Origin of the sequence: Caldimonas manganoxidans ATCC BAA-369, assembly GCF_000381125.1 — a bacterium.
Classification (GTDB): domain Bacteria; phylum Pseudomonadota; class Gammaproteobacteria; order Burkholderiales; family Burkholderiaceae_C; genus Caldimonas; species Caldimonas manganoxidans.
The window spans coordinates 111,206-168,876 of the sequence record NZ_KB905933.1 but is presented as its reverse complement, the minus strand read 5'-3'; the positions used below and the strand labels follow the sequence as shown (position 1 = coordinate 168,876).

Below are 57,671 nucleotides of genomic sequence, written 5' to 3'. Positions count from 1 at the left end.
CTTGGAAGCGGAAGCCTCCAAGGCGTTGATGAGAAAAACGAAATTGGCGCGGCTGGCAGGATTCGAACCCACGACCCCTTGGTTCGTAGCCAAGTACTCTATCCAACTGAGCTACAGCCGCGAAGACCGTTACTATAACACGTTTTTTCCGTTTGTCATCACTCGATGCGTGCAGCGCGTCGATAGCACGCACGGGCCCGATCCCAATCCTCTTCCCGTTCGGCCATTTCGGCCAAGCAGCGCCACGCGTCGCGTCGCAGTGGTGCGGGCAGCTCGGGGTCGTCGGCGCAGTGTTCGAGCTGCTGACGCGCCTTGCCCCACAGCTGCAACTGCGCCAGAGCACGACCCAGTGCGTAGATGAGCTCGGGGCGCGTGGGATGGGCGACTGTTGCAGCCTCCAGACGGGGCAGCCAGTCGGAGCCCACCCCGTCGAGCGAACGCGCGAAGGCTTTGGCCAGTGCCTGCCATTCCTCGGGGCTGCGGGCTTGCGGCGCGTCCCAAAACGGTTGGAGCATCGCACGCGCCAGCGCCGCATGTCCGTGGCCGGCCATGGCCTCGGCCGCATGCGCGGCCACGAAGGCATCGCGACGGTCGGTCGCGTCGAGCTGTTCCCACACCCGCTGGAGCTGGTCGGCATCGCGTGCGGCGTCCAACGCCTCCATGGCCAAGGATCTCAACAGACCTTGAGCCGCCAAAGGTGAAAAGCCCTGGTGCTTGGCCAGCAAGCGAGCCGTGCGCAATGCATCGAGCGGCTGACGGGCCAAACGTGCAGCCTGCAGCTTCAGGCGCAGAGCTTGGGTGCGCCGGGCCAAGCCTGGCGGCAGCTCGGCCAGCAGCGCCAAGGCCCGCTCGGCATCCCGATCGTCCAAGGCCCATTCCGCAGCCATCAAACGCACGCCCTCGTCGGCGGCTCGACCATTGCCGCCGGATGCCGAGCTGGCCAGGGCCTGCTTGAGCAGTTCATCGCGCCCTGCGCGGTCTTGCAAGCGGTGCAGACTGCCGGCAGCCAGGAGTCGCGCCAATGTGATGAACTCTGCATCGGCGCTCAGTTCAGGGGTGGTCTGCTGGATGGTCAAGGCCCGCTGCGCTGCCTTATGGGCGCGGCTGTAGCGGGCACCGAAATACAGCGCCAAAGCCTCGCGCAAGGCCCGCTGGGCGTAATGGTCGCGCCGCGCAATGCGCCACTGACGCGCACGCCGCGGCAAGCCGATCAGCGTGCGCAAGGTCTGCAAGGTGAGGTACAGGGCCACGCTCAGCAGCAGCCACAGCACCACGAACACGTTGAACGACAGGTCCAAACGCCACGGGGCCCAGTAGAGCGTGACCACCGCATCGTTGCGTCCGAACACGCCCGCAGCAACCACCGCGAGCACGAACAACAGGAGGATCCAGATGACGTTGCGCATGGCCCGGCCGTTTTGCGCTCAGCGGGTGGCCAACACGGCCTGCAAGGCCGCGAGCGTTTCATCGGGACGCGGCAGTTGGGTCGCGTGAGCCTGGGCTTGCACCTGGCGCAGCGTGTCGGCCACCTGCATGACGCGACGCGAGCGCGGATCGAAATAGCGCTCGAGCGCCTGCTGGGCCTGCCGCATGTCGGCCTGCACGGTCTCGAACTGTCGGCTCAGCAGGGCCAGCCGCGCATTGAGCAGCCGCAGCTTGAGGTTCTCGCGCAGGAAAAAGGTCTGTTCGGGGGCGATCAACATGGCTTCGGGCTGGTCGATACGGGTCACCCGCACGAGGGAGCGCAGCTCGCTCCACACGCGAGCGGCAAGATCGCGCCCCCATGATGGCCAGTCTGGCACAGCGGCACTGGCCGGCGGTTCGGACCGCCTCACGCGTGAGGCCATGCCCATGCCCGGGCTGGACAACAAGGGCAGCTCGTCGGCCAGACGCGCGGCCTCGTCCAAGCGCGCCACCAGCGAGGGCACGTCGGCCACGGCCACGGCACGTGCTCGTTCCACGTCTTGGGCGATGGCACGGCGCACACGCTCCAGCCGGGGCTGATTCAACCGCTGCAGGCGTTCATCGGCGCTGCGCAGGGCCGCCAGCAAGGGCTCGGCACTGCCCGTGATGGCCGAGTGTTGCAGGGCCACCCGCAGGGCAGCCTCGATTTCCACCAGCACATTCTCGTCTCTGGAGCGGGCCAGAGCATGCAGCAATTCGTCGAGTTGGTCGCGCTGCAAGGCCACTTCGGCCAGACGCGTCTCCAGCACGGTGGCCTTGGCCAGCGCCTCGCGTGCGGCGTCCTGGGCCTGTCGGGCCAGCGCTCGGGCTTCGGTGGCCTGGTCCTGGCTGTCCTGCTGGCGGCGCACGAGTTCGCGCTCCAGGCTTTGGACGTGCTGTTGCGCCTGGTAGGCCAAGGTGAGCCCCACGACGGCCAACAACATCAAGCCGACAATGGCCACCCACCACAAGGAACGGCTGGGCGCTTGCGCAACGGACGCGCTGGCGGCCCCAGCGGCCTGCGCAGCCGCACGCTCGGACTGGGGTTCGGGAGAGGTCGGCGCAGGAGTGGAAGAGGTGGTGTCGCTCACGGTGTCGGTCATTGTATCGAGCCGCTATGACGCATCGTGCCGGCGCTTCCAGGCCGCAGCCACGGCATCGGGGGCCGGATGCGACAGCTCCACCCTGCGCCAGCCCAGGGCCCACGCCCGCTGGCCGATGCGTGGATGGGTGACGATGGCCTCCTGCTGCGACCAGTCGGGTTGCAAGCCCAGGGCTTGCGCGAGGCTCACCAAATGCTCGATGGCCTGAGAACTGCTGAACAGCCACACGGCCTGACCCGGGGCGCGCAGCCCCTGGACCAGCCATGCCTGCTCGGTGGCATCCAGCACGGGCAAGCCGCGGCGATAGGCGCTGAGAAAGTCGACGATCGCGCCAGCTTCGGTCAGACGCTGGGCCAGCCAGGGCCGTCCACCGTCGCCACGCACGATGAGCACGCGACGCCCCGCCCAGGTCTCGGCGCGCAACACATCCCACAGGGATTCGGAGTCGAACTGTTCGGCTTCGTCGCGGGGCCGACGGCGCAAGGCCTCGGCCACGCCGGCGCGCGCCAAGGCCGCATCGGTTCCCGGGCCAGGCGTGGCGACCCTCACGCCCTCGGGCCAACGCGCCGCCACAGGCGCTTGCGCAAAGAACTGCTCGACGGCGCTGGGACTCACGAAGATGACCCAATCGCAGCCAGACAGCTCGCTCCATGCTCGCAAAACCGCCTGCGGATCGTCTGGCGCGGTGATGGCGATCAGCGGCAAGGGCCGTGCCGGGACGCCCTGCGCCTGCAGACGACGGACCCATTCATCGGCTTGTGCCGCCGGCCGGGTGACGAACAGCCATGGAGCAGACGGCACCATGCTCACGCGTGCGTGCTCACACGGGACAGGATGGCCTCGGCACCCAAGTCGCGCAGCCGATGGGCCGCCCTCTGGCCCAGCCGCTGCGCCGCTGCGGTGTCTTGGACCACGGCGGCACAACGGACTTGCAACAAATGCACCGGCTCGGCCTGCGGGTCGCCGAGCGCAGCGTGCAACACGAGCTCCTCACCCTGCCACACGGCATGCGCGGCCAACGGCACGCTGCAACTGCCTCCCAAGGCGCACGAGACGGCTCGCTCGGCGTGCACGGCCAGCCAAGTGGGGCGATGGATGAGCGGGGCCAGCGCATCCCGCAATTCGTCATTCTCCGTCCGGATCTCCAAGCCCAGGGCCCCCTGTCCTGCCGCCGGCAGCATCTCCTCGGGTTCGAACAGTTGGCGAATGCGTTGGGCCAGGCCCAAACGCTTCAGGCCGGCGGCCGCCAGCACGATGGCATCGTAGTGCCCCTCGTCGAGTTTGCGCAGCCGGGTGTCGAGGTTGCCACGCAGGGGCTCGATGCGCAGGTCGGGCCGCCGAGCACGCAGCTGCACCAGACGGCGCAGGCTGGAGGTGCCCACCACCGCGGCAGGCGGCAGGCTGGCCAGGTCGGGATATCGCGGCGAGACGAAGGCATCTCGCGGGTCCTCGCGCTCGAGCACGGCAGCCAGCAAGAAGCCGGCAGGCAGCTCCATGGGGACGTCTTTGAGCGAATGGACGGCCAAGTGGGCACGCCCCTCCTCCAGCGCCACTTCCAGCTCTTTCACGAACAAGCCCTTGCCTCCCACCTTGGACAGACTGCGATCGAGGATTTGGTCGCCGCGCGTGGTCATGCCCAACACCCCCACCGGCTGGCCCCAGCGCTGCTCGAGCAAGGCCTGCACATGACGCGCCTGCCACAGCGCCAAGCGGCTTTCACGGGTGGCGATGACCCAGCGGACCTGCGCGGCCGATGAACCAGAAGAATGAGACGAGGATGTGGTGTTCATGTCCACATGCTACCCGAGGGCCTCATCGACCGGCGCCGGTGCGATGCTCGCGCGGCGACGCGACGGTGCTACCATCCCGAGCTTGTAATTTTGTTACCGCCGTCAGCCACCCCGAGGTACCCATGCCCGCCGCCCGCCCTCCTGTCCGGCCCCGCGCAAAGCGCATCGAGGCCGATGCCGCCGAGAAGAACCGCCCGCTGGTCGAGGACATCCGACTGCTCGGCCGCATCCTGGGCGACGTGATTCGGGAGCAAGAGGGGCGCGAGGCTTTCGAGCTGATCGAGCGAATCCGACAGCTTTCGGTGGCCTACCGGCTCAAGCGCGATGCGCAGGCCGGCCGCGCGCTGGATCGCCTGCTGAAAAACCTCAGCAGTGACCAAACGGTCTCGGTGATTCGGGCGTTCAGCTACTTTTCGCACCTGGCCAACATCGCCGAAGACCGCCATCATGTGCGCCGGCGTGAACACCACGAACGCCAAGGGCATGTGCAGGAAGGTTCGCTCGCCTACAGTTTCGAGCGCCTGGCCGAGGGGGGCGTGCGTGCCGAGGACATCGCCCGCATGCTGCAGCGGGCCTACATCTCGCCCGTGCTGACGGCCCACCCAACCGAGGTGCAGCGCAAGTCCATCCTGGATGCCGAGCGCGCCATCGCCGAGCTCATCCATCAGCGTGACGAGCTGCACACCCAGCGCGAGCTGGACGACAACGAGGCCCAGATCCGCGCACGTGTGACGCAACTGTGGCAAACGCGCATGCTGCGCTACACGAAGCTGACGGTGGCCAACGAGATCGAGAATGCGCTGAGCTACTACCACACCACGTTCCTGCGGCAGATCCCGCGCCTGTATCGCAGCCTGGAGCGCGCCCTGCCCGGCTTCGACATCGCGCCCTTCTTCCGCATGGGGCACTGGATCGGCGGCGACCGCGATGGCAATCCCAATGTCACCGCAGCGACGCTGGAATACGCATTGCGGCAACAGGCCGAAACGGCGCTGCGCCACTATCTGACCGAGGTGCATGCGTTGGGGGCCGAACTGTCGGTCTCGGCGATGCTGGTGGACGTGACCCCGGCGCTGGCCGCACTGGCCGAGCGCTCACCGGACACCAATGAACATCGTCGCGACGAACCCTACCGGCGCGCCTTGATCGGCATGTATGCACGGCTGGCGGCCACGCTGTCGCACCTGACCGGCACCGAGGCGCTGCGCCACGCGGTCGCGCCGTCCACCCCCTACGCCAATGCCGCGGAGTTTCTGGCCGATCTGCGCACCATCGAGGACTCGCTGGCGCACCACCATGGCGCCGCGCTGGCCGAGGTGCGCTTGCGCCCGCTGATCCGCGCCGTGCAGGTCTTTGGCTTTCATCTGGCCACGGTGGACCTGCGTCAAAGCTCGGACAAGCATGAAGCCGTGGTGGCCGAGCTGTTGGCGCGCGCCCGGGTGGAATCGGGTTACGCGCAGCTGCACGAGATCCACAAGATCGAACTGCTCGTGCAGCAGTTGCGTGACCCGCGGCCGCTGCGCGTGCGCGGTGCCAGCTACAGCGAGCTGACCGAGTCCGAGCTGGCCATCTTCGAGACGGCGCGGCTGATGCGCGAGCGCTTCGGCCCCGAGGCGATCCGCCACTACATCATCAGCCACACCGAGACGGTGAGCGACTTGCTGGAGGTGCTGCTGCTGCAGAAAGAAGCCGGGCTGATGCGCGGCACCCTGGGTGAGGATGCGGTGGCCGATTTGATCGTGGTGCCGCTATTCGAAACCATCGGCGACCTGCGCCAAGCCGGCCCCATCATGCGCACCTTCTACGCCCTGCCCGGGGTGATCGACCTGGTCCAGCGCAGCGGCGGCGAGCAAGACATCATGCTCGGCTACAGCGACAGCAACAAGGACGGCGGCTACTTCACCAGCAACTGGGAGCTGTATCGAGCCGAAATCGAGCTGGTGGAGCACTTCAAGCGCCTGCAGGCCGAGCACGGCATCACGCTGCGGCTGTTCCATGGCCGCGGCGGCACGGTGGGCCGCGGCGGCGGCCCGAGCTACCAAGCCATCCTGGCCCAGCCGCCTGGCACGGTCAACGGCCAGATCCGCTTGACCGAGCAAGGCGAAGTGATCGCCTCGAAGTACGCCAACCCCGAGATCGGCCTGCGCAATCTCGAAACGCTGGTGGCCGCTACGCTGGAGGCCACGCTGTTGCACCCGTCCAAGACGCCGCCGAAGTCCTTCCTGGAGGCCGCGCAGGCCTTGTCGGAGGCCAGCATGAAGGCCTATCGCAAACTGGTCTACGAGACGCCGGGCTTCACCGACTACTTCTTCGCCGCCACGCCCATCCGCGAGATCGCCGAGCTCAACATCGGCTCGCGCCCGGCCTCGCGCAAGGCCACGCGCGCGATCGAGGATCTGCGTGCCATCCCCTGGAGTTTTTCATGGGGGCAATGCCGTGTGGCGCTGCCGGGCTGGTACGGCTTTGGCTCGGCCATCGAGGCCTTCTTGGGCCAAGGCGCCCAGCGCAAGGAGCGGATTGCGCTGCTGATGCGCATGCACCGTCAATGGCCCTTCTTCCGCACCCTGCTGTCGAACATGGACATGGTGCTGGCCAAAACCGACATGGCGGTGGCAGCGCGTTATGTGGAACTGGTGGAAGACAAACGCCTGGGCCGGCGCATCTTCAAGGCCATCGAGGCCGAATGGCAGCGCACGCATGAGGCGCTGGCGCTGATCACCGGCCAGACGCAACGCTTGGCGTCCAACCCGGCGCTGGCGCGCTCGATCGAGCACCGCTTTCCTTACCTGGACCCCATCAACCACTTGCAGGTGGAGCTGATGCGCCGCTACCGTCAGCAAAAGGACGCTGGCGAAGTGCACGAGCGCGTGCAGCGTGGCATCCACATCTCCATCAATGGCATCGCCGCCGGTCTGCGCAACACGGGTTGAGAGCGCCAGCCTCAGCCGCCCTTGTTGCGCATCCAGTCGGCCGTGTTGAAGAAGGCAGCCCGCAGTCGCTCTACCAGGGCGGCATCGAGCTGCAGGTCTTGCATGGCTTGGTCCATGCACGCCAGCCACTGGTCGCGCTCCTTGATGCCGATGGGATAGGGCAAATGGCGAGCCCGCAAGCGGGGGTGCCCAAAGCGCTCCACATAGTACTGTGGCCCCCCCAGCCAGCCGCACAGGAACCAAAACAGCTTGTCGCGCGAGCCCGCAAGCGTGGTGGGGTGCAAGGCGCGCAGCTCGGCATAGGCCGGCTCCAGGTCCATCAAGTCGTAGAAGCGGTCCACCAAGGCACGCACGGCCGCTTCACCGCCCAAACGCTCGTAGGCAGTGTCGGCTTGCGCGGTGGCTTGCACGGTGGGATCGGCAGGATTCGAATTCATCGGATCTTCACTTCACGTATCCCCACACCTTGAGGCGACTGGCCGCATACTGGGCCGCCTGCCCCTGCACCCCCATGCGCACGAAGGCATGGTATTGACGCGCGGCCGCCTCGCGCTCGCCCAGGCCCTCCAGCGCCACGCCGCGCAAGAACGTCACCCCTGGATCGCCGGGCAACATGCGATCGAAAGCCAGCAACTCGGCATGGGCCTTGCCCGGGTCGCCTTGCGCCAGGGCCAGCACACCGAGGAGCTTGCGGGCTTGGGCCTCTTGTGGGTACAGGGTCTTGGCCGTCTCGGCGTAGCGCAGCGCTTCACGAGCCCGGCCTTGGGCTTGTAAGCACTGGGCCATGCGCAGGTGAGCGGGGTAGTCCTCCGGTGTGAGCGTCAAAGCCCGTCTGAAGGCCGTGGCCGCCTCGTCATACGACTTGCGCGCCATCGCCGTCTCGCCTTGCTGGCAGGCCACGATGGTGGGCTTCAAGCGCCGCAGCCCAGCGGTCTGGTCCATGTAACGCTCACGCTGTGCGGGCAACGAGGCACTGGCTGCGTAGCGCTCCTGCGCTGCGCGCCGAGCCGCGTCGCGCCGCTCGGTGCTCATGGGGTGGGACGCAAACATGGTTTGCAGCAGACTGGGACGCGACTTTTCCTGATCCACCAGCACCTGGTGCAGCGCCGTCATGCCGCTGGCCGGGTAACCGGCCCGCACCATGTACTCTTGCCCCAGAGCGTCCGCCTCGCGTTCGTTGTCACGTGAATAGCTGGCCAGCAAGGCGCTGGCGCCGATCTGGCTGCCCAGACTCACCAGGCCGGCCCACTGCGAGTTGGACGCCGCCACATTCAGCCCCACCACCACGGACTGCGCGATCAGCGCTTGACCCTGGCGCTGCGCGGCATGACGGGCGTTGACGTGTCCCATCTCGTGACCCAGCAACGCCGCCAGCTGGGCTTCGTCGTCGAGCTCGACCAGAATGCCGCGCGTCACCCCCATGGCCCCGGCCGGGAAGGTATAGGCATTGACATGGTTGGCGTTGAGCACCCGGTAGGAATAAGGCATTTGCGGCCGATGGGTGTGCGTCTGCAGACGGCGCCCCACCGAGGTCACGTAGTCATTGACGGCCGCATCCTGCACCGGCCCAAGGTCCTGAGAAAACTGGTGCGGCGAGACCTGGGCATCGACTTCACGCTCCTGCGCCTCGCTCATGCCCACGACGATAGGCTTGCCCGTCACCGGCGAGGTGGCACAGCCTTGCAGCCAGGACGCCGCCACGACGCCCGCACTGGCGCTGGCAAGCCACAGGGCATCGCGTCGGCTGAGGCGGCCGCGCGCCAAACGTTCGGCAAGGGCATGAGGTGGCATGGGCGTCCTTTCGTGTGTCGAAGGATCGACCATTGTAGAAACTCCCCCTGGCGCAGGGGGCGCCACGCTGATCAAGAGGACGCCGAAGCCGGTGCCGCCGCCTCGATGCGTGCGGCCAAGGTGGCGATGGCCTGGGCCGCCGCGCTGCCCGGCAGGCTTTCGAACAGCAGTTGCCGGCGCTGCAAGGCTTCGCGCACCGATGCATCGGTGGGAATGTCGCCCACCAGCACGAGTTTCACCGGATCGCCCTGTGGCGTGGTGACGAAGCGGTCGACCACCTGCTGCAGTTGATGCGTCACGGCCTTGCCATCACCGGGCTTGCCGACCTGGTTGACCGCCATGTGCAGCACTCGGCGGCGCTGCTGGGAGGCCAACACTTTGATGGTGGCGTAGGCATCGGTGAGCGAGGTCGGCTCGGGCGTGGCCACGACCAGCACGTCATCGGCCAGCGAGACCGCGTAGAGCACCACATCGGAGATGCCCGCTCCCGTATCCAACAACACGAAGTCGTAACGCGGGATGATCGTGTCCACCACGCGCTGCAATTGCTCGCGCACCTCCGGCGTCAGGCGCGAATACTCCACCAGCCCAGAGCCCGCCAGCAGCACGGAGAACCCGCCGGGGGCCTTGAGCACGGCCTCGTCCAGCGTGGCCTTGCCGGTGAAAACGTCGTGCAGCGTGATTTTGGGATACAGGTTCAACACCACGTCCAGGTTGGCCAGCCCGAGATCGGCATCGAGCACGAGCACACGATGGCCGCGGCGGGCCAAGGCTGCCGCCACGTTGGCCGACACGAAGGTCTTGCCGACACCGCCTTTGCCGCTGGTGACGGCCAGCACCCATGCGCGCCGGGCGCCGGGCAAGGGAAGCGACGCAGGGGTCACTGGGTTGTTCATGGCTTCACTCAAGGCTGTCATCCCAGGACGTCACACCGAACAGCATGGACTTTTCTTCACGGCTGACACTGCTGACCACCGATTTCTCGAGGCACACCCGGTTGCGTCCCTCCGTCTTTGCGCAATAGAGCTGCAAATCGGCGCGCTCGGTCCACAAGGCTGCCGAGGAGCGCACCCACTGGGGGGCGAACGCACCACCGATGCTGACCGTCACATGGATCTCCTGGCCCGAAGGCAAGCGAATGGCGCAGCTTTCGATCGAACGGCGGATGCGCTCGGCCACGACCTCACCATAGGCCGGGTGGCAGTTGGGCAATACCATCGCAAACTCTTCGCCGCCGAATCGCGCCACCGTGTCCATCGGACGCACGCACTCGGCCAAGCGCTGGCCGACCGCTTGGATGACCAAGTCTCCGGCCGCATGACCATGGGTGTCGTTGACGTGTTTGAAATGGTCGATGTCGACCACCAGCAGCAGCGCCGATTCGCCCGTGCGCGCCACGCGATCGATCTCTCGTTCGAGCACCGCTCGAAAATGGCGGCGATTGGCCAGACCGGTGAGGGCGTCGCGCAGCGACAAATCGCACAAGCCATCGATGATGGCCTGCAACGCGACGACCGCGGGCGCGTCGGTCAGGGAGGGCAAGGGGTAGCCCGCCTGTTGAAGCAGACTCAGCGCCTGGTCGAGCTTGAGCTCGGTCAGGCATAGCGCATCGGTCGAGATGGCGGCAGGCACAGTCTGTGGAGTGGGAACGCGAAGGTAAGGTCCAGTCTAGCAGCGAGGCCTAGGAGGGCACCCCCGAGAAATGGACGGCCATAGCCCTGCATATCGGCACCTCGACGCCCGACTTGAGCGCTATTGGAGTGCTACTGCGCCGCCCGACGCAGCGTTTCGACGACCGGTCGGCGCAACACCTCGCGCAAGCCCCACCATCCAGCGGCCAAGGCCAACCCGGCACCGGCCCCCATGCCCGCCAGCGGCACCCAGGGTGAAGGCGCCCAATGGAATTCGAAGGCATACCGGGCCAAGGCCCAGCCCACGGCGATGGCGGCCCCCGCGGCCAAGGCACCTGCCAACGCCCCCACCCCGATCAGCTCGGCACGCTGCACCTGTGACAGCAAGCGACGCCCCGCCCCCATCGCCCGCATCACCGCGAACTCCCGCTCACGGGCCTGGCGGGTGGCCACCACGGCGGCAAACAGCACCACCACCCCGGCCGCCAGCGTGAAGCCGAACAAGAACTCCACGGCACGAATGACCTGGTCGAGGACCCGCTGCACCTGCGCGATCGACGCCGAAACATCCACATTGGTGATGTTGGGAAACTCCTGGATCAACGCATGGTCGAAGCCGGGCTGCGGCGGCGCCCGGAATGCCGCGATGTAGGTGGTCGGCAATTCGTCCATGCGGCTGCGCGGAAACATCGCAAAGAAGTTCACACGCATCGACGCCCAATCGACGCGGCGCAGACTGGTGATGCGGGCCTGCACCGGCATGCCGGCCACATCGAAGACCAGCACGTCGCCCAGACGCAGACCGAGGGTCCGCGCCAGCCCTTCCTCGACGCTGATCTCGTCGGCGGCCTCGGGCACCCATTGGCCGGCGGCCAACACATTGTGCCGGGGCATGTCCGCGGCATGGCTGAGGTTGAACTCACGATCGACCAAACGGCGTGCACGCTCCTCCGTATAGTCCTCGGGGCTCACCGGCCTTCCGTTGATGCTGATGAGCCGACCGCGAATCATCGGATACCAGTCGAAGCCCTGCACGCCGGCCTGCGTGAGCCGTTCCCGGAAGGACTCGGCCTGCTCCGGCTGGATGTTGATCACGAACCGATTGGGCGCATCCGGCGGCGTGGCCTGGCGCCAACTGGCAATCAGGTCGGTGCGCAGCAACACCAACAGCACCAGCGCCAGCAATCCCACGGCCAGGGCACAGACCTGCAGCACGGCAAAGCCGGGACGGGCAGCCACTTGGCGCGTGGCCAGGCGCAGCCAGCGCGGCACCTGCATGGACACCACGGTGCGGCGCAACAGTTGCACGGCCAACCAGCCCGCCAAGGCGAACGATGCCATCGCCGCGGCAAAGCCCCCAACGGCAATCAGACCCAAGCGCACATCGCTGGAGGCGGCCACCAACAAGGCGGCAAAGCCCAAAGCCCCGGCGACCAGCACGCTCAGAGAAGCCGGTCGCAGTTCCCCCATCTCGCGGCGGATGACGCGCAACGCCGGCACCTGAGCCAGCTGCAACACCGGCGGCAGGCCGAATGCGCACAACAAGGTCAAGCCCACCCCCAGGCCAAAGATGACAGGCCACAGGCTGGCCGCCGGCAAGGTGGCCTCGATCAGGTCACTCAACAGGACCACGAAGACATGGTGCACGGCATAGCCCACCATCACGCCCAGCACGCTGGCCACGGCCCCCACGACGCCGAACTCCAGGGCATAGCTCCAAGCGATGGCGCGCTGTGGCAGCCCCAGCACCCGCAGCATCGCGCAGTCGTCCAGGTGGCCAGAAGCGAAGTCCCGCGCGGCAATGCCCACGGCCACCGCTGCCAGCAAGGCTGCCAGCAGCGCGACCAAGTTCAGGAAGCGTTCGGCACGATCCAAGGTCTGGCGCATCTCGGGGCGGCCGTTGTCCAGGGACTCCAGACGCACGCCACGCAGTCCCTGCGTTTCGAGATAGGAATGCGCCCAAGCGAGGTAGCGTGCAACCTCGGACTCCCGCCCCGGCGGCGCAGCCACGGCCAACCGATACGTGACTCGGCTGGCCGGCTGAATCAGCGCGGTGGCCGCCAGGTCGGCCTCATGCAGCATCACCCGCGGTGCGAAGGCCATGAAGCCTGCCCCTCGATCGGGTTCGAGCGTGATCACGCGGTCGATGCGCAACGCGGCTTCCCCCAGCAGCAACATGTCGCCCACGCTCAGCTGCAAGGCTTCGAGCAAGGCCGCATCGACCCACACGCTGCCCTGCTCAGGCCCTCCCTGGGCGGCTGCATCGGCTTGGCCGGGCGCAGGGGCAATGCGCACGCGGCCACGCAGCGGGTAGCCCTCGCTCACGGCCTTGACCGCCACCAGCCGGGTCGCCCCACCGCGCGCTTGCGGCGCGCGCGCCATGCTGGGAAAGGTCACCGTGCGGGCCACACGCAAGCCCTGCGCGTGCGCGCGTTCGACGAATGCCTGCGGCGTGGGGTGGTCGCTGGCCACGATGGCATCGCCCCCCAGAAGCTGAGCCGCATCGCGCTGCAGGCCGCTTCTGAGCCGGTCGGCAAAAAAGCTCACCGCGGTGAGCGCTGCCACGGCCAGCATCACGGCCACCACCAACAACCGCAACTCCCCCGCGCGAAAGTCGCGCCAGGTCTGACGCAGGGCAAGAGACACCACGGACGGCAACATGGTAGACATCGGAGTTCGATCGTCGGCAACGATAGCCGAGCCCGGGGCCGGGCACCACCCTGGGGTCTTTTGGCAAGGCCAGACGCGGCCACGGTTGTGAACGGTTCTGAATGCGATCATCAAGCCGACTCAATCCCAAGCCGCCGGCCACATGCTTCACTGCGCGGATGACGACCTCGACCCTGCCGCCGATCTTTCTGTCTCACGGCTCGCCGCTGATCGCTGTGCACCCCGGTGACACCGGCGCCTTCTTCCGCCGCCTGGGGCCCGTGCTGGAGCAGGCCTTCGGGCGGCCACGCGCCATCCTTGCCGTCTCGGCGCACACCACCACCCGCGAGCCCGTGCTGCTGGCCGCAGCGCGGCACAGCACCATTCACGATTTTTGGGGCTTTCCCCAGGCGCTGTACGAACTGCGCTACGACGCACCGGGCGACCCTGCCGTGGCCCAAGCCGCCTCGGACTGCCTCCGTCAGGCAGGCATCGCGCACCGCGTGCTGGCCGAGGGCGGGCTCGATCACGGCATCTGGACGCCCCTGATCCATGCCTGGCCGAAGGCCGACGTGCCCATCGTGCCGCTGTCGCTGGTGCCCTCGGAGGCTGCGCCCGCCATGCACTGGGCCATCGGGCAGGCGCTGGCTCCCCTGACCCGGCAAGGCGTGTGGATCCTGGGCACCGGCAGCCTCACCCACAATCTGTCACTGGCCCTTGGCGGCGGCCGCATCGAAGACCGGACCGAGACCGCCGAGTGCGCCGCCTTTCGGGATTGGGTGTGGCAACGCACGCAGGCCCGCGACTGGAGCGCACTGCTCGAATACCGGCAGCAGGCGCCGCATGCCGCCCTGATGCACCCGACCGACGAGCACTGGCTGCCGTTTTACGTGCCCGCCGGCGCCGGCGGACGCCATGCCGCGCCGGTACGCATCCACGCCGGCGTGACCTACGGGTGCCTGGCCATGGATGCTTACGCCTTCGGCCCCGAGGCCCATCGACTGGCACAGGCCTTGGGCTGCCAGGCAGCCCATTGAAAGCCGCGCCCTCGGACTACACGCCGCTGCGCCGCCACCCCCCTGCCGCTCAGCCAGCGATCAACCGCTGTGGCTGGCAAAGCATGCATCGAGCCGTTCGATCCAGCGCGCTTTGGCCGACGCATCGGCAAAGCTGGCCTCCAGGCTGTTGCGCGCCAGGGCATACGCATCGCGCAGCTGCAGCGAAGGCAAGGCCGCGAAGGTCTCGACGAAGTTCTGGTGCAAATAGCCCCCGAAATACGCCGGATCGTCGGAATTCACGGTGGCCATCAGGCCCGAGGCCAGCAACTGGCCCAGCGGGTGGTCGGCCAGCCGGTCGACGACACACAGCTTGACATTGGACAGCGGACACACCGTCAGCGGCACACGCTCGCGCGCCAGGCGCCGCACCAAATCGGCATCCTCCAGGGCCCGCACCCCATGGTCGATGCGCTCGACCTTCAACACGTCGAGCGCACTGCGCACATAGGCCGCGGGGCCTTCCTCGCCCGCATGGGCCACCAGATGCAAACCCAGCTCACGGCAGCGTGCAAATACCCGTGCGAACTTTTCCGGCGGATGGCCGCGCTCGCTGCTGTCCAGGCCCACCCCGATGAAATGGTCGCGCCAAGGCAAAGCCTGCTCGAGTGTCTCGAACGCCTCGTCTTCGCTGAGATGCCGCAAAAAGCACATGATGTAGGCGCTGCTCAAGCCCAGCTCCCGCTCAGCGGTCTCACGCGCCCGTGTCAACCCACGCATCACCGTCTCGAAAGACACGCCACGCGCGGTGTGGGTTTGCGGATCGAAGAACACCTCGGCATGGACGATGCCGTCGGCCACGGCCCGGCGGAAATAGGCCATGGCCATGTCAAAGAAATCCTCCTCCTTCAGTAACACACTGGCCCCAGCGTAGTAGATGTCGAGAAAGCTCTGCAGATCGGTGAAGGCATAGGCCTTTCGCAGGCTCTGGACATCGGGGTACGCCAGCGCAACGCCATTGCGCTGGGCCAGCTCGAAGATGAGCTCGGGCTCCAAAGAGCCTTCGATGTGAATGTGCAGCTCAGCCTTGGGCATGTCGCGCAGCAGCTGAGCCATCGCATCGGCGGGCAGAGTCGGTGGGGTGGTCATGGTTGGGTTCTCACAGGGCACAGGACTCAACTGTCGCACGGGTGACGGCCGGGGTGCGGGTTCGCCCCGCCGCCCAGGTGACACCGCGGTCGCACCCGGCGATGGAATCATGCCGCAAGCCCCGCCCACGACGGCACGATGATGACCCAAGACACCGCCATGTATCGTCAACTTTCTCTCGTGCGCCGCCACATGCGGCGCTGCTGCACTGTGGTGCTGATGCTCACGCTGGCGGCCTGCGGGGGCGGCGACCGCCCAACGGCGCCGCCCGATCCGACACAGGCCCTGACGAGCGCCGGGGCCGTGCGCGGCCAGCTCGACGGCAACCGCTCCATGGTGCAGTTCAAAGGCATTCCCTATGCCGCCGCCCCTGTCGGGGCGCTGCGCTGGCGCCCCCCGCAGCCTCCCACGCCCTGGACCGGTGAGCGGCCAGCCACGAATTTCGGTCCGGCCTGCGCGCAGCCTGCCAGCGCCTTCGGGACGAGCGAGCCGACCGTGAACGAAGACTGCCTCACGCTCAATGTCTTTCGGCCGACCGCCCCCGGACCGCATCCCGTGATGGTATGGATCCACGGCGGGGCGTTCTACCTCGGCACCAGCGCCGGCTACCCCGATGTGTCGAGCCTCGTGGCGCAGCAGGTGGTCGTGGTCACATTGAACTATCGCTTGGGCGCCTTGGGTTTCATGGCTCACCCGGCCCTCAGCGCCGAGCAAGGCGGGCATTCCGGCAACTACGGACTGATGGACCAGCAAGCCGCCTTGCGCTGGGTGCGCGACAACATCGCCGCCTTCGGGGGCGACCCCCGCAACGTCACGATCTTCGGCGAGTCGGCGGGCGGCTTCAGCGTGCTGTCGCACTTGGCCGCGCCCGCATCGGCCGGGCTGTTTCACAAAGCCATCGTGATGAGCGGCGCCTATGGCCTGGATCTCCAAGACACGCTGAGCCTGTCCGAAGACAAGGGCCGCTCCTTGGCCCAGACCGCGATGGGCCTGGTCACGGGCGCAGGCGGCCCGGCCTGCGACACCAGCACGGTCGAATGCCTGCGCAGCCTGCCGGTGCAGGCCTTGCTCGGTGCTCAAATGACCGTCTACCCGCGCGGCCCGGTGCCCAGCGTGGACGGCCGGGTGCTCGACGCCTCGGTGCGCCAAAAGATTTGGGCAGGCACCCACCACGCCGTGCCGGTGATGCAAGGCAGCACGCGCGACGAATACCGCCTGTTCGCAGCCTTGAACGAGCTGGGCGGGGCTGCACCACTGACCCACTCGACGCTGTCGGCTGCCATTCAAGGCTTGGGGCTGCCCGCACCGTTGGCCGATGCGTTGGCCGCGACCCCCTATCACCCATCACGCTATGAAGACAATGCCAGCTTTGCCTTTGCCGCCGTGGGCACCGACCTGGTCTTTGCCTGCAACGGGCTGAACGTGTCTCGGCGTCTGGCCTCGAGAGGCCATGCGGTCTACGCCTATGAGTTCCGGGACCGCAGCGCTCCCGAAGTCTTGCCTGCGGTGAGCTTCCCACAAGGAGCCGCCCATTCCGCAGAGCTGCAATACCTGTTCGACATGCCGCGCCCGCTCGATGCCGCCCAAACGAGCCTGAAACAGGCCATCGTGCGCTACGTCACCCGCTTCGCCCGCGACGGCCGCCCCGATGTCCCTGGCCTGCCCGCATGGCCGGCGTTCCGTAGCGAAGCGCCCATCTACATGGGCTTGGACCTGGCCTCCGGCGAAGGCATCGCACCGCACGCCCAGTTTGCGGCCGAGCACCAGTGCGACACGGTCTGGTCCAGCCTGAACGACGACTGACATTCACGCACGACCTTCAGGGAGGAGCACAACGCCCGCCCGCGGCGGGGCCCCCAGGCGCGAGCCGAGCAACGCGCCCGTACGGGCCACGCAAGGAGCGGGCCATGCAAGGGGCATTTGGAAGGCAGGCGCGCGCCGCGACTCAGGCTTTCAGAAACACATCCCAATCGGGCGCGAAATTGGCATGCAAAGGCAACAAGGCGCCTCCCAACGCGCGCGCGTCCGAGCCGATGCTGCCGCTCAGCAAGCGAGGCGGTGCTTGCAACCCCTCCCAGCTGTACGCGGCCAGCGCCTGCTCGGTGCAGGCGATCAACTCCGACAGCAAGGCCGGCGCGACCGCCCCATCGATCACCACGGCGGGCAGGTCCAAAAACGCCACGCCCGACACCACGCAGTGAGCCAGCGCCAGCGCAGCATGGTCGAGCCATTGCCGAGCATGTTGGCGCCAAGGTTCTTGCAGCGCACGATCGTCATAAGCGGCCATGGGATCGAGCCCATGTTCGCGCAAGCGCTGCTCCAGATCCCACAGCGAGGCCCGACTCAGCAACTGCGGCGGCCGCTCGGACGCCCGGCCATCGGCGGCGGCCAGCGGCAACGAGGCCACCGCGCCGGCATTGCCATGCTCGCCGCGATGCAAGCGCGAATGCAACACCAGCCCCCCACCGATAAAAGTGTCGAGAAACAGGTATAGAAAGCTGTGGACGTCTCGCCCTTTGCCCTGCAGCAGCTCGGCCACGCACGCCGCCACCGTGTCTTTGGCAAAGCTCACCGGCAACGTGGTCATGCGCTGCACTTCGGCAGCCAGATCGAGATGGTTCCAGGCGTCGGATTGCGCTTCGGTCAGGCCGAGCATGCGGTGCCACCCGCCCAGTTGGAAGGGCGCGGCCACGCCCACCCCGACCACCCGTGCAGCCAACGGCCCCAGCCGATGCAACAACTCGTCGAGGTTGGATCGGATGGTCGGCAACAGGGTCTGGGCCTCGGGAAAGGCATAGGCCACGCTGATGCGTTCCCGCACCCGCCCGGTGAAGTCCACCAAGAGCCAGTCGGCGCTGCGACGCGCGATCTTGATACCGATGGCAAAGGCACCGTCGGGGTTCAAGCCAATCGGCACCGAAGGCTGCCCCACCCGGCCTCGCACCGGTGCACCGCGGGTGATCAAGCCGTCTTCGTCGAGACGGGCGATGATCATGCCGATGGTCTGTGCCGTCAGGCCGGTGAGTCGGGCCAGATCCGCTTTGGCCAGCTGGCCATGCGTGCGCAAGGCTTGCAGCACCACACGCTCATTGAACTGGCGCAAACCGACCTGGTTCGATCCGCGCGGGCGCAAGGGGTGTCCTGCGGCATCGGCGAGGGCAGGTGGAAGCTCGGGGGTAGGGCTCACGGTGAGAAAGTGTGGCACGTGGAATCCCGGCACGCAGGCGTCGGGCCTCAGGGGCGCAAAGGCCTGCCCAGCACGCCCTTGCGCAACAGAAAGTTGCCCCAGGGCTCCAGTTCGCCGGTGACGACGATGGCATAGGCCCGTTGGACCCTCTCATAGAAGGCATAACGCTCCACCGCCTCGGCCTGTTCCTCACGCAGGCCGTGGCGCGCCAGCACGGACAGGGATTCGCGCTGCAGGGCCGAGCGGTAACCCGGCTCGGTGCCGGCCACCTGCATATAAGCCACCGGATGCGGCACGTCCTCGGCCAAGGGCAGCACACTGAGCACTGCCTCGAGCGTGCGCAGCATGCCCACGCCGGGCAGACGCACCACCGGCTTGCCCGCGCCCAAGCTCATGGCGGTGAAGTGGGCATCGGCCAAGACCACCGCATCATCATGGCCCATTTCGGCCAGCAGCTTGAGCAGCTCGGGGCTGAGCAAAGGATCGATGCCTTTGAGCATAGGGGGCCTCAAGCCAGGCACTCGGCCGGAATGTCTTCAGGGGACATCGCACCGGTCATCACGGCCACGGTGTCGCTCATGCTGATCTTCTTGGGATCGACCACCGCGGCGCGCTTGCCCAATCGGGCGATGTGGATGCGGTCGGCGATCTCGAACACATGGGGCATGTTGTGGCTGATCAAGACGACCGACAAACCCCGATCGCGCACGCGACGGATCAGCTCTAGCACCATGTTGCCCTCTTTGACCCCCAGCGCGGCAGTGGGCTCGTCCATGATGACCACATGCTGCGCAAAGGCCGCCGCCCGAGCCACCGCCACGCACTGGCGCTGCCCGCCCGAGAGCGTTTCCAGCGCTTGTGTCATCGACCGGATGCCGACTTTGAGCTCGCTCAGGCGCGCAATGCTTTCTTCGAGCATCTTTTTCTTGTCGATGGCCTGAAACCAGCGGCCCCACCACCCCGGCCGGCGGATCTCGCGGCCGAGGAACAGATTCTCGGCAATCGTCATGGCCGGGGCCACGGCCAAGTCCTGATAGACCGTCTCGATGCCGGCCCGACGCGCGTCGATGGGACTGCGAAACTGCACTGGGCGGCCGTCGAGATGGATCTGCCCTTCATCGGGTTGGATCGCCCCCGACAGACATTTGATGAGCGAAGACTTGCCCGCGCCGTTGTCGCCGATGACGGCCAAGATTTCGCCCGCGCGCAGCTCGAAGTCCGCCCCATCCAGGGCCGTGACCTGGCCGTACCGCTTGACCAGCCCTTTGGCCTGCATCACGACAGAGGGCTTGCGATCGGTGCTCATGATCAACGCACTCCTTTGCGTGACATTTGGTCGGTCAGGACCGCAAGGATCACCAAGATGCCGGTGACCAAGATCTGATAGACCGAGGACACGCCCATGAGCGTCAGGCCGTTGCGAAACACGCCCACGATCAACGCCCCGACCAAGGTGCCCAGCACCACGCCGCGTCCGCCAAACAGACTGGTGCCGCCCAGCACCACGGCCGTGATGGCGTCCAGATTCTCGGTCTGACCGGCATTGGGGTCGCCCGCGCCGATGCGTGCGACTGACAGCAGCGAGGCGATGCCGTAGAACACGCCAGCCATCAGGTACACCCCCAGCAGCACCTTGTCGGTGGAAATGCCCGTCAAGCGCGTGGCTTCAGGGTTGTTGCCCACCGCATAAATGTGCCGACCAGGCGCGGTCTCGCGCAAATACAGCCAGGTGATCAGATACAGCGCCAGCATGAGCACCACGCCATAGAGGATGTGGGCTGAGCCGATGCGAAAACTCTCGCCCAGCCAGGTCAAGCCCGCGGGCACCTCGGTGATGGTTTGCGAACCCGAGTACAGCTGGGTGATGGCAAACGCGATGTTGAGTGTGCCCAAGGTGACGATGAACGGCGGCAACTTGGCCTTGGTGACCAACAAACCGTTGATCAGGCCAAAGAGCATGGTCACGGCCATGCCCAGCGCAAAGGCCACCGGCGCAGACAAACCATGGTCGGCCGCCGTCTTGGTCATCACGATGGCCCCCAAGGCCATCACCATGCCGCACGACAGATCGATGCCTGCGGTCAAGATGATCAAGGTCTGGCCAATCGCGATCGTGCCAACCACCATCACTTGTTGCAGGATCAGCGAGAAGTTTTGTAAGGTCAAAAACCGCTCGCTTTGCGTCGCAAAGAAGGCGCAGGCGCACACCAGCGCGATGAACGGTCCCAGTGCGCCCAAGGGCGGCAGTTTGTTGTGGATGGCAGTCATGGCGATCGGCCCCGTTGGGGCGGTGGCGAAAGTTTGCTAGGCACACCCCACGCGGCCCGCCCACTCGTGCGGGTGCCCCCGACGACGAGCCCGGCAGGCGGCGCGACACAGAGCATCGTTTACTTGTTGCCCCAGCACAGGTCCAGCCCCGTTTGGACGTCCTTGCTGTCCACGCCGGGCATGGGCTTGGCTGCGATCAGCGTCACGCCAGTGTCGGTATAGCCGCTGACTTTCTTGCCCGTCTTGGCGTACTCCACGCCGGCGGCCACCCCCATGGCGGCCATGCGCAAGGGGTACTGCTGGCTGGTGGCCGCGATGATGCCTGCGCCCACGTTTTTCACCCCTTCACACCCCCCATCGACGGACACGATGATCACTTCCTTTTCCTTGCCAGCGGCTTTGAGCGCCTTGTACGCACCGGCTGCGGCCGGTTCGTTGATGGTGTAGACGAGGTTGATGTCGGGGTTTTTCTGCAAGCAGTTTTCCATGGCGGTCTGGCCCTTGGCCATGTCGCCATAGGTGTCGGCCATGCAGGCCACGCCTGCGGCCTTGCCACCGAGTTCATTGCTCTTGGCATCCGGGGCGTTCAGCCCCATGCCCTTGAGGAAGCCGTTGTGGCGCTGTGCGCCCACCGGGTGTCCGGGGAACAGGTCCAAGGTGGCGATCACCGGTTTCTTTTGGCCCAGGGCGACCTTGGCATACTGCCCGATCAGCACACCGGCCTTGTAGTTGTCGGTGGCAAACAAAGCATCCACGGCCGAAGGCGGGTCGGTCGGGCTGTCCAGCGCGATCACCATCACGCCTTGCCGTTGGGCCTTTTTGATGGCCGGAATGATGGCCTTGGCGTCGCTGGGCGTGATCAGAATGGTCTTGGCGCCGGCGGCCACCATGTTTTCCATCGCCGTGACCTGACCAGCATTGTCCCCGTCGGTTTTGCCCGCAGCCACGATCAGCTTGGCGCCCAGCTTCTTGGCTTCGGCCTCGGCGCCCTCTTTCATTTTCACGAAGAAGGGGTTGGATTCGGTCTTGGTGATCAGGCCAATGACTGGCTGCGTCTGCGCGAACACAGACCCCATCGCCAAGGCCAGCACGGACGACAGGAAGATGGCTTTGTTCATGGACGGTCTCCTCAGAGGTCAGGTCTGCTCCGCAGCCCTTGCTCGGCCTGGTGCATCAGCACTCGGGATCGGGACGAACCCCGCATCCAGCCGCGGATGGCAGCAACTATAGTTGCCCACATCTAAATAAATCAACTGGATTTAGTTATGGTTTTCCCTGCATCGAGGCCCGAACCCAAGATCACGGTGGCCACCGCTGGCGTGGCCCGGATGGACAGGATCGAAGAGGCCGACGGCCGACGGCGGCCTTGCATGGCGGGGCGGTCTACAACCCCACCTCGCTGACCAGGGTCGGCCTGGATGAAGCTGGCAAGACGAGCTATGGCTTTTGGCGTGGAGGAGTGGCCGACCGCCGAGTCGAAGCAGCCACGATGATCGCCCGGTGCGCGGCCTCCCGGCCTCAAAGCCGGGGGCCCCGGCTGCCTGGGCTGGGTGGCGGACAACGGCCACAAGCAGCCTTGGCTACAGGTGCCGCGAGCGGCCGCCTGCTGCCGGCCGCAACGCTCGATCGGTGCACGCTCACGGCTGCACATCCAAGGCCGGCACCACCGTGACCACCCCATTGGTGATGCAGTCACGCCCTTCGGGGGACATCAACACCGCATCCTTGAAGGTCAATGTGGACTGCGCGTTGTCCCAGGCCAGCTCGAGCCGACTGGGGCCGCACACGCCGCCAAGCAGCGGCACGTCGACATTGACATAGGCATTGTGGATCACCAAAAAATTGTTGCCCTGCGCCTGTCCTCGCCACGGCAAGGCCAAGGCCGAAATGTGACGACACAAACCATTGCGACCGAACTCGGCATTGAGCACCGTCAACCGGCCGTCCTCCGTGATGTGGGAGACGAACTTCGTGTCACATTCGAGGGTCACGAAACTCTTCTTGTATCGCAACTTGCCTGAGGCGACCACCTCCCCGGCCGGCGTGATCTTCACGGCATGCGCCGCCCCGGCAACGGACATCAGCGCGACAACAGACGCCGCCACGGCGGCGGCGCGATGGATGAGATGACGATACATCCCCATAGCTGTCTCCTCATGGTGGATATTGGAATCGACCGAATGGCCGCAACGCCGAGCGCTTTGGAGTGTTCGCGGCAGCGAACCGCCGCAAAGGCTCAGCGCAACTCACGCCGCAGGATCTTGCCCACGGTGGATTTGGGCAGTTCTTCCCGCCGAAACTCGACGATGCGCGGCACTTTGTAGGCCACGAGGTGCCGCCGGCAATGTGCCAACAGCTCGGACTCGGTCAGCCGCGCATCGCTGGGCACGACGATCAGCTTGACCCGCTCGCCGGCCACCGCATCGGGAACCCCGACGGCCGCACATTCCCTGACTCCGGGATGACGCATGACGACATCCTCGATCTCGTTGGGATAGACATTGAAGCCGGACACCAGGATCATGTCTTTGCGCCGATCGATCAGGCGCAAATAGCCTTGCTCGTCCATCACGCCGATGTCGCCGGTGGCCAGCCATCCTTCCGCATCCAGCACTTGGGCCGTGTCATGCGGGCGCTGCCAATAGCCTTGCATGACTTGCGGTCCACGCACACACACCTCGCCCGGCTCGCCGACTGCCGCCCAGCGACCATCCTCGCGACGCAGACGCACCTCGGTCGAAGGCACCGGCAACCCGACCGTGCCGGTGTAGCGCATGTTGCGTGGCTGCGATAGATCGACGGGATTGATCGTGACGATCGGTGAGCACTCCGTCAGGCCGTAGCCCTCGATCACCGGCACGCCGGTGACTTGCTGCCACCGTTGCGCGATGGCTTGAGGCGTGGCCATGCCCCCGGCAATGGTGAGCTTGAAATCGGAAAAATCATGGCGCCGGAAGTCCTCGTTTTCCAGCAAGGCATTGAACAGCGTGCTCACGCCGGCCATGCCATTGAAGCGCTCTTTGCGCAGCACCATCATCACCCGTTTGACGTCACGCGGGTTGGCGATGAGCACATTGCGTCCGCCCAAGCACATGAACAACAAGCAGTTCACCGTGAGCGAGAAGATGTGATACATCGGCAGCAAGCTCACGTTGGTTTCAACTTGGCTGGTGTCCACGTAATGCCCTCGCCAGGCCAGCGACTGCAGCAAATTGGCAATGATGTTGCGATGGCTGAGCATGGCCCCTTTGGCCACGCCGGTCGTGCCCCCGGTGTACTGCAAGAAGGCCAGGTCCTCTGCTTGCATCCGCACGGGCAATGCCGCACTGCGGCGCAAACCCGACCTCAGCGCATCACGCAGATCGATGGCCTCACGCAGCGAGACGACGCGTCGCTCCTTGGGCGCGGTCAGACGCACCAGTCGATTCACCAGACGGCCCTTCAGATTCAGCCCGTCGGCAAACAGGTCGCCGATGCGGGTGACGACCACTCGTTTGAGTCGCACTTGCGGCAACGCTTCTTGCACCGTGCCGGTGAACAAATCCATCACCACCAGCGTTTCGGCGCCGCTGTCATTGAGTTGATGCGCCAGCTCACGCGCCGTATACAGCGGATTGACGTTGACCACGACCGCCCCGGCGAGCAAGGTGCCAAACAGACACACGGGATACTGCAGGCAGTTGGGCATCATGATGGCCACCCGATCCCCGGGCTGCACGCCCACCGACTGCAGCCAAGCAGCAAACGCATGCGCCAAGTCGCCGCATCGGCGATAGCTCATCGGCGAGCCCAGGCTGACGAATGCCGTGCGATCGGCAAACTGCCTGACGTTGTCCTCGAACACCTCGGCAATGGACCGATACCGCGTCAGGTCGATGTCTGCGGGAACGCCCGGCGCATACGAGCGCAACCATGGGCGATCCGGATCGACGATTTGCGCACCGGACACGCCAGTCGCAGCGCCCTCAGGGCCCACCGGTCGGGCCGGGGCGACCGTATCCGCGGCCGCCCCGGCATCGGGCATGGCGACTCGCGCCAGACGAATCCTGGACTCGTTCGTTGACATCACGGATGCTTCTCCTGTCGTCTCGACCGTCCTCATCGACCGGTCAACCACCGGGGGCCACACTCAACGCTCGACCACGGCCACCACGCCCTGGCCGCCGGCCGCACAGATGGAGATCAGCCCTCGGCCCCCGCCGCGCTCGGCCAGCTGCTTGGCCAACTGGGCCAAGATGCGGGCCCCGGTGGCCGCAAACGGGTGTCCTGCCGCCAATGAGCCGCCATTGACGTTCAAGCGGTCCATGTCGATGCTGCCCAAGGGGCGATCCAAGCCGAGCCGGTCGCGGCAGTATTTCAGGTCTTGCCAGGCCTTGAGCGTGCACAGCACTTGCGCGGCAAAGGCCTCGTGGATTTCGTAATAGTCGAAGTCCTGCAAGCTCCATCCGAGTTTGGCCAGCATGCGAGGCACGGCATACGCCGGAGCCATCAGCAAGCCCTCGGCCGGAGGCGCAATGAAATCCACCGCCGCCGTCTCGGCCAAGCGCAGATAGGCCAATATCGGCAAGCCACGCGCCTTGGCCCACTCTTCGCTGGCCAGCAGCACGCATGAGGCACCGTCGGTCAACGGCGTGGAATTGCCTGCGGTGAGCGTTCCTGCCTGACGATCGAACGCCGGCTTCAAAGCCGCCAGCTGTGCTGCGCTGAGCTGAGCGCGCAAGTTGTTGTCTCTCTGCAGTCCGCCATACGGCGTGACCAAGTCATTGAAGAATCCACGCTCATAGGCGGCATGCAATCGCTGGTGACTGCGCAAGGCCAGGGCGTCTTGGTCTGCACGCGAGATGCCCCAGCGCTTGGCCATCTGCTCGCAATGCTCCCCCATGGACAAACCGGTACGCGGCTCTGCAATCTGCGGCAGCGCCGGTGCGAAGAACAGTCCGGGGTTGATGCGCAACAGCTCGCGCAAACGCGCTGCGGTGCCGCGTGCCCGATGGACACGCAGCAGCCGTCGGCGCAGCTTCTCGTTCAGTCCAATCGGCGCATCGGAGGTGGTGTCCACCCCTCCAGCTATGCCACAGTCGATTTGCCCCAGCGCAATCTTGTTGGCCACCAAGATGGCCGCTTGCATCCCCGTGCCACAGGCTTGCTGGATGTCGTAGGCAGGCGTGTCTGGATGCAAGGTGGTGCCCAACACGCTTTCGCGGGTGAGATTGAAATCACGCGAATGCTTCAGTACCGCGCCGGCGACCACCTCGCCCAGGCGCACACCCTGCAATCCGACACGATCGACCAGCCCGCGCAATGCCGCCGTCAGCATCTCCTGATTGGACCGTTCGGCATATGCGGTGTTCGAGCGGGCAAAAGGAATGCGGTTGCCGGCGACGATGGCCACCCGTCTGGGCGCTTGCAGTGCCAGCATCGTTCACACCTCCCCCAATGCCACACACTCTCCGATGGCATGAATGCGGGAGCCGTCCATCGATTGAACCATCCACGGCCCGGTGCGCGGCCGATCCCTGTGCCACGCGGTGGCCCACAAGGACACTCGCGTAGGCAAGGTCACGGCAGAGCGGAACTCCACATACGCGCGCAGACGAGGCGGCAACTGCCCAAGACCTGCCAGGGCGCGCGCGAAAACCCACATGCCATGCGCGATCGCGGAACGAAAACCAAACATCCGCGCCAGCCAAGCGTGCAAATGAATCGGGTTGGCATCGCCAGAAACCCATGCGTATCGCCTGCCGATGTCGCTGGCCACTTTCCAGGACTCGACCATCGTCATGCCAGCCCAATCGGGCAGCACGAACGGGCGCCAAGATTCCCCCACGGAGGCCAGCTCGGTGCGGCGCAAATACACGTTTTCTCCTTCCCAAACGACATCCGAAGCTTGTTTGACCCGGCACGCCAACACCACGGCCTGACCTTTGGGATGCGACACGAGCCGATCGATCCACACGGCCAGATTCAACTCATCGCCGGGATGCACGGGCCGGATTTGACGCAAACTGCTGGACAAATGCACCAGCCCCGGCAAGGGCCATGGGAACCGCCGATCGAGCAGCAGCGCCATTTGCAAAGGCAGCGACAAGACATGCAGATAGGTCGCCGGCACGTGCCTGGAAAACGCGTAACCGCACACCTTCCCGTAGGCCCGCACGTCTTGGGCGCGCACCTGCACGTTGCTCGATTGCACGCCCAGTTCGGGCAAACCGCGCACGTCATACCCGGTGGGCGGCAAAGCGCTGTGGTGCCGTCGCGTCCAGGAGGTCATGCCTGCGCGCAGCATCGTCACACCACCCACCCGCCGATAACGCCAGCTCGGCAGTTCCAAAGACGAGCTCGTTTGCGCCACGGAAGCGTTCATCGCTCAAGCTCCCAACCAATTCTGTCCACACACACGCACGACCTGCCCGGTGACGCCACCGGAGCCGGGGTGTGCCAACCAAGCGATCGCCTCGGCCACGTCCACCGGCTGTCCCCCTTGGCCCAAGGAGTTCAGACGCCGACCCGCTTCTCGAATGGCAAATGGCATGGCACCGGTCATTTGTGTTTCGATGAAGCCCGGCGCAATGGCATTGATCGTCACGCCATCGGGCGCCAGACGTGGCGCGTAGCTTTGCACCAAGCCGATCACCCCAGCTTTGGAGGCTGCGTAGTTGACCTGCCCAGCATTGCCAGCAATGCCGCTCATCGACGACACGCACACCACCCGCGCGCCCCGTGGCAAGGCTTTGAGGGCCACCAAAGCTTCGGTGACCCGCTCCGGCGCCAGCAGGTTGACCTCCATGACACTGCTCCACTGGTCCTCGCGCATATTGACCAGCCGCTTGTCCCGCGTGATCCCTGCGTTGTGCACCATCACGTCGATGCACCCGTCGGCGGCCTGGGCCATGCGGGCCCCGGCATCGGCCGCGGTCACATCCAGCGCGAGGGCCAGCCCCCCAACGCTTTCACACACCCGCCGCAAGGCCACCTCGGCCGCCGGCACGTCCACCCCGATCACCCGCGCGCCTTCGCGGGCCAGAACGCGGACGATGGCTTCGCCGATGCCACGCGAAGCTCCGGTGACCACCGCCGTGCGTCCCGTCAGGGGGCGAGACCGATCCCAGGTCACGACGGGATCGACCGGTGGATCCACACGCACGACCTGACCCGAGACGAAAGCCGATCGGGCTGTCAAAAAGAAGCGCAACGTGCTCTCCAGCGCCCCCTCGGCCCCCGGGGTCACATAGATCAGTTGCGCGGTGGCACCTTGCCGAAGCTCCTTGGCCAACGAACGCACCGCCCCCTCCAGGGCACGCTGGGCAATGGACTGCGCGGTCATGGCGGCCTGCTGCGGCGGGCGGCCCAGCACCACCACCCGCGCGCACGCCGCCAGCGATCGCACCCTGGGCTGGAAGAAATCGAAAAAGCGTTTGAGCTCGGCGCTACTTTGGACGGTGGTGGCATCGAACACCAGCGCATGCAAGCCTTTGACGATGTCCACGCGCGCTGGGGACACCACATTGGCGCCCAAGCCCTCCAGCATGCCGATCAAACGATCGCCCAGGGCGCTGCCAGGGGAGGTATCGACCATCACGGGGCCCGGAAATTCGGGCTCATGCGGCTGCCAACGGCGCAGCACGGCCGGCTGTGGCAGTCCGAAGGCGCTGATCACGCGCCTGCCCAAGGCGGAATTGGCGAAATGCACATAGCGGTCGGCCACCCCGGACGCGCGCTCATGCGAGCGCAGCGCTGGATGAGCCCCCACCGAAGATGCCGGCGTGGAGGTGGAGCCTTGCGAATAGGTGTTCATAAGCGTTGGAAGTCTGGATCGTTGCTTCAAGCGGCCATGCGCGCAGGATCGGCAAGAGCCTGCTGGCGCCGCTGCAAGTCGGCCAACAAATTGAAGTCCTGCGGGAAGTCATCCACCATCAGGGCAATCTCACAGTGCTGCGCGTATTGCTCCAGGAGGGCGAGTTCCTGTGCGTCGATCAGCTTGAGCTGCTGTGCCTTGCGAGCCCACGCAGGCCACTGCCGCAAGTCCTGCGGCACGGGCCCCAAGGTCACCAGCGCCCCTTGCTCGCGCAAGCGCTTCTCGATCTGCATCACCCGCGGATGCAACGCAAAGGCCAGCTCACCATGCGCGATTTCATCGACCTGCGGGCTGGGGACATACGAGCCGGCCAACAAACGGTCGCGCGCTTGACCCGGCGTTTGCACATACTCCGCGATGCGGATCAGCTCGCGATCGGACGGACGGAAGTCGGGCACGCCCCAAGGCGCAATCCATCGATGCAGCAAACGACCGAGCCAGCGCACCGGATGGTTGAGCAGCACTTCGTCCAGAGCCCGCCAAGCGCGGGTGAGGGCATCTTGCACCGCCCAGTGCACCAACGGCAAATCCTCGACCCGACGGCCCTCGTCCTCATAGCGCTTGAGCGTGGCGCTGGCCATCAACAGTTGCGACAGCACATCGCCCAATCGCGCCGTGACCAACTCGGCGCGCTTCAGCCGTGCGCCCAAGGAAAACATAGAGGCGTCGGAGACCAAGGCCAAAGCCGTGGCAAGCCGGGTGGCGGCCGGGTAGTAAGGCTTGAGCTCGGAGGCAGCACGCCGTGGCGCTCTCAACAGCCGCCCGCCGGTCCACCCATCGATCCAAGCCCGCACCGCGTTGCGCAGCATGAATCCCGCATGCCCCCACACGGCCTCATCGAAGGACGGCAGCGCCACGCGCTCATCCGACTGAGACGCCGCCTGCAGCTCACGCAACACCCATGGATGGCAGCGGATCAATCCTTGACCAAAGATGATCAAGCTGCGCGTCATGATGTTGGCGCCCTCCACCGTGATGGCGATGGGCAGCTGCTGCCATGCACGCGCGATGAAGTTGTGCGGCCCCATGCAAATGCCCTTGCCGGCGACCACGTCCATCGCGTCGGAGACGACCATGCGGGCACGCTCGGTCACATGGTATTTGGCAATGGCCGACAGCACCGAGGGACGCTCGCCCAGATCGACGGCCAGCGCCGCAAAGCGCCGCGTCGCATCCATGGCATACAAGTGGCCTCCCATGCGACCGAGCACTTCCTGAACGCCTTCCATCTTGCCGATCGAGGTTTTGAACTGACGCCTCAATGCGGCATACGCGCCGGTGGTGCGCACCGCGAGCTTGCCGACTCCGACATTGGACGACGGCAGCGAAATGCAACGCCCCGCGGCCAGACACTCCATCAACATGCGCCAGCCTTGACCGATCTGTTGGCGCCCGCCGATGACCCAGTCCAGCGGGATGAAGACATCCTTGCCCGAGGTCGGACCGTTTTGGAACACGGCGTTGAGCGGCCAGTGACGGCGACCGATGTTCACGCCCGGGTGGTTCGTGGGAATCAGGGCACAAGTGATACCCAAGTCTTGTTTGTCCGAGAGCAAGCCATGCGGGTCTTGCGCCCGGAAGGCCAACCCCAGCACCGTGGCGATCGGCGCCAGCGTGATGTAGCGCTTGTTCCACGTCAGAGAAAAGCCCAAGACTTCGCGCCCTTCGTGCATGCGCTTGGTCACGATGCCCACGTCGGGAATGGAGGCGGCATCCGAGCCCGCATACGGACTGGTCAACGCAAAGCACGGGATCTCCTCGCCGCGCGCCAAGCGCGGCAGGTAGTAGCGCTTCTGCTCCTCCGTGCCGTAATGCAGCAAGAGCTCGGCCGGTCCCAAAGAGTTCGGCACCATGACCGACACCATGGCCGCCGAGCAGCGGGTGGCCAGTTTCATCACCACTTGAGAATGCGCATAGGCCGAGAAGCCTTTGCCCCCATATTCCTTGGGAATGATCAAGCCCATGAAGCCGGCCTGTTTGGCATACGCCCAGGCTTGCGGCGACATGTCTTGCCAGATCTGCGTGGTTTCCCAATCATTGGCCAGATCGCACAAGCGCTCGACTTCGTTGTCGAGGAAAGCCTGCTCCTCGGCCGTCAGCCGTGGCGCCGGCATCGACAGCAGCCGATCCCAGTTGGGGCGACCGGAAAACAGATCGGCCTCCCACCACACCGTCCCGGACTCGATGGCTTCACGCTCGGTGGCCGACATCGACGGTTGGATGCGGCGAAAGACGCGCAACAACGGCTTGGACAGCCAGCGACGCCGCAGCGGCTTGACCGTCAAGACGGCCAGCGGTAGCACCGCCACCACCGTCGCGATGATCACCCCCCGAACGCCCAAGGCCCCAGTGGCGTATGCACCTACGGTCCACGCCAGGGCATACATCAGCGCCCACCCCACCGACGCCCCGGCGTAGATCAAGAGCAACCACCCGAGCGGCAATGCGGCCACGACGGCCGCAACGAAGCCCACATCCATCATGTCGCAAGTCCTCTGTGCATTGGAGTGTTGAAAGGCTCAGTGAAATGGACGCAAGCGTACGCAGGCTCCATGGCCCGGACAATGATTCGAGATGTGCTCCAGCGCGGCTTTGGCGACGCTGGTGTCACCCCGCGGCGCTGCGATGCCGCCCCAGGCTGCCCAGGGCCCGGGCACATCGTGTACGCGGGGCAAGGCATGGGCGCACGCAAGATGGCGCTGCCACGCAACTCCGACGGCCCCCTGAAGCGCACGTCGCAAGGGCGGCCCCTCGAACGCCGCCCCAAGGGATCACGGCCGATCGAGGGTCAGTCGCTGGTGGGGTCCCCGGATTTCATCTGCGCACGCAAGGCCCCTGGTGTCGCACGGAACCACCGACGGAAGGCGTGCTGCAAGGCGCTGGGTTCGGAGAAGCCCAGCATCTCCGTCATCTGGGTGATCGACAACCCCCATTTCAGATAGCGAGCGGCCGAGTGCCGCCGAACTTCGTCCACCAGATCACGGAACCGACGTCCCTCGGCTTCCAACTGCTGACGCAGCTTGCGCGGCGGCTGCTCGAGCACTTCACTGACGCGCTCGAATGACACTTCTTCGCCGCGCTGGATCAACGCCGAAATGGCAAACATGACCCGGTTGCTCACCGGCGTATCGCGCTCGAGCCTGCGCTTGAGCTCCTCGGCCTGCTCCTTCAAAAAATGCTGCAAATAGCTGTCGGCGGTGCAAAACGGCAGCTCCAGATACTGTGCATCGAACACGATGCTGTTTTCCGTGGCCAGGAAATTCACCGGCGCGCCGTAAAACGCCTGTCGATACGCTTCGGGACAGCCCGGATCCGGATGCATGAAGTTGACCTGATGCGCCCGCAGCGGCGCCGCCGTGAAGGACAAAGCGAACCAAGCGGCCAGGGACAAAAAGTGTTCCGCAAACCAACGGGACTCGTAACGCGGGTCACGACAACGGTAGATGAACCTTGCCACCGAACCGTCCACGGCAAAGTCCACCTCGTCGGCCTCACACACCAAAGACGCGTATTGACGCCAACTGATCAAGGCCTCGCGCAACGTGCGGGCCCGCATGCCCAAGTGGGCCACGAAATGCAGTTTGTTTTCGGGATAGTACTGATGGAGTTGCAACGCAATGCCAGGGTTGCCGGTGACCTGCGCAGTGAAATCCCACAATTTTTCGAGCCGCGACAAGGGCACACGCGCCAAGGGCCCCTTCAACCGGCGCACATCGATGCCGGTGGCGTTCAAGATTTGAGCATCGGTGGCGCCATGTCGGCGTACCACCGCAATGAGGGTCAGGGCGGATTCGTAAACGGTGGCCGTCGGCTCCGGCGTCGAAGCCAACCCTGGATCCGGGGGCGCCACCGCCGGGCCGGATGGCTCGGCGGGGCCGCGTCGCACCATCGTCGTGCGAGTCGTGCTCATGTGCGCCCCCTCTTTTCCCACCGTGGCCCCGCCAGACCGGCGCGGCCTCCCCCCTGCCCCCCGGCTCGCCCGTGAAGATCCCCGCAGGCGGCCGCCCACAGCGGCCAGGCGCCGCAAGATGGCCAGTCCCGGGCAGCGGGCCCATGGTCGATTTTCATCATACGTGGAAACACAAACAGCCCTCAAACATCAGCGTCGCGGCCGCATCGGCCCCCCAAGCGAATGCCCTCGCCCCACCGGCCCACCCAGCAGTGATTGCGTTGGCATCGCTCCCCCTCAACCCACGGCTTCGAATCATTGAACACCGGCAGCGGCTTGGCCATGCTTGACGCTGCAGCCACCGACGAAGGTTTGTCGTTCCATCGACGATGCCGCAGGCGGACTCCGGCGAAAAGTGCGGACGCCGGACGGGCTGCGAACCGTGTCGTGCTCCGCATGAAGGTCATGCTTCCAATCCATGAAATCTCTCACAGTTTTGACGCTGACGTCGACCGCATCGATCGCCCGGGTTTTCAGCCCGGGCCACACGCGTGCAAGCCACCACACCGGACGTGGGGCGAACCCAGATCACGCCACACCTGAAATCCCCCCCGAGGACCCGACCCGATTCGCAATCGCATGACCCAGGCAAAGCCCCCTCAGCCGGTCGCAGGCCGCAATCTTTCAATCAATCATGGACGTCCGCTGGCCGGAAATTAGGACTTTTCCTGACACCGACTGAACCATCGACCACCACATTTTTTTGATTCGGAGACAACCGATGCAGTTCATTCGACTCGCCGCGCGCGGTTTGCGTGGTTTGAGCCTGTCCTTGACCCTGGCTGGCGCATGCCTGGGCGCCAGTTCGCCGGCGCATGCCGCCGCCAGCGTGTTGCTCGACGACCCCGCGGTCGGCCCAGCCAGTGGCACGGGCTTGAATCTCTCATGGCCGGGCCCGCACCGGCAGGACCGCGGCATCTGGACACTGGCGCAAGCCAACACCGCGGCATCGTCGGGCAGCAGCTTGCAGATCGAACCCAAGCATCGGTGGTTCGCCCGTCTGGGTGGCGCCAAAATCAAAGTCAACGACGAATCGAGCGATGCGCGCGACGTCACCGGCCCGGTGCTCACGTCCTCCGATCACCCCCTGCTGGGCGTGTTGGGGCTGTTCTCTCCGAACTTCCGCAGCTTCGGCATCCCCGCCGGAGTGACCGTGGACGTGCGCGACAGCCAATCGGTCTACGGCAGCATCGGCAAGTTCCTGGATGACAACTGGGCGGTGGAAGGACTGATCTTGGCCGCGCCCTTCAAGCACGACATCTACGGCGCCGGCACCATCGAACGTCTGGGCAAGGTGGCCACGGTCAAGCAACTGCCCCCAACGCTGATCCTGCACCGCTACTTCGGCAACTGGGGCGACAAACTTCGCCCCTCGCTGGGTGTGGGCCTGAACTACACCTACTTTTTCGACGCCGAGGCCACACCCGCGTTGGAAAGTTATACCGGTGGCCCGACCGACATCAAAATGAAACCGTCCACCGGTTGGGGCGTGTTTGCAGGACTCCAATACCAATTCAGTCAGCGCCTGCATCTGAAGCTGACGCTGGGGTACGTCACCGTGCGCACCACCGCCACCCTGACCACGCGTGACACCATGCTCAGCAGCAGCTCGCCGGTCTTGCAAGACTATCCGGCGCCGATTCCTCAAATCGCCAACAGTCCGCTGACGCAAGGCATTCTCGATTCCGTGTTCAACAGTGTGGCCCAGTCGCGAGGAGGCACATTGGGAACCTACGAGCGCAAGATCGACAGCAAACTCGATCCATACGTCGTACTACTGAGCGTGGGCTACGCGTTCTGACAAGAGGAGGCATGCGATGTTGTGGCAATGGCTGACCCGATCGAAAACCCATGGGTATCACCGTTGGGGTTATCTGATGTTCTTGCTGGCCGGAACTCCCCCGGTGATGAGCTACTGGATGGCCAGCATGGATGGGCGATGGGATCTGTGGGCTTGGCTCACACCGCTCATGTACTTCGGGGCGATTCCGCTGGCCGATCTGATCGTTGGCACCGACAAACTCAACCCATCCTCCCAAGACACGCCCATGCTGGAGCGGTCCTGGTACTACGCGGCGCTGCCCCTGTTGTGCGTGCCGTTTCAACTCAGCCTGATGCTATGGGGGGCCCATGTGTTTGCCACCGCGCCCTTCGGTCCGCTGGGTGCGGTGGGCTGGATCGTGTCGATGGGCTGCCTGGGCGGCGTGCTGGGCATCAACGTCGCCCATGAATTGATCCACAAGCCCAGCCGGATCGAACAATGGGGGGGCGGCTTGCTGCTGTCGTCCGTGATCTATGGATCGTTCAAGATCGAACACATCTACGGACACCATGTCGATGTGGCCACGCCGCGCGACAACTCCACCGCGCGACGCGGCGAAACCGTGTACGGCTTCATCGGCCGCGCACTGCGGCACAACGTGCCGCGCGCCTTCGAGCTGGAGCGCCAGCGTGCCAAGCGACGCGGCGAGCCCTACAGCCCGTGGCTCGGGGAACTGGCGGTTTGGTTCGGACTGAGCGCCTTGTTCGCCCTGGCCTGCGTGTGGATCGCAGGCCATTGGCTCGGCTTGGTCTATTTCCTCGGCCAGGCCTTCGTGGCTGTGTGCTTGCTGGAAATCATCAACTACGTCGAGCATTACGGCTTGCAGCGGCGCCAGCTCCCCAACGGCCGCTACGAGCGCGTCGATCCCAAGCACTCATGGAACTCGGACTATCTCGTCACCAACATGTTCCTGTTCCATCTGCAGCGGCATTCGGACCATCACGCCTATGCCGCTCGGCGCTACCAAGTGCTGCGCCACTTCGATGAAAGCCCGCAACTGCCGTTCGGCTACGCCGCCGCGGTGGTGGTGGCGCTGTGCCCGCCGCTGTGGCGTCGCATCATGGACCCCCGAGTCGACCGCTACATGCAAATGCTGCACACACAAAAGCCCCAACCCGTGGCTTGAGCCAGAGTGTCCGCAGGGGTACGGTGGGCGGCCGCGGCAGCGCGGCCGCCCAACACGGTGCGGCCCGCCGGCCACGGCTGGCGCACAGCGCGGCCGCACCAGGCCGTGCTGCGCCGTTGGGTTTTGACCTTCTGCGCACCGCGGCAGACCGGCCCTGCGACTGGCCTGCGGGCGAACTCGGGCATCTTCTCAGCGCCGGCGATAGCGCAGCTTCATCGACAAAATGGCCAGCGCCAGCGCCAAGGTCACGCCATTGGCCACGATGATCGGCCAAGCCCGCAGCAGCACGCCATACACCAGCCACAGCGCCACGCCACTGGTGAACAGCGCATACATGCCCAAAGAGATCCCGCTGACATCGCGCGTGCGAAACGTGTGCAGCGCTTGTGGCAGAAACGACAGCGTGGTCAGGCAAGCGGCCAGATAGCCAATCAGCTCGTTCATGTTTGCGTTTGGAAAGTAGCCTGAAGCGTCCACACTGAACCGCCATTCCTGCGCATCCATCCTCGAACAGGCCCGGGCCTCGGCACGGATGCGCCCCCCTTGGTGCGGCCTGCATCAAGTCTGCCACGCGCCTCCAAGGGCCTCTGGGCCGTCCAGCAGCACGTGGGGGCGAGGCCACGGCCTGGCGGTGGCCACATGACTGGCAAGAAACGAAAAAGCCGCCGGGCCTGTGCCCCGGCGGCCTACATGGCCAAGCCTCAGCCCCCGCTGGGCACTTTGCCGTCCACGCCTTTGACGTAGAAGTTGATGCCGTGCAGGAACTTGTCGTCGGCCACTTCACCGGCCTTCAGCACTTCTTTGCCGTCCTGAGCGACGATGGGCCCCTTCCAGATCTGGAAGCTGCCGTCTTTCAGACCGGCTTTGACCGCCTCGACTTTGGCACGGATATCGGCCGGCACCTTGTCGGAGATGGAGACGATGTCGATCGCGCCTTCCTTGACGCCCCACCAGGTGGTTTCGGTCTTCCAGGTGCCCTCCAGCACGTCACGCGTGGCCTTGATGTAGTACGGCGCCCAGTTGATGATCGCCGAGGCCAGATGAGCATTGGGGCCGAAGTGGCTCATGTCGGAATCCCAACCGAAGGCCAGCTTGCCAGCTTTCTCGGCCGCTTGCAGCACGGCCGAGGAATCCGTGTTCTGGAACAACACGTCAGCCCCCTGGTTGAGCAAGGACTGCGCGGCCTCGCCTTCCTTGGGCGGATCGAACCACTTGTTGACCCACACCACCTTGGTGGTGATCTTCGGGTTGACACTCTGGGCGCCCAGGGTGAACGAATTGATGTTGCGGATCACTTCGGGGATCGGCACCGAGCCGACCACCCCCAGGGTGTTCGACTTCGTCATCGCGCCGGCGATCACGCCGGCCATGTAAGCCCCTTCATAGGTGCGCGAATCGTAGGTGCGCATGTTCTCGGCCGTCTTGTAGCCGGTGGCATGCTCGAACTTCACATCCTTGTGATCGGCCGCAATCTTCAGCATGTAGTCCATGTAGCCGAAGGTGGTGCCGAAGATCAGCTTGTTGCCCTGACCGACCATGTCGCGGATGACACGCTCGGCATCGGCCCCTTCGGGCACGCTCTCGACGAACGAGGTCTGCACCCGATCGCCGAATTCGGCCTCGATGGCCTTGCGCCCACGGTCGTGGGCGAAGGTCCAGCCCGCGTCGCCCACCGGGCCGACGTAGGCGAAGGCAATCTTCAGGGGCTCGGGTTTGGCAGCCGCCGGCGCCTCGGCAGAGGCCGCTGGGGCGGCGGGCTCTTCTTTCTTGCCGCAGCCCACCAGGGCCGCAGCCACCGCCAGGGCGCCCAAGCCGGTCAGGCGGACCAGGGTGCGTTTGGTGAAGTCGGTCATGTCCAAGCGTCTCCGATCGAAGGGTCAAGAAGGGGGTGAACGGGCAATTATCTCGCCATCAGCCGCCGGGATAGAAGGGCTTGCCCAACGAGGCCGGCATGTTGACGCGAATGAAGCTCGGGTTGCGCGAAATCAGCACCAGCACCACGATGGTGGCCAGGTAGGGCAACATCGTCAGCAACTGGCTGGCGATTTGCACGCCCTGCCCCTGCAGGTGGAACTGCAGCATCGTCACGCCCCCGAACAGATACGCGCCAAGCAACACCCGTGCCGGGCGCCATGTGGCAAACGTGGTCAAGGCCAGCGCGATCCAGCCCTTGCCAGCGATCATGCCTTCCACCCACAGCGGGGTGTAAATGACCGAAATGTAGGCGCCGGCCAGCCCGCACAGCGCACCGCCGGCCAGCACGGCCAACAGCCGGATGCGCCGCACGGGATAGCCCAGGGCATGGGCCGATTCGGGCGATTCGCCCACCGCGCGCAGCACCAAGCCGGCACGGGAACGGTAGAGAAACCATGCCAGCGCCCCTGTCAACACGATGGCGAAGTAAACCATCGGATGGTGCTTGAAGAACGCCGCGCCGAAGAACGGCAAGTCGGCCAAGCCGGGGATCTCGAAGCGAGGCCGTTCACTCAGACGCTGCTGGGTATAGCCAATGCCGACAAAGGCCGAGAAGCCCACACCAAAAAGGCTGAGCGCCAGGCCGCAGGCGTACTGGTTGGTGTTGAGCCAAATGACCAGCAGGCCAAAGACCAGCGCCAGGGCCGCGCCAGCGGCGGCCCCGGCGGCAAAGGCCAGCCCATCGCTGCCGGTGTGCACCCCCGTGGCAAAGCCGGCGATGGCCGCCACCAGCATCATGCCCTCGGCGCCCAGGTTGACGATGCCGGCGCGCTCGTTGATGAGCAGACCCAGCGAAGCAATGGCCAGCACCGTGCCGGCGTTCATCGTGGCGGCAATCAGCAAGGCGATCGATTCCATCTCAGACCCCTCCTTGGCCCGCACCCGCTCGCACGCGCGCCCACGGCTGCCAGCGAAGGCGATGATGGATGAGCGTGTCGCACGCCAGCAGCGCAAACAACAACAAGCCCTGAAAGACGCCCGTGATCGACTTGGGCAGCCCCATGCGCGACTGGGCCAGCTCGCCACCGATGTAAAACATGCTCATCAGAATCGCCGAAAAGACAATGCCCACGGGGTGCAGCCGCCCCACGAAGGCCACGATGATGGCCGCAAAACCATAGCCCGAGGGCACGTGCGGCGTGAGTTGGCCCAGCGGCCCGGCCACCTCCAGCGCACCGGCCAGCCCGGCCATGCCGCCGGACAGCAGCAGGGCCGTCCACAGCGCCTGTCGTGAGGAAAAGCCGGCATAGCGGGCTGCCATTGGCGCCAGCCCCCCCACTTGCAGCTTCAAGCCCGCATAGGTGCGAAACAACAACAGGCTGAAGGCAACCACCATCACCAGCGCGAGGATCACGCCGATGTTCACCCGCAATCCGCTCCACAGCCGCGGCACACGGGTGACCTCGGCAAAGCTGATCGTTTGCGGGAAGTTGAAGCCCGCCGGGTCTTTCCAAGGGCCATAGACCAGATAGCTCAACAGCATGTCAGCCACGTAGACCAGCATGAGACTCACCAGAATCTCATTGGCATTGAAACGGTCACGCAGCCCAGCGGTGATCGCCGCCCAGGCCATGCCACCCACCACGCCAGCCAGCAGCACAAGGACGAAGAAGCCGCCCGGCGTGCCAGGCCCCGCCTGCATGGCCACACCACCGGCGAAGATGGCACCGAGGATGAACTGCCCTTCGGCCCCGATGTTCCACACATTGGCGCGGAAGCACACCGCCAGCCCCAAGGCGATCAACACCAAGGGCACAGCCTTCATAGCCAGCTCGCTGAGCTGGTAGCCGCTCTTGAGCGGTTCGACGAAGAACATCTGCAGGCCGCGCACCGGGTCCTTGTCCAGCACGATGAACAAACCGATGCCAATCAGCACGGTCAGGGCCAGTGCCAATAGCGGCGACACCAAAGACATGGCCCGCGAAGGCGTGGGGCGGGCTTCAAGCTTGAACATGGGTCACTCCGATGGAAGACACTGGAGGCGTCTGGGCACGCTCCTGCGGCCACAGGCCGCTCATCCACTCCCCGATGCGCTCGACGGTGGCCTCGCGGGTGCGCACGGCAGGCGACAGCCGTCCTTGGGCCATCACGACCAGGCGGTCGCTGATGTCGAACAGCTCGTCCAGCTCCTCGCTGACCACCAGCAACGCGCAACCGGCATCGCGCAACGCCAACAGCTCGGCTCGAATCTGTGCGGCCGCACCGACATCCACGCCCCAGGTCGGCTGAGCGACGATCAGCACCTTGGGGTTGGCGCTGATCTCGCGCCCGACGATGAACTTCTGCAAATTGCCCCCCGACAGGCTCTTGGCCACCGCGGCCGCTCCTGCGGCTTTGACTTGAAAGCGTCGGATGATCGTCTCGGTCTGCTCCCGCACGCGGCGCATATCGATCCAGCCGGTGCGGGGATGCACGGCCTCGGTGCGCGTCAGCAAGGTATTGAGGGCCAGCGACAACGAAGGCACGGCCCCTCGCCCCAAGCGCTCCTCGGGCACGAAGTGCAAGCCCAGTTGGCGACGCCGGCGAGGATCCTGGCCCGCGATGTCCTGGCCGAACAGACGGATGCTGCCGGCCGCCGCGCGCGTGTCCTCGCCCGACAGGGCCGCCAAGAGCTCCTGCTGACCATTGCCCGAGACGCCGGCCACGCCGAGGATTTCGCCACACCGCAACTCGAAAGCGATGTCATGCAGCGTGGTGCCGAAGGGGTGGCGCTTGGGCAGGCTCAAGCCCTGCACCGCCAAGGCCACCGGTCCGGCTTGGGCTTCGCGGTGCACCAGTTCGGGCGGATCGGCACCGATCATCAAGCGCGACAGACTGGCGTTGGTCTCCTTCGTCGGATCCACCTCACCCGTGACCCGACCGCCACGCAGCACCGTGCAGCGGTGGCACAGCGCCCGGATCTCGTCGAGCTTGTGACTGATGTAGAGGATGGAGCAGCCGGTATCGGCCAGCTTGCGTAGCGTCACGAACAGCTTGTCCACCGCTTGGGGGGTGAGCACCGAGGTGGGCTCGTCCAGGATGAGCAGTTGCGGGTGGGTCAACAAGGCGCGCACGATCTCCACGCGCTGGCGTTCCCCCACACTGAGCGTGTGCACCGGGCGCTGCGGGTCCACGTCCAGCCCGTACAGCCCACAGACCTCGCGCATGCGCTGGCTCACCGCGTCCAGGCTGAGCCGACGGTCCAGCCCGAGCCACACGTTTTCAGCCGCGGTCAGGGTGTCGAACAACGAAAAATGCTGGAACACCATGCTGATGCCCAGCGCGCGCGCCTCATGTGGATTGCGCACCCTCACCGGCTGCCCGTTCCAGCGCATCTCGCCCTCGTCGGGCTGCACCGCGCCGTAGATGATTTTCATCAGCGTGGATTTGCCCGCACCGTTCTCGCCCAGCACGGCATGGATTTCACCAGGGGCCACCTGCAGGTGGACCCGGTCATTGGCTTTGACGGCGGGATATTGCTTGCTGATGCCCAGCAGTTCGAGGCGCAGGGGCATGGGGTTCTCCGATCGGGGGGCGGTCTCGTTCACGGCCCGTGATTGTGCCTGTGTGGCGACGACCTCGGCCACAAGCACGAGGCGGGCCAGGCCGTCGGTCGGTCAATGCCCGCCCATGACGATGAAAGCATTCAAGCCCATCCCCGGGGCCAGGGCGATCGGGTCATTGGCATACAGGTCCATGATCAAGGTGCCCAAGGCCGCGATCAGACACGTGGCCACGAACACGGCGTCTTTGGGCATGCCGGCGTCTCCCAGAATGGACGGATTGACGAAGACGATGTACGCCATCGTCAGAAAGGTCGTCAGTCCTGCGGTCAGCTCGGTGCGCACATCGGTGCCATGTGCGCGCAACTGGAACCAGCGCTCCAGCAGCGGCTGCGGCGGCGCATCGGCGCGCGTCGGAACCAGGGTGTCGGCAACACCGGGCGTGGGGTCGGTCTGGGCCGGCATGATGTGTCTCCTGTTGCAGCGGGTCGGACGGGCGCCCGCCTGTGATACTTGGTGAATGGAATCGATGAACGCGGGTCAACTCGTGTCGCGCCGCACGCGGCTGATGCCGCCCACGAAGGCCTGCACCAGATGACGCTCGTCGGCCAGGGTCATCCAGGCAAACACCTTTTCGTGCAGCCCCGTGGCCACGGCCAGGCGGCGCTGTCCCACCGGCCCCCGCGCCCAGTCCCACACGCACACATCGGCCATGCGCCCGGGTTCGAAGCTGCCGATCTCGTGGTCCAGCGCCAGCGCCAGGGCCGCGCCGCGGGTGGCGGCATACAAGGCTTTCCAGGCCGTGAGCTTGACTCCCTGCAAGGCTTGCACCTTGTAGGCATCGGCCAATGTGCGGATCATCGAAAGACTGGTGCCGCCGCCCACGTCGGTGGCCACACTGACCCGCGCGCCGGCGTCCTCCAAGGCACGCCAAGCGAACAGCCCACTGCCGAGAAAGAGATTGGAGCTCGGGCTGTGCGCGATCTGCGCTGCGGTGCGCGCCAGCAAGGCCCGGTCTTCGTCGTCGAGCCAGATGCCGTGCGCCAGCACCGACCGCGGTCCGAGCAACCCATGGCGGTCATAGACATCGAGGTAGCTACGCGCCTGCGGAAAGAGCTCGCGCACCCAGGCCACCTCGGCGCGGTTCTCGGCCACGTGCGTCTGCATGTACAAGCCCGGCACTTCGCGCATCAAGCGGCCGGCCATCTCCATCTGCGCGACCGTGCTGGTGGGCGCAAAGCGTACCGTCATCGCATAGGCCAAGCGGCCGCGGCCATGCCATCGTTCGATGAGCTCTCGGCTGTCGGCCTCGGCGCTGTCGACGGTGTCCAGCAATGCCGTCGGCGCGTTGCGATCCATCAGCACCTTGCCGGCGATGAGCCGCATGCCGCGCGCATGAGCAGCCGCCAGCAATGCATCGGCACTGACTTTGTGCACCGTCGGGAACACCACCGCACTGGTGGTGCCGTGCGCCAGCAAGGCATCGCAGAAGCGCTCGGCGCCAGCCTGCGCCTCGTGCGCATCCGCATAGCGCTGCTCGGCCGGAAAGGTATAGGTGTTCAGCCAGTCCAGCAGTTCGGCGCCGAAGCTGGCGATCACATCGAGCTGAGGCGCGTGCACATGCGTGTCGATGAAACCTGGCAATACCAAGCGGCCGCGGTGGTCGATGCGCGTCCAACTCGCGTCGAATGCCGCATCACTGGCATGCACACCACGGATGATGCCGTCCTCCACCAACAGCCAATGGTCGGGCCGGAAACGCACGGCCGCACCCGGCTCCACACTCCAGCCCGGGTCGGCGGCAAAGTCGAGCAAGTCACCGCGCAGGGCAAACTTCGAAGGCAAGGACTGGTTCATCGACATGTCATCGGTGGGCCATCGAATTCATGAGCCGACCAAGGCGCGCGCCACCTCGCGCACCTGCTCGCGGAACCACCGATGGGCGGCAGACGAATGCGTGCGCTCGTGCCAAAGCTGGTAGTAGTTCATCGGCGGGAATCCCACTGGGCAGCGCACGATGCGCACCGGCAAGTGATCCACATAGCGCTGACAAAACTGCCGCCCGGTGGTCAACACCAGCAGGCTGGCAGCCACCATGTGCGGGATCTGACCAAAGTGGGCACTGCGCACGGTCACACGCCGATGCAAGCCCCGAGCATCCAGATAGGCGTCGATCACGCCCAGGGCTTCGCGTCCGGTGTGCAGCGGCATGGGCGCGACATGCTCACACTCCAGATAGCGCTCCACGGTCCAGCCGCGCGTGCTGCGCACGGCCGGGTGGTCCTGGTTGACCAGGCACACCACCTCGTCGGTCAGCAGCCGCCCCAAATGCAGCTCTTCAGGCGGCTCCAACCAGTTGCCGATCACGAGATCCACCTCGCCCGAGGCCAGGGCGCGGCGCAGATCGAACTGCGCCGTCAGCGGCACGAGATCGAGCTGCGCCAATGGAGCTTCGTGCTTGAAGTGCGCCACCAGCTGAGGCAAGAACAGCGGGTCGAGGTAGTCGCTGGCTGCCACCCGGAACACCCCGGCGGCCGTCGAGGGGTCAAAACTGCGGTGGCGCTGCGGGGCACCGAACAAACGCTCGGCCTCCCGCAAGAGAGTCTGCGCTGGCTCCAGCAGCTCCAAGGCCGTCGGGGTCGGCATCATCTCATTGCCAGCACGCACCAACAAGGCATCGCCCGTCAGCGCACGCAACCGGCGCAAATAGGCACTGACGGCCGGCTGGCTCGAACCCAGCTTCAAAGCGGCACGTGAGACGCTGCGTTCGGTGATCACGGTGAGCAAGACCCGCACGAGATGAAGCTCGATCTTGTCGAATTCGGCCCGCAGTGTCATATCCATTTTTCGATAACCTTTATTCATATTCTCGTATACACCAAGCCCCCCTTGGCGTTACCGTTGCGGTATTCGCCCTTCGTTGGCCGGCGCCGCAGCAGCGGCTTGGCCCGTACCCCATGGACGCCATGCACACGCGACCGATCCGCTTCTACGCCCAAGGCCAGCTGCACACGCTGGCGCAGGCCGAGCCCACGCGCACCGTGCTGCAATACTTGCGCGAAGACTTGCATTGCACCGGCACCAAGGAAGGCTGTGCCGAGGGCGACTGCGGCGCTTGCACCGTGGTCGTCGGTGAGCTGGCCGATCTTTCGGCCCCGCCGGCGCCCGGCGTCAGCCGCGTCGGGGGCTTGGATCTGCGCAATGTCAACGCCTGCATCCAGTTCCTGCCCACGCTGGACGGCAAGGCCCTGTTCACGGTGGAAGACCTCAAGCGCCTGGCCGGTGGCCGCTTGCATCCGGTGCAACAAGCCTTGGTCGATTGCCATGGCTCGCAATGCGGCTTTTGCACGCCGGGGTTCGTGATGACGCTGTGGCACACCTATGAGCGCCACGGCCGCGGGGCTGCCGGTCGGCCCAGCCGACAGCGCTTGGCCGACGATCTGTCGGGCAACCTGTGCCGCTGCACCGGCTACCGCCCGATCCTGGAGGCCGGACTGCGCATGTTCGATCTGCCGCCGGTGCACCTGGACACCACGCCCATCGAAGCGGCATTGCGCAGCCTGATCCCGGCACGAGGTGCGCAGCTGGCCACGCCAGCCGGCAGCGATCGATTCTTCGCCCCGCGCACCCTGGATGAACTGGCCGAGCTGCGCTTGGCCCATCCGCAGGCCCGGCTGCTGGCCGGCTCCACCGATGTGGGCCTGTGGGTCACCAAGCAGATGCGCCGCCTGGGGGATCTGATTTACCTGGGCGAGGTCGCGGAACTCAAACACATCGTGCAGCGCGATGGGTGCTTGCACATTGGTGCAGGCGCAACGCTGGAAGCGGCCTGGAGCGCCCTGGTGGGACTGTATCCCGAGCTGGCCGAGTTGTGGCTGCGCTTTGCCTCACCCCCCATCCGCCATGCCGGCACCATGGGGGGCAACGTGGCCAACGGCTCACCCATCGGCGACAGCGCCCCGGCGCTCATCGCGCTCGATGCGCGAGTCGTGCTGCGGCGCGGGCCACGGATACGCCGCCTGATGCTCGCCGACTTCTACCTCGATTACATGAAGAACGCGCTGGAGCCGGGCGAGTTCTTGCAGGCACTGGAAGTGCCCCTGCCCCAGCCCGGCCAACTGGTGCGTGGCTACAAAATCAGCAAGCGCTACGACAGCGACATCTCAGCGGTCTGCCTGGGTCTGTCACTGTGGCTAGAAGGCGATACCGTGCGCGACGTGCGCCTGGCTTACGGGGGCATGGCAGCGACCGTGCGCCGTGCCCCACGAGCCGAGGCCGCGCTGCGCGGCGGACCGTGGTCGCTGCCGCGCGTGCAAGCCGCAATGGCCGCACTCGCGCAAGACTTTCGACCCCTGAGTGACCTGCGGGCGACGGCCGAGTACCGGCTGCGTGTGGCCAGCCATCTGATCCTGCGGGCCTGGCACGACAGCCAAGCAGGGGCTGCCCCCGTGACGGTGTGGCACGACAGAGCGCAAGCCCTGCCTGCGGCCTCCGATGCATGAGGAACTCGCCATGAACCAGCGCGCCGACCCAACCGACCTGACCCCCTGCGAGCCTGCTCTGATCGACCCGGCGCCGCGGGCGATCCGCATCGATGCCGATGGCGAGGCGCAACGCCTGCGCGCCGGCCAGCGCGTGGGCGTGAGCCGGCCCCATGAATCGGCCCACCTGCACGTCACTGGAGAAGCCACGTACACCGACGACATTCCCGAGGTCTCTGGCACGCTGTATGCAGCGCTGGGCCTGTCCCGTGTGCCACACGCACGCATCACGGCGCTGAACCTCGAGCCTGTACGGTCCATGCCAGGCGTGGTGGCGGTCTTCACCGCACGGGACATTCCAGGCACCAACGATGTGGCGCCCATCGTGAAGGGAGACGACCCCATTCTGGCCGATGGCCTGGTGCACTATGTGGGCCAACCGGTATTTGCGGTGGTGGCCACCTCGGTCCAAGTCGCTCGACGCGCTGCTGCCCTGGCGCAGCAACCCGAAGTGGTGGCCTATGAAGAGCTGCCCGCCCTGCTCACCCCCGAAGCCGCGCACGCGGCCGGCCAGTACGTGCTGCCACCCATGCACATGCGACGAGAAAGTGCGCCAGGGGCTGTGCAGCGTGTGCTGTCGACGGCGCCGCACAAGCTGCAAGGCACGTTCGAGGTGGGCGGCCAGGAACAGTTCTACTTGGAAGGCCAAATCGCCTATGCCCGCCCGCTCGAAGACGAGGGGATGCTGGTGCAGTGTTCCACTCAGCACCCGACCGAGATGCAGCATGTGGTGGCGCATGCCCTGGGCTTGCAAGCCCATCATGTGCGAGTGGAATGCCGGCGCATGGGCGGAGGCTTCGGCGGCAAAGAATCACAGTCCGCCCTGTTCGCCTGTGTGGCCGCCATCGCCGCGCGCGCCCTGCGCCGACCGGTCAAGCTGCGCGTGGACCGTGACGACGATTTCCTGATCACGGGCCGACGCCACTGCTTCCACTACGAATACGAAGCGGCCTACGACGACGAAGGGCGCTTGTTGGGCGTCGAAATCGACATGGTCTCACGCGCAGGTTTTTCGGCCGACCTCTCCGGTCCAGTGATGACCCGTGCCTTGTGCCATTTCGACAACGCGTACTGGCTGCCCGAGGTGGCCATCCATGGCTATTGCGCCAAAACCAACACGCAGAGCAACACCGCGTTCCGCGGCTTCGGCGGACCGCAAGGCGCCATTGCCATCGAATGGATCCTCGACTCCATCGCCCGCAAGCTCGGCCGTGACCCGCTGGACGTGCGGAAGCTCAATTTCTATGCTCGCCAGGGACAGACGACTCCCTATGGCCAGCCGGTGGAGGACAACATTCTTCACGAGCTGGTGGACGCGCTGGAACGCAGCGCCGACTACCGCGCCCGGCGCGAAGCGGTGCAGGCTTTCAACGCCGCCAGCCCGGTGCTGAAAAAAGGGCTGGCGCTGACACCGGTGAAGTTCGGCATCTCGTTCAACGTGCCGCACTTCAACCAAGCCGGCGCCTTGGTGCACGTCTACAACGACGGATCGATCCTGGTCAACCACGGCGGCACCGAAATGGGCCAGGGCCTGCACACCAAAGTGGCCCAGGTGGTGGCGCACGAGCTGGGGGTCAACTTCGAGCGCGTGCGCTGCAGCGCCACCGATACCGACAAAGTCGCCAACACCTCGGCCACTGCGGCCTCGACCGGCAGCGACCTCAACGGCAAGGCCGCGCAACACGCCGCGCGTCAGATCCGTGATCGTCTCGCCGCGTTTGCCGCCAGCCGATTCGGCGGCGCCCCTCAGGAGGTGCACTTCGCCAACGACATGGTGCATGTCGCAGGCCACCGCCTGACCTTCCCCGAACTCGTCTGGCAAGCCTACCTGGCCCGCGTCCAGTTGTGGAGCGATGGCTTCTACGCCACACCCAAGATCCATTGGGATCCGCAGACCCTGCAAGGCCGGCCCTTCTACTATTTCGCCTACGGCGCGGCGGTGTCGGAAGTGATCGTGGACACACTCACTGGCGAAGCTCGCACCTTGCGCGCCGATATCCTGCACGACGTGGGCCGTTCCTTGAACCCGGCCATCGATCTGGGGCAGGTCGAAGGCGCGTTCATCCAGGGCATGGGCTGGCTCACCAGCGAAGAGTTGTGGTGGGATCCTCGCAGTGGCCGCCTGATGACCCATGCGCCCAGCACCTACAAAATCCCCACTGCCAACGACGTGCCGCCGGTGTTCAACGTGCATCTGTACGACGCGCACAACCGAGAAGACAGCATCCACCGTTCCAAAGCGGTGGGAGAGCCTCCCTTGCTTTTGGCCTTTTCGGTGTTTTTCGCGATCCGCGACGCCATCTCGGCCGTGGGCGGCCACCGCATCGATCCCCCGCTGCGCGCGCCGGCCACGCCCGAGGCCATCCTGGCGGCCATTCAGGCCGTGCAGCAGGCCGGCTGATGTTGCGCGAATTGGCCCGCACCTGGCTCGACCGCGGACAAGCCGCCGCGGTGGTCAGCGTCGAGCACACCCAGGGCTCGGCCCCGCGTGAAGCCGGCACGCGCATGTTGGTCAGCGCCTGCGAGGTGGCCGGCACCATCGGCGGCGGGCATCTCGAATTCGAAGCCATCCGTCTGGCGCGCGAGGCCCTGGCCCACCCCGGATGGACCGCGTTCACACAACGCTTTCCGCTTGGGCCACGATTGGGCCAATGCTGCGGCGGAGTGGTCGAGCTGCGCATCGCCCCGCTGGACGAGGCGGCCTGGAGACAATGGCCCGAGACTCCACCGCGTTTCGTGTTGCAGCTCTACGGCGCGGGCCATGTCGGCCGGGCCTTGGTGCGCGTGTTGGAAACCTTGCCCTGTCAGGTGCAATGGATCGACGAGCGCGAAGACGCCTTTCCTCCGGACATCCCCCTCTCGACGGCCGCACGCATCGAGCGCCTGTGCGTCGACAGCGTCGAAGCCGAAGTCGCGCGCGCACCTGCCAACGCCTGCTTCCTGGTGATGACCCACCAGCACGACCTGGACCTGCGCATCACCGAAGCCATTCTGCGTCGCGGCGACTTCCGCTACTTCGGTTTGATTGGCTCGAAAACCAAGCGCAGCCGCTTCGAACACCGTCTCATTCAACGAGGCATCGCGCCGCAAGCCCTTGCCCGCATGCGCTGCCCCATTGGCGTGCCCGGCATCGAAGGCAAGTCTCCCGAAGTGATCGCCGTGGCCGTGGCCGCCGAGCTGCTTCAAGCCACTTCGATCGTCGGCGCCCCACCCCCCTGCTCGCCGCCCCCCTTCGCTGGCTGATACCCAAACCTTCCTCTCAAACCGCCTGTCGGGTCCCGGATGATTGGTTGCTGCACGATCGACGAGGCTATTCGCGCCTGCCGGCCCCGCAGGTCCCTGCGCGCTCGCCCCAGCCCTTCAAGGCCGACGAGCCGGCCTGGCGCGACGTGTTCGTGGCCATCGACCGGGCCACCCGCTGGGTGTTCATCGCCATCAAGAGCCACAAGACGGCGGCGGCCAAAGCCTTCCTCCACACGCTGCACGAGGCCGCGCGGTTCGAGATCCACACCCTGCTCACCGACAACGGCCGTGAGCTCACCGACCGCCCCTTCGGCTCCAAAGCCAAGGGGGCAGCATGCGTTGGACGCCCTGTGTGAAGCCGTGGGCATCGAGCATCGCTGGACCCGGCCTAGGCGCCCGCAGACCCACGGCATGGTCGAGCGATTCAACGAGCGGCTTGAGCAGGTGCTGCGCGCGCACCCCTTCAACAGCGCCCAGAACCTGGCCACCCCGCTGCACCGCTACGTGTGGCTGCGCAACGAGCACCTGCCCCAGAAGGCTCTGCCACACCTCACCCTTCAGGCCATGAAGCCATGGCGCCGCTCCCATCCGCATCTGTTCTCAAAACAGGTTGGGAATCATCCGGAACCCGACACTCATGGGTGCAAGGCTGGTTGCTTGTTGGTGCTTGGGAGGAGGGCTCGGCAGCCATCTGGCGCCGTCCAGCCTCGTCGAGACGGGCGGTGCGCAGCCCCGGCCGCACCGAGAAGCCCGTAAGCTCGGTCCGCAAGCGCTGCAGGCTCGGCGGCCAGTGCCGCCGCAGCAGCCGTTCGTGTGGCTCAGGGTCAGCCGCCGCACGCACGAGTGGGCCCAGATCGGAGCCGTCGGTCATCTCGCGCCTCCTCCCTGAAGGGGGGTCTTTTGCCGGCTCTTGCCTGTATGGGCGCGAAGTATGGCTCCTCGTCCCCCTTCGGTCCCCCCGATCGAGAGGAACGACCAGCGCTTACATCTGGCAGGGGTTGGTGGCAAACAGGCGTCGCGGCGCTGCTTGCAAACGGCAGCGGCTCTCATGGCTGCAGGCGTGCTGGGAAGGGCGCACTGTCAGCGCAGGGACAGGGAGACGAGTGGCTCGCTGTCGCGATAGGCCTGGACGAAGGCGCGGTCGATGCGATCCTTCCAGCGCCACACCCAGGCCCCACGAGCCGACAGGGGGCCCCAGCTGGCCAGCGCAGTGCCATCGGCGCAAGACAGCAGCGCCAAGGCCCGCCGTTGCGGACGATACATCGCGTAAGGTCGCCCGGCCGCCCAGGCGCGCAGGTTGGCAGCGAGGACCGGGCCTGCGCGCACGGCATAGACACCGCTGCGGGGATGGGGAGCGTCGATACGGCAGGACACGTCGCCCACCGCGAACACCTCAGGGTGGGAGACGGATTGCAAGCTGGCGGTCGTGGCGATGAAGCCATCGGCGGCCAAGCGCAGGCCGCTGTGAGCGAGCCAAGCCGGAGGCTGCACGCCCAAGGCCACGACCGGCGCATCACAAGGCAGGCGACTGCCACCGGACAGGCGCAGCTGTCCGGGCTCGATCTCGACCGCGTCGTCGGCGATGACGGTGATGCCACGCGACTTGAGCACTGCCAGGGCGCGATGGCGCAGCCCACGCGGAAATCGCGGCAGCAATCCGGCGTTGCCGGCCACGAGGGTGACGCGCGCCTGGGCGACCAGCGCGTGACGCATGGCCACGGCCAGTTCGAAGCCTGCCGCCCCGCCACCGATGACCACCACTTGCAGCCCGGGCTGGCGCGCCGCGAGGGATTGCAAACGCGGCCAAAGGTGCATGAAGGCATGCAGCGGGCGTACGAACAGGGCATGTTCGCGAGCCCCGTCGATCACGTCGCGAGAGAGTTCTCCGCCCGTATCGAGGCTGAGCGCGTCATAAGCCAGCTCGCCACCGCTGGCCAAGCGCAGCTGGCGGGCATCGGGCCGCACCCCGACCACGGCATCGAGCACCACACGTGCGCCGGCACGGCGGGCCAGCGCGGCCAGGTCGATTTGTGCCTCATGCGCGCTATAGCGGCCCGCAATGACGCCAGGCACCATGCCGGAATACCACTGCACGGGCTGTGGGGTGACCAGCGTCACCTCGACCCCGGGCAAGACCTGTTGTGCAAAAGCAGCCAAAACCTGGACATGGGCATGGCCTCCACCGGCCAGCACGAGTTGTTTCATTCGGATCCTCCCGGGCGGTGCTGCAGGTCTCGCACGAAGGCGAGCGCCTGGCTGCCCGTATTGTCGGTATCGGCCCCTACGGCGATGGCAAGCAGGCGCGGCACGTCGGTGGCCTCGTCGTGGAAGGCGCGCAGGAAGTCGGCCGCCAGGTCGCGCGACTCGCGACGCCAAGGCGTAGGAGCAGCTTCACCGCTGCGCAGCACGAGGTAGCGCACGCGGCGACTGTAGGCATTGTCGATCACCGTGCCAGCGGCCAGATCGGTATCCCAAACATAGCACAGCGTGGCAGCGGGCAAGTCGCTGCCGCTGCGCGCGCGGGCCATGCGCAACAACTGCCGCTCGAAGAAGGGGACGCGTTCCAGCGCATGATCGAACAAGGCACAGACCTTCACCGAGGTATCGTCACCTGCCTTGGTGCGCAAGTCGGTATGTTCGGCAAAGCGTGCCACACGCCAGGACCAGCTCAAATGGCCCGGCCGGCTCTTGACTGGATGCACCAAATTGCCATAAGACGCCGGGGCCTCGATGCGCAGGCTGGACACCCCATCCATCTCGACGAGGCTGTAACGGGTGCGAGGCAAGGTCTGTCCTGGCAGACCCACGAAATGCCAAGGAGGAGCCGGCGCGGCCCCAGATGCGCCGGCCCAGGGGCTCAGTTCGGACGCCACGCCGCTGAGGCTGTGGAGCAGCAGGGCCGCCAGGGCGATTCGCAGGAGCAAGAGGCCACGGAACATGCCAAGCAGAGTCAACCGCCGCGACAAAGTTCAGTGGATGCACCGCTGCGCCGGGATCCGCCCACCGAAGGCTGGCCGGCCCTGCCTGGCGAGATGGTCCAGCCGTTGGCAAGGCCGACGGCCGCAGCACGAATTCACTGCACGCCCGAGGAATCCCCCCACACCAGGCTCGACGGGCCAAAGCCCGAGGACAGGCCGGTCGTGGCGAACAGGCGTGAGTCCAGCCGGCTGGAGACGACTTCGGGCGAAGCGTAGAAGCGCAGACGGTTACGGCCGGCTCGCTTGGCTTCGTACAGCGCTTCGTCGGCCTGGTGCAGCAGGTCCACCAGATCGACTCGCTTGGATTGCAGCATGGCAGCCGACGCATAGGCCACGCCGATGCTCATCGTGCAGCGCAGGAAGCGGCTGCCGGTGTCGATTTCCAACACTTCGAAACTATGGCGCAGTCGCTCGGCGAAGACTCGGGCGCCGGGCACATCGGTGCCGGGCAGGACGAGACAGAATTCCTCGCCCCCCAAGCGAGCGAACAGATCGGTCTCGCGCTTGGCCCGGTGCACCAGCTGCGCCAAGGCCTTGAGCACGAGGTCGCCCACGGCATGCCCGTGCTCGTCATTGACCCGTTTGAAATGATCGATGTCCAGCATCAGCACGGTCACTGACTGGCCCATCTGCGCCGACAAGGCCACCAGGCGGGCCGCACGCTCTTCGAAGCCGCGACGGTTGAGCGCTCCGGTCAGTGCGTCACGCAAGGCCATGGACCGCAAGCGCTCGGCCAGCCGGAAGTTGATGAGCAACACCAGCAGCAACCCCAACATGCCCGCGCCGATGAAGGAGAAAAAAATCAACCCGATGTTGGCCAGACTGATGAGTTCTCGCCAGGCCGTCGGCCCGGCGTGCAGCAACACGACGCCGCGCACCGTCCATCCCAGCAACAGGAACAGGCCACTGGCCACCAGCCCGAAGCGGATCGCTCCGTAGCCTGGCCGCCGAAAGCGCACCGACAACCAAACGAATCGCGCCCACGCAAGCCCCGCGAACAACGACATGCTCGAGACGGCCCCATACTGTCGGCCTGAAGCCATCAGGCCCAGCAACACCAGCATGGCCAACACCGACAGCATCACCACGGTCGCGGCGCGTGAAGGCAACCCTTGATGTCGCCTCAGTCCCTCCCCGAACAGTCCGATGCCCAGCAATTGAATCGCCGAGGCCGGGGCATACATCCACACCCACACCCCTTGCGCCTGGGCCACGGCCACTCCGGCCAAGCCCGTGCCCACCATCATCAGGGCCACCGCAGCCAGCCAGTGACCAGGACCCCGGATATGGCGGGATTCATGGCGCAGAACGGCCAACAGCGCCAGAATGATCAGCGACAAGACGCACAGCGCCAGCAACAGCCCCCAATATTGAGCGATCGTCAAGTTGTAGAAGACGTTCATGCGGTCGCGCCACAGACAGTGCCCGCAGACGCATCGTGCGTGCCGGGTCGATACATGGCACATCGGTTGCGCCCTTGCTGCTTGGCCGCATACAACGCGGTATCGGCACGGGCCAGCAAGGACTCCCACGAGACGTGGGCTGGCTGATCGACCGCCACGCCCAGACTGACCGTCACCGGCCGACGCAGACCGGCCAGGCGGGCGCACTGCGATTCGATCACCGAACGAAGACGCTCGGCTTGCGCCATGGCCTCCTCGGCGGTCGCGCCTCCCAAGACGATCACGAATTCCTCGCCTCCCAATCGAGCCACCACCGCCGCCTCACTGAAGTGCTCGGTCATGACTTTGGCCAGCGCCTGCAACACGGCATCGCCGCGCAGATGGCCTTCTTCGTCGTTGATGCGCTTGAAATGATCGATGTCCAACGCGATGACCGCCACCGATGAATGCCCGACGCGTCGGGTGAAGGCAAAAATGCTGTGCACCGCCTCTTCCAGCCCTCGCCGATTGAGCAATCCGGTCAGCGGATCGCGCACGACCAGCGTGTGCAGCTGTCCGTTCATGCGCGCGGTCATCAGCAAGGTGAACCCGCAAATGACCGCCAAGATCAACAGGGTGGTCACCATGCTTGCGCCGGCCAACAACGCCGGGGACCTGAGCGCAGGCCACGGCCCCCACAGCGCGATGAGGCGCCAAGCCGCGAAAAAAAAGATCAGCGCGCACGCCAACTCCAAGAACACCATCGTGCGATGCATGCCCGGTCGTCGCGACCGTCGCAAGGTGAGGAGGACCGCCCCCATCAGCACCATGATGCCTGCGGTCCGCACCGTGACCAACCCATCGTCCGAACCACCAGCCACCATGATGGCGGCGGACAACAACACCGAGCTGGCCACCACCACCACCGACAGACGCCAGGGTTGAGGGCGTTGCAAATAGCGATTCAGACCCGACAAAAGCAAGGCGTAACCCGTCAGCAACAAGGGTTCACGCCACACGAGCGAGGCGCCTGGCAGATGCGACGATCCTCCCAACATCGCGCTTCCGGCGGCCAGAGGCACGAAAGCCGCCGCCCACAAACCTGCCCCTTCGGCCTCCGGCACGTGGGGAATGGTCAGGGTCAAAATGATCGAGAACAACGCACCCACCACGGCACAGGCCAAAAATACGAGTGAATAATCCATCGGGCGGCGGGACTGTGGCGCGGAAAAGTCCCACAAGGGGGCGACATGCGCCGCAGTATGCCAAGCAAGCGCCAAAGCAAGCAAGATCGCCCCACGGGCAGCCCTTGCGTCGAAGAAGCCCGGGATTGCCGGTCAATTCGGCCGCTTGGTTCGCTCGCCCAGCTGGCATAGTCGAACGCGGAATTGCGCCGCCGATCCACATGTCCGACACCCGCCCCTTGCCGCTCTTGCAGACCGATGCACCGGCTCTCCCGGAGCGGGAGAAGTTTCGTCGGCCGGCGTACCGGTGGCCCACACCAGCTTATGCCGCTTACCCCTCGGCTCAAGAGCAACTTCAGCCGATCGACTGCATCATCGAAGGGCTGAATCTGAAGCAGATCCACGGGCGGCTGATCTTCTTCGTGCCCGAGGAGCAAGTGCTGCACGTGCAAGTGCCTCCAGCACGCACGACCATGGCCTTGCGGTTCCATCAGTTCCGCGCCCTGCATCTGAAGCAACCGGTCGAGGCCCACCCCTCGGCGGCACTCACGCAGATGGAGGGTTTGCTCGACACCCGTCCGCAAACCCCGTACGTGGTGCGCATGAAAGACGGGCCAGACTTGCAAGGCGTGACCATCGGCCACGTGGAAACCGACTTTGGGCTGTTCTTGTTTCCGCCCATCGACGACCAGGGAACCGTTCAGCGTCTATTCATTCCCCGCCACGCCTACTCGCGCGTCGAATTGGGGCCGCGCATCGGCGAAGTGCTCGTGCAGCAGCGCGCGGCCACGACACAAGACATCGAACTCGCCGTGCGTGAGCAGGCCACCTTGCGAGAGCGCAAGATCGGCGACATCTTGATGTCCAAGCGCATCGTCAGCCCAGACCAGCTCAAAGCCGCCATCGAGCAGCAAAGCCGCATGCCGGTGATGCGCATCGGCGAGGCGCTGGTCTCGATGGGCTTGGTGACTCAAGAGCAGATCGATGAAGCCTTGGCCGAGCAGGCCAAGGATCGCAGCGTCCCCTTGGGCGAGCTGCTGGTGCGCATGCAGCTGGTGTCCCGAAAGGACTTGCAGGCGGCTCTGGCCCGCAAAATGGGCTATCCGCTGGTGGACGTGGACCACTACCCGGTCAGCACGGACGCCTTGTCGAAAGTGCCCTATGCGGTGGCCGAACGACTCGAAGTGCTGCCCTTGATGCTTTGGGACTCCCGCTTGATCGTGGCGATGGAAGATCCGTCTCGCCATTCGGTGATCGAGGAGTTGGAGTTCGTCAGTCAACTCAAAGTGGTTCCCACGCTGGGCGCGTCGGTCAATCTGTCTTTGGCCATCAAAAGTGCCTACGAGAAAGTAGGCGCCGACGTCTGGTCATCGCAAGCCCACTTACCCACGATCGAGTTCCAGCCCGATTCGGCCAACCTGTTGGTCGAGTCGTTGGAGCGAGACCTCAACGCACAACCGGCCGCCGATCTCGAAGAAAAGCCGATCGAGCAGTCGGACAACTCGCTGGTTCGGCTCATCAACACCATGATCGTGGAGGCCTATCAGCAAGGTGCGTCCGACATCCACATCGAATGCTACCCAGGGCGCGAGAAGGTCAAGGTGCGCTTCCGCAAAGACGGCTTGTTGCAACCGTACCTGGAATTGCCGCACACCTACCGCAATGCCATGGTCGCACGCATCAAGATCATGTGCGACCTGGACATCTCCGAGCGGCGCAAGCCGCAGGACGGGAAAATCAATTTCGCTCGCTTCATGCCGGGGCATCGCATCGAGCTGCGGGTGGCCACGATCCCGACGAACAACAATCTCGAGGACGTGGTGATGCGCATTTTGGCCTCGGCCAAGCCCATCCCGCTGGATCAGCTCGGGTTGGCCGCCGACAACCTGCAGCGCTTGCAGCAAGCCATGGAGCGCCCGCACGGGCTGGTGCTGTGCGTCGGCCCCACGGGTTCAGGCAAGACCACCACGCTGCATTCGGCACTGAGCTACATCAACGTGCCCGAACGCAAGATCTGGACGGCCGAAGACCCGGTGGAAATCACCCAGCCGGGGCTGCGCCAAGTCCAGATCAACCCCAAAATCGACTGGACCTTCGCCAAAGCCCTGCGAGCCTTTTTGCGCGCCGACCCTGACGTGATCATGGTCGGTGAAATCCGGGATCAGGAAACGGCTCAGATGGCCATCGAAGCCTCGCTCACCGGGCACCTCGTGCTGTCCACGCTGCACACCAACAGCGCGCCAGAGACCGTCACCCGCCTGCTGGACATGGGCATGGATCCGTTCAATTTCGCGGACTCCTTGCTGGCCGTGCTGGCCCAGCGCTTGGTGCGCCGGCTGTGCACCGAATGCCGCACCAGCCGACCCGCCACGGCCGAGGAAGTCGATGAATTGCTGGCCGACTATCTGCATGTAGACCCAGGCCACGAGGCCCACTCGAGGCGCGAGTCCTTACTGAAGGAATGGATCGAACGCTACGGCCGTGACGGCCGCTTGATGCACCACGAAAGCCCAGGCTGCGACAAATGCAACCGCACCGGCTATCGCGGGCGCGCAGGGCTGCATGAATTGATGATCATCAGCCGCGAGCTGCGCCACCTCATCCAAACGAATGCGCGCGCCGACCAACTGCAACAGCGCGCGCTCCAGGAGGGCATGCGCACGCTGCGCCAGGACGGCATCCTCAAAGTGCTGGCCGGGGTGACCACGCTGGCCGAGGTGCGCGCCACCAGCAGCACCTGAGGGCCCCGGCGCAGGCCGGCCTCAGCCCAGATCCGTATACCGCTCGATGATGCGGGAGACGATGCCGTAGTCGATCGCCTCCTGCGCATTCATCCAGTAGTCGCGCTCCATGTCGGCCTGCACTTTTTCCAGCGGCTGCCCGGTGGCTGCTGCGGTGTGGCGCGCGATGCGTTCACGGATGCGCAAAATCTCGCGGGCCTGGATGGCAATGTCCGTGGCTTGACCACCGGCGCCGCCGCCAGGCTGGTGGATCATGAACCGGGTGTTGGGCAAGCACACGCGGCGTTCTTTCGGGGCCGCCAAGAACACATGCGTGCCGGCACTGGCCACCCAGCCGGTGCCAATCGTGGTGACTGGCGAGCGCACGAAGCGGATCATGTCGTGAATGGCATCGCCCGATTCCACATGGCCGCCAGGCGAGGACACCAGCACATGGATGGGGGCGTCCGACTCCCGAT

44 protein-coding genes, 1 tRNA gene and 1 pseudogene (1 of these 46 cut by a window edge) are annotated in these 57,671 nt (G+C 65.6%); 10 read left to right on the top strand and 36 right to left on the bottom strand.

Features of this window, described 5'->3' with window-relative positions; genetic code table 11:
- Window positions 1-44 precede the first annotated feature (44 nt).
- The 5 genes from F615_RS0104705 to hemC form a co-directional block, all read right to left on the bottom strand.
- Window positions 45-121, bottom strand: a tRNA-Arg gene (locus tag F615_RS0104705).
- Window positions 122-158: 37 nt separating this feature from the next.
- The gene (locus tag F615_RS0104700; RefSeq protein ID WP_019560023.1) at window positions 159-1,406 is read right to left on the bottom strand and encodes a heme biosynthesis HemY N-terminal domain-containing protein; all 1,248 of its coding nucleotides are present in this window, start codon (window positions 1,404-1,406) and stop codon (window positions 159-161) included.
- A gap of 18 nt (window positions 1,407-1,424) precedes the next feature.
- Window positions 1,425-2,534: a uroporphyrinogen-III C-methyltransferase gene (locus F615_RS0104695; protein ID WP_245558318.1), complete on the bottom strand. Its 1,110-nt coding sequence runs from the start codon at window positions 2,532-2,534 to the stop codon at window positions 1,425-1,427.
- A gap of 24 nt (window positions 2,535-2,558) precedes the next feature.
- Window positions 2,559-3,350 carry a uroporphyrinogen-III synthase gene (locus F615_RS0104690; RefSeq protein WP_019560021.1) on the bottom strand — a complete coding sequence of 264 codons (792 nt, stop codon included), beginning with the start codon at window positions 3,348-3,350 and terminating at the stop codon, window positions 2,559-2,561.
- A 2-nt stretch (window positions 3,351-3,352) separates the two neighbouring features.
- Entirely contained in the window at window positions 3,353-4,336 is a 984-nt protein-coding gene (gene hemC / locus F615_RS0104685; RefSeq protein ID WP_019560020.1) for a hydroxymethylbilane synthase, read from the bottom strand.
- Window positions 4,337-4,458: 122 nt separating this feature from the next.
- On the opposite strand from hemC, the gene ppc reads away from it, so the two are divergent.
- Window positions 4,459-7,266, top strand: a complete 2,808-nt coding sequence (gene ppc / locus F615_RS0104680; protein ID WP_019560019.1) for a phosphoenolpyruvate carboxylase — start codon at window positions 4,459-4,461, stop codon at window positions 7,264-7,266.
- A gap of 11 nt (window positions 7,267-7,277) precedes the next feature.
- On the opposite strand, the gene F615_RS0104675 is transcribed toward ppc, so the two are convergent.
- The 5 genes from F615_RS0104675 to F615_RS0104655 form a co-directional block, all read right to left on the bottom strand.
- On the bottom strand, window positions 7,278-7,703 hold the full coding sequence (locus F615_RS0104675) for a group II truncated hemoglobin (protein ID WP_019560018.1): 426 nt from the start codon (window positions 7,701-7,703) through the stop codon (window positions 7,278-7,280).
- Window positions 7,704-7,710: 7 nt separating this feature from the next.
- Window positions 7,711-9,057 carry a M48 family metalloprotease gene (locus tag F615_RS0104670; RefSeq protein WP_019560017.1) on the bottom strand — a complete coding sequence of 449 codons (1,347 nt, stop codon included), beginning with the start codon at window positions 9,055-9,057 and terminating at the stop codon, window positions 7,711-7,713.
- A 71-nt stretch (window positions 9,058-9,128) separates the two neighbouring features.
- Entirely contained in the window at window positions 9,129-9,953 is an 825-nt protein-coding gene (locus tag F615_RS0104665) for a MinD/ParA family protein (RefSeq protein WP_019560016.1), read from the bottom strand.
- 4 nt (window positions 9,954-9,957) lie between these two features.
- Window positions 9,958-10,689, bottom strand: a complete 732-nt coding sequence (locus F615_RS0104660; RefSeq protein WP_019560015.1) for a GGDEF domain-containing protein — start codon at window positions 10,687-10,689, stop codon at window positions 9,958-9,960.
- A gap of 131 nt (window positions 10,690-10,820) precedes the next feature.
- Complete coding sequence (locus tag F615_RS0104655; protein ID WP_019560014.1) at window positions 10,821-13,349, bottom strand: ABC transporter permease; 2,529 nt, start codon at window positions 13,347-13,349, stop codon at window positions 10,821-10,823.
- A gap of 167 nt (window positions 13,350-13,516) precedes the next feature.
- Here F615_RS0104655 and F615_RS0104650 point away from each other — a divergent pair, with 167 nt between their 5' ends.
- Window positions 13,517-14,374, top strand: coding sequence for a DODA-type extradiol aromatic ring-opening family dioxygenase (locus F615_RS0104650; protein WP_019560013.1), 858 nt, complete (start codon window positions 13,517-13,519; stop codon window positions 14,372-14,374).
- A gap of 60 nt (window positions 14,375-14,434) precedes the next feature.
- Here F615_RS0104650 and F615_RS0104645 read toward each other — a convergent pair whose 3' ends face one another.
- A complete protein-coding gene (locus tag F615_RS0104645) occupies window positions 14,435-15,481 on the bottom strand; it encodes an adenosine deaminase (protein WP_019560012.1) in 1,047 nt (348 codons plus the stop codon).
- 138 nt (window positions 15,482-15,619) lie between these two features.
- Between F615_RS0104645 and F615_RS17800 the strand changes: the two genes are divergently transcribed.
- The gene (locus F615_RS17800; RefSeq protein ID WP_019560011.1) at window positions 15,620-17,284 is read left to right on the top strand and encodes a carboxylesterase/lipase family protein; all 1,665 of its coding nucleotides are present in this window, start codon (window positions 15,620-15,622) and stop codon (window positions 17,282-17,284) included.
- 142 nt (window positions 17,285-17,426) lie between these two features.
- On the opposite strand, the gene F615_RS0104635 is transcribed toward F615_RS17800, so the two are convergent.
- The 12 genes from F615_RS0104635 to F615_RS0104580 form a co-directional block, all read right to left on the bottom strand.
- The gene (locus F615_RS0104635; protein WP_026330022.1) at window positions 17,427-18,668 is read right to left on the bottom strand and encodes an ROK family transcriptional regulator; all 1,242 of its coding nucleotides are present in this window, start codon (window positions 18,666-18,668) and stop codon (window positions 17,427-17,429) included.
- Between the two features lie 47 nt (window positions 18,669-18,715).
- The gene (locus F615_RS0104630) at window positions 18,716-19,168 is read right to left on the bottom strand and encodes an RbsD/FucU family protein (RefSeq protein WP_019560009.1); all 453 of its coding nucleotides are present in this window, start codon (window positions 19,166-19,168) and stop codon (window positions 18,716-18,718) included.
- Between the two features lie 8 nt (window positions 19,169-19,176).
- Window positions 19,177-19,974, bottom strand: a complete 798-nt coding sequence (locus F615_RS0104625; protein ID WP_019560008.1) for an ATP-binding cassette domain-containing protein — start codon at window positions 19,972-19,974, stop codon at window positions 19,177-19,179.
- A gap of 2 nt (window positions 19,975-19,976) precedes the next feature.
- Window positions 19,977-20,936, bottom strand: coding sequence for an ABC transporter permease (locus tag F615_RS0104620; protein WP_019560007.1), 960 nt, complete (start codon window positions 20,934-20,936; stop codon window positions 19,977-19,979).
- Between the two features lie 119 nt (window positions 20,937-21,055).
- Window positions 21,056-22,054 (bottom strand): sugar ABC transporter substrate-binding protein, encoded by a 999-nt coding sequence (locus F615_RS0104615; RefSeq protein WP_019560006.1) that lies wholly within the window; start codon window positions 22,052-22,054, stop codon window positions 21,056-21,058.
- 519 nt (window positions 22,055-22,573) lie between these two features.
- Window positions 22,574-23,074 carry a PraA/PraB family alkane oxidation protein activator gene (locus F615_RS19350; RefSeq protein WP_062193920.1) on the bottom strand — a complete coding sequence of 167 codons (501 nt, stop codon included), beginning with the start codon at window positions 23,072-23,074 and terminating at the stop codon, window positions 22,574-22,576.
- 98 nt (window positions 23,075-23,172) lie between these two features.
- Entirely contained in the window at window positions 23,173-24,960 is a 1,788-nt protein-coding gene (locus F615_RS0104605; RefSeq protein WP_019560004.1) for an AMP-binding protein, read from the bottom strand.
- Between the two features lie 105 nt (window positions 24,961-25,065).
- Window positions 25,066-26,355 (bottom strand): acetyl-CoA C-acetyltransferase, encoded by a 1,290-nt coding sequence (locus F615_RS0104600; protein WP_019560003.1) that lies wholly within the window; start codon window positions 26,353-26,355, stop codon window positions 25,066-25,068.
- A 3-nt stretch (window positions 26,356-26,358) separates the two neighbouring features.
- Window positions 26,359-27,300, bottom strand: a complete 942-nt coding sequence (locus F615_RS17790) for a MaoC family dehydratase (protein WP_019560002.1) — start codon at window positions 27,298-27,300, stop codon at window positions 26,359-26,361.
- Window positions 27,301-27,303: 3 nt separating this feature from the next.
- Window positions 27,304-28,641, bottom strand: coding sequence for a 3-oxoacyl-ACP reductase (locus tag F615_RS0104590; RefSeq protein WP_026330020.1), 1,338 nt, complete (start codon window positions 28,639-28,641; stop codon window positions 27,304-27,306).
- A gap of 116 nt (window positions 28,642-28,757) precedes the next feature.
- A complete protein-coding gene (locus F615_RS0104585) occupies window positions 28,758-31,274 on the bottom strand; it encodes an acyl-CoA dehydrogenase (RefSeq protein WP_019560000.1) in 2,517 nt (838 codons plus the stop codon).
- Window positions 31,275-31,579: 305 nt separating this feature from the next.
- On the bottom strand, window positions 31,580-32,701 hold the full coding sequence (locus F615_RS0104580) for an AraC family transcriptional regulator ligand-binding domain-containing protein (protein ID WP_083932396.1): 1,122 nt from the start codon (window positions 32,699-32,701) through the stop codon (window positions 31,580-31,582).
- 760 nt (window positions 32,702-33,461) lie between these two features.
- On the opposite strand from F615_RS0104580, the gene F615_RS19345 reads away from it, so the two are divergent.
- Together F615_RS19345 and F615_RS0104570 are read left to right on the top strand one after the other, a co-directional pair.
- Window positions 33,462-34,541 (top strand): OmpW/AlkL family protein, encoded by a 1,080-nt coding sequence (locus F615_RS19345; protein ID WP_019559998.1) that lies wholly within the window; start codon window positions 33,462-33,464, stop codon window positions 34,539-34,541.
- A 16-nt stretch (window positions 34,542-34,557) separates the two neighbouring features.
- Complete coding sequence (locus F615_RS0104570; protein ID WP_019559997.1) at window positions 34,558-35,688, top strand: alkane 1-monooxygenase; 1,131 nt, start codon at window positions 34,558-34,560, stop codon at window positions 35,686-35,688.
- Window positions 35,689-35,877: 189 nt separating this feature from the next.
- On the opposite strand, the gene F615_RS0104565 is transcribed toward F615_RS0104570, so the two are convergent.
- The 8 genes and pseudogenes from F615_RS0104565 to F615_RS0104530 form a co-directional block, all read right to left on the bottom strand.
- Window positions 35,878-36,132 carry an SWEET family sugar transporter gene (locus F615_RS0104565; protein ID WP_019559996.1) on the bottom strand — a complete coding sequence of 85 codons (255 nt, stop codon included), beginning with the start codon at window positions 36,130-36,132 and terminating at the stop codon, window positions 35,878-35,880.
- Between the two features lie 257 nt (window positions 36,133-36,389).
- Window positions 36,390-37,541, bottom strand: coding sequence for a BMP family ABC transporter substrate-binding protein (locus F615_RS0104560; protein WP_019559995.1), 1,152 nt, complete (start codon window positions 37,539-37,541; stop codon window positions 36,390-36,392).
- Between the two features lie 58 nt (window positions 37,542-37,599).
- Complete coding sequence (locus tag F615_RS0104555) at window positions 37,600-38,520, bottom strand: ABC transporter permease (protein ID WP_019559994.1); 921 nt, start codon at window positions 38,518-38,520, stop codon at window positions 37,600-37,602.
- Window position 38,521: 1 nt separating this feature from the next.
- Window positions 38,522-39,616: an ABC transporter permease gene (locus F615_RS0104550; protein WP_019559993.1), complete on the bottom strand. Its 1,095-nt coding sequence runs from the start codon at window positions 39,614-39,616 to the stop codon at window positions 38,522-38,524.
- Entirely contained in the window at window positions 39,603-41,156 is a 1,554-nt protein-coding gene (locus F615_RS17780; RefSeq protein ID WP_019559992.1) for an ABC transporter ATP-binding protein, read from the bottom strand. The genes F615_RS0104550 and F615_RS17780 overlap by 14 nt, the downstream gene beginning before the upstream one ends.
- A gap of 123 nt (window positions 41,157-41,279) precedes the next feature.
- Window positions 41,280-41,609, bottom strand: a pseudogene (locus F615_RS0104540) (solute carrier family 23 protein); the annotation flags it as partial.
- Between the two features lie 75 nt (window positions 41,610-41,684).
- Window positions 41,685-43,001, bottom strand: coding sequence for a guanine deaminase (guaD, locus tag F615_RS0104535; protein ID WP_019559990.1), 1,317 nt, complete (start codon window positions 42,999-43,001; stop codon window positions 41,685-41,687).
- A 27-nt stretch (window positions 43,002-43,028) separates the two neighbouring features.
- Window positions 43,029-43,982: a LysR family transcriptional regulator gene (locus F615_RS0104530; RefSeq protein ID WP_019559989.1), complete on the bottom strand. Its 954-nt coding sequence runs from the start codon at window positions 43,980-43,982 to the stop codon at window positions 43,029-43,031.
- A gap of 119 nt (window positions 43,983-44,101) precedes the next feature.
- Between F615_RS0104530 and xdhA the strand changes: the two genes are divergently transcribed.
- Genes xdhA through F615_RS20135 form a run of 4 tightly spaced genes read left to right on the top strand, consistent with a single transcriptional unit; the run spans window position 44,102 to window position 49,284 of the window.
- Complete coding sequence (gene xdhA / locus F615_RS0104525; protein WP_019559988.1) at window positions 44,102-45,646, top strand: xanthine dehydrogenase small subunit; 1,545 nt, start codon at window positions 44,102-44,104, stop codon at window positions 45,644-45,646.
- Window positions 45,647-45,656: 10 nt separating this feature from the next.
- Window positions 45,657-48,086, top strand: coding sequence for a xanthine dehydrogenase molybdopterin binding subunit (gene xdhB, locus F615_RS0104520; protein ID WP_019559987.1), 2,430 nt, complete (start codon window positions 45,657-45,659; stop codon window positions 48,084-48,086).
- Window positions 48,086-48,928, top strand: a complete 843-nt coding sequence (xdhC, locus tag F615_RS0104515) for a xanthine dehydrogenase accessory protein XdhC (protein ID WP_019559986.1) — start codon at window positions 48,086-48,088, stop codon at window positions 48,926-48,928. The genes xdhB and xdhC overlap by 1 nt, the downstream gene beginning before the upstream one ends.
- Window positions 48,929-48,975: 47 nt before the next feature.
- On the top strand, window positions 48,976-49,284 hold the full coding sequence (locus F615_RS20135; RefSeq protein WP_026330017.1) for a hypothetical protein: 309 nt from the start codon (window positions 48,976-48,978) through the stop codon (window positions 49,282-49,284).
- Between the two features lie 724 nt (window positions 49,285-50,008).
- Here the strand turns inward: F615_RS20135 and F615_RS0104505 are convergent.
- The 4 genes from F615_RS0104505 to F615_RS0104490 all read right to left on the bottom strand — a co-directional run bounded on the left by F615_RS0104505 (window position 50,009) and on the right by F615_RS0104490 (window position 54,493).
- Complete coding sequence (locus F615_RS0104505) at window positions 50,009-51,133, bottom strand: slr1591 family oxidoreductase (RefSeq protein WP_019559985.1); 1,125 nt, start codon at window positions 51,131-51,133, stop codon at window positions 50,009-50,011.
- Entirely contained in the window at window positions 51,130-51,852 is a 723-nt protein-coding gene (locus F615_RS0104500) for a DUF3047 domain-containing protein (RefSeq protein ID WP_026330016.1), read from the bottom strand. Before F615_RS0104500 ends, F615_RS0104505 begins: the two co-directional genes overlap by 4 nt.
- A gap of 149 nt (window positions 51,853-52,001) precedes the next feature.
- Window positions 52,002-53,309 (bottom strand): GGDEF domain-containing protein, encoded by a 1,308-nt coding sequence (locus F615_RS19335; protein ID WP_019559983.1) that lies wholly within the window; start codon window positions 53,307-53,309, stop codon window positions 52,002-52,004.
- Window positions 53,306-54,493: a GGDEF domain-containing protein gene (locus F615_RS0104490; protein ID WP_019559982.1), complete on the bottom strand. Its 1,188-nt coding sequence runs from the start codon at window positions 54,491-54,493 to the stop codon at window positions 53,306-53,308. Before F615_RS0104490 ends, F615_RS19335 begins: the two co-directional genes overlap by 4 nt.
- Window positions 54,494-54,693: 200 nt before the next feature.
- Between F615_RS0104490 and F615_RS0104485 the strand changes: the two genes are divergently transcribed.
- On the top strand, window positions 54,694-57,213 hold the full coding sequence (locus tag F615_RS0104485; protein WP_019559981.1) for a GspE/PulE family protein: 2,520 nt from the start codon (window positions 54,694-54,696) through the stop codon (window positions 57,211-57,213).
- 21 nt (window positions 57,214-57,234) lie between these two features.
- Here the strand turns inward: F615_RS0104485 and F615_RS0104480 are convergent, their stop codons facing one another.
- Window positions 57,235-57,671, bottom strand: the 3' portion of a protein-coding gene (locus F615_RS0104480) for an ATP-dependent Clp protease proteolytic subunit (RefSeq protein WP_019559980.1). The gene runs 190 nt beyond the window's last position; only the last 437 of its 627 coding nucleotides appear in the window; its start codon lies off the right edge, out of view; the stop codon is at window positions 57,235-57,237.

Coding starts and splice junctions, on each gene's coding strand:
- xdhA (WP_019559988.1), top strand. CDS start 44,102: ATGGACGCCATGCACACGCGACCGATCCGCTTCTACGCCCAAGGCCAG.
- F615_RS17800 (WP_019560011.1), top strand. CDS start 15,620: ATGATGACCCAAGACACCGCCATGTATCGTCAACTTTCTCTCGTGCGC.
- F615_RS17790 (WP_019560002.1), bottom strand. CDS start 27,300: ATGAACGCTTCCGTGGCGCAAACGAGCTCGTCTTTGGAACTGCCGAGC.
- F615_RS19350 (WP_062193920.1), bottom strand. CDS start 23,074: ATGTATCGTCATCTCATCCATCGCGCCGCCGCCGTGGCGGCGTCTGTT.
- guaD (WP_019559990.1), bottom strand. CDS start 43,001: ATGAACCAGTCCTTGCCTTCGAAGTTTGCCCTGCGCGGTGACTTGCTC.
- F615_RS0104665 (WP_019560016.1), bottom strand. CDS start 9,953: ATGAACAACCCAGTGACCCCTGCGTCGCTTCCCTTGCCCGGCGCCCGG.
- F615_RS0104645 (WP_019560012.1), bottom strand. CDS start 15,481: ATGACCACCCCACCGACTCTGCCCGCCGATGCGATGGCTCAGCTGCTG.
- F615_RS0104555 (WP_019559994.1), bottom strand. CDS start 38,520: ATGGAATCGATCGCCTTGCTGATTGCCGCCACGATGAACGCCGGCACG.
- F615_RS0104615 (WP_019560006.1), bottom strand. CDS start 22,054: ATGAACAAAGCCATCTTCCTGTCGTCCGTGCTGGCCTTGGCGATGGGG.
- F615_RS0104485 (WP_019559981.1), top strand. CDS start 54,694: ATGTCCGACACCCGCCCCTTGCCGCTCTTGCAGACCGATGCACCGGCT.
- F615_RS0104620 (WP_019560007.1), bottom strand. CDS start 20,936: ATGACTGCCATCCACAACAAACTGCCGCCCTTGGGCGCACTGGGACCG.
- F615_RS0104605 (WP_019560004.1), bottom strand. CDS start 24,960: ATGCCCGATGCCGGGGCGGCCGCGGATACGGTCGCCCCGGCCCGACCG.
- ppc (WP_019560019.1), top strand. CDS start 4,459: ATGCCCGCCGCCCGCCCTCCTGTCCGGCCCCGCGCAAAGCGCATCGAG.
- F615_RS17780 (WP_019559992.1), bottom strand. CDS start 41,156: ATGCCCCTGCGCCTCGAACTGCTGGGCATCAGCAAGCAATATCCCGCC.
- xdhC (WP_019559986.1), top strand. CDS start 48,086: ATGTTGCGCGAATTGGCCCGCACCTGGCTCGACCGCGGACAAGCCGCC.
- F615_RS0104625 (WP_019560008.1), bottom strand. CDS start 19,974: ATGAGCACCGATCGCAAGCCCTCTGTCGTGATGCAGGCCAAAGGGCTG.
- xdhB (WP_019559987.1), top strand. CDS start 45,657: ATGAACCAGCGCGCCGACCCAACCGACCTGACCCCCTGCGAGCCTGCT.
- F615_RS0104630 (WP_019560009.1), bottom strand. CDS start 19,168: ATGCTCAAAGGCATCGATCCTTTGCTCAGCCCCGAGCTGCTCAAGCTG.
- F615_RS0104670 (WP_019560017.1), bottom strand. CDS start 9,057: ATGCCACCTCATGCCCTTGCCGAACGTTTGGCGCGCGGCCGCCTCAGC.
- F615_RS0104560 (WP_019559995.1), bottom strand. CDS start 37,541: ATGACCGACTTCACCAAACGCACCCTGGTCCGCCTGACCGGCTTGGGC.
- F615_RS0104580 (WP_083932396.1), bottom strand. CDS start 32,701: ATGAGCACGACTCGCACGACGATGGTGCGACGCGGCCCCGCCGAGCCA.
- F615_RS0104600 (WP_019560003.1), bottom strand. CDS start 26,355: ATGCTGGCACTGCAAGCGCCCAGACGGGTGGCCATCGTCGCCGGCAAC.
- F615_RS19345 (WP_019559998.1), top strand. CDS start 33,462: ATGCAGTTCATTCGACTCGCCGCGCGCGGTTTGCGTGGTTTGAGCCTG.
- hemC (WP_019560020.1), bottom strand. CDS start 4,336: ATGAACACCACATCCTCGTCTCATTCTTCTGGTTCATCGGCCGCGCAG.
- F615_RS0104690 (WP_019560021.1), bottom strand. CDS start 3,350: ATGGTGCCGTCTGCTCCATGGCTGTTCGTCACCCGGCCGGCGGCACAA.
- F615_RS0104565 (WP_019559996.1), bottom strand. CDS start 36,132: ATGAACGAGCTGATTGGCTATCTGGCCGCTTGCCTGACCACGCTGTCG.
- F615_RS0104530 (WP_019559989.1), bottom strand. CDS start 43,982: ATGACACTGCGGGCCGAATTCGACAAGATCGAGCTTCATCTCGTGCGG.
- F615_RS0104570 (WP_019559997.1), top strand. CDS start 34,558: ATGTTGTGGCAATGGCTGACCCGATCGAAAACCCATGGGTATCACCGT.
- F615_RS19335 (WP_019559983.1), bottom strand. CDS start 53,309: ATGAACGTCTTCTACAACTTGACGATCGCTCAATATTGGGGGCTGTTG.
- F615_RS0104490 (WP_019559982.1), bottom strand. CDS start 54,493: ATGGATTATTCACTCGTATTTTTGGCCTGTGCCGTGGTGGGTGCGTTG.
- F615_RS0104675 (WP_019560018.1), bottom strand. CDS start 7,703: ATGAATTCGAATCCTGCCGATCCCACCGTGCAAGCCACCGCGCAAGCC.
- F615_RS0104505 (WP_019559985.1), bottom strand. CDS start 51,133: ATGAAACAACTCGTGCTGGCCGGTGGAGGCCATGCCCATGTCCAGGTT.
- F615_RS0104650 (WP_019560013.1), top strand. CDS start 13,517: ATGACGACCTCGACCCTGCCGCCGATCTTTCTGTCTCACGGCTCGCCG.
- F615_RS0104655 (WP_019560014.1), bottom strand. CDS start 13,349: ATGTTGCCGTCCGTGGTGTCTCTTGCCCTGCGTCAGACCTGGCGCGAC.
- F615_RS0104585 (WP_019560000.1), bottom strand. CDS start 31,274: ATGATGGATGTGGGCTTCGTTGCGGCCGTCGTGGCCGCATTGCCGCTC.
- F615_RS0104550 (WP_019559993.1), bottom strand. CDS start 39,616: ATGTTCAAGCTTGAAGCCCGCCCCACGCCTTCGCGGGCCATGTCTTTG.
- F615_RS0104700 (WP_019560023.1), bottom strand. CDS start 1,406: ATGCGCAACGTCATCTGGATCCTCCTGTTGTTCGTGCTCGCGGTGGTT.